The sequence below is a fragment of the Flavobacterium anhuiense genome (assembly GCF_900101855.1).
In the GTDB taxonomy this organism is placed as follows: domain Bacteria; phylum Bacteroidota; class Bacteroidia; order Flavobacteriales; family Flavobacteriaceae; genus Flavobacterium; species Flavobacterium anhuiense.
Genome location: NZ_FMVC01000004.1, coordinates 576,714 through 634,384 on the forward strand (window position 1 = coordinate 576,714; position 57,671 = coordinate 634,384).

The following is a 57,671-nucleotide window of genomic DNA, read 5'->3' on the forward strand; positions in this document are numbered from 1 at the left end:
ATTTCAATAAAGAGACAAAGTAACAAAGTAACAGAGATACAAAGTGACAGAGTAAAAGCTTTGTTTCTTTGTTACTTTGTTACTATTTTTTAGCTCTAAGCTTATACTTGCTTTCCTTATACAAATTCCCTGCTGTAATAACATGCGCCAAAGCATCTTTTGCTAAATCTTCGTTTAGTTTTACAGGAACTAAAGTGGTATCATTTTTTATTTCAAATTGAAGTGGTTTCAAATTGGGTTGCATGATCACCACTTGGTTTTCTACTCTAAATGCATTGATATCATTAAACTGCATAATAGATCTTCCTTGTACTTTTGGATCTAGTTTAGCTAGATTTCGACCTACCATAGGAGTTTCGAAAGGCATTCCTAAATATCCTAATAATGTTGGCGGAATATCAATCTGACTTGCCAATCTATCATAAATAGCTCCTTTTGGAACTCCTGGCCCCATGATAAATGCTGGAATATGGAATTTATTGATTGGAACTAAATTTTTACCATACGTTCTGGTATTGTGATCTGCAATTACAATGAAAATTGTATTTTTAAAATACGGTTCTTTTTTAGCCATTTCAAAGAATTTTCCAATAGAGAAATCGGCATATTTCATAGCATTGTTTACCGTATTAGGCTTTTTATCATAAGGTTTAATTCTTCCTGCCGGATATTCAAAAGGCTCATGATTTGAAGTCGAGAACATTAAAGAGAAAAACGGTTTATCGCCTTTTGATTTAAAATACTGATTGGCTTTGGTCACCAAATCTTCATCAGAATAACCCCAAGTTCCTTTGAAAGCATATTTATTTCCATCAGAATCAAAATCAGTTTGGTCCACAATGTCTGTAAAACCATTTCCGTTGAAAAAAGAAGCCATGTTGTCAAAATTGGCCATTCCGCCATAAATGAAACTGGTATCGTAACCTTTTTGTTTTAATGCTTCCGCTAAAGTAAAAAATCCTTGCTGTGAGTTTCCAAGCTTTACAACACTTTCTGATGGCGAAGGCAAAAATCCGGTCACAACCGCTTCAATTCCGCGTACGCTTCTGGTTCCTGTGCAATACAAATTGGTGAACAAAGTTCCCTCTTTAGATAATTTATCAAATTCTGGAGTCAATGGTTTACCTCCTAAAATTCCAACATATTCTGCACCTAAACTTTCTTGCAAAAAGATAACCAGATTGTATGGTTTCTTTACAACGGAATCTGGTTGCTGCACATGTAAAAACGGGATATCTTTATCTGTAAAATCGTTTGGCCCAGCGATCATGTATTTCTTTACACGAGCAATTGCCTCGGCTTCATCCATTTTACCATACATTTTAGTATTTCCTTCATTTTTGATCGAATAAGCTGCAAAAGCTACTGTATAAAATGAATTTAATCCCAAAGTATTTGTCAATTGATCTGTCGAGAAAACAGCATTACTCGCATTAATAGGACGTTTTGAAGTTAGACTCGAACGCGCTCCAAAAAACAATAAAAAAGCCACTAATGGAAATACCATTAATTTGAATTTGTAATCTGCGCTGGTCGTATGAAAATATTTTTTCCCCTTTTTGAAAGCAAAATACATCACAACTCCCAAAATTAGGAATGTCACGACGATAGAAGTCAGATAGCTTTTTAAAAGCATTCCAACCACTTCTTTCGGATAAATAAGATAATCTAAGAAAATCTTATTTGGACGCGTGTCATATTGTTTTACAAAATCTGGCGAAGCTAATTCCACAAAAAGAATTAAAAACAGAAATAGAAAACTATAAATTACCAGAAATTTGTTGGTGAATTTTATCCATTTATTCGGCAGAAAAGTAATTAGCAATGCGGGTAGAAACGACAAATAGCAAAGCAATATCAAATCCATTCGAAGACCGATTGGAAAAATATACCAGAAATCTGGCGTTTGGACTACTCTTTCTTTAAAAAGAAAAAATAAAAAGATTCGGCTTAGAGTGGTTATCAATAATCCGATTGCAATAAAACTAAAAATCGGCTTTAGGAAACGTAAATTTTTCATTAAAAATAGTATAGGAACGTAAGATCAGAAAAACAATTACTCTTCGTAACGGTTAATTTCTCTATCATAAAACTCATTTGCTTTTTCAATTAAACTTTCCATTTCAGCATTTAATTCTGCTTCATCAAGATCTTCAGGTTCTTCTAAAAACTCAACCTCATCGTCTTTTAAATTGATAATAAATCTTGGATAATCTAGGTGGATGATAAAAATATCATCTGGAAAATCAGTGTTGTCTCCAAGTAAAAATTTAGGTAATTCCATATGTTTATTTTTTTTTAGTAATTGATTAATTTATTGTTTTGCTACTGATTTCATATATAAAAATCAGCCTTTTATTTTTTCAAATTTAATTATTCTGTATCTGAATTCTTAACCAATCTTTTGGTTAAGTAATGAAAACGGACATACAAACAGATCGCTGCGGCTGTTAAACCTGCCAAAAGTCCGACCCAAACACCTTGCGCTTTCAATTCGGTGTGTTCTCCTAAATAATACGAAATAGGAAAACCAATAACCCAATAGGCTACAAAAGTAATGTACATAGGCACTTTTACATCTTGCAATCCGCGCAAAGCACCTAAAACCACAACTTGGATTCCGTCAGAAATTTGGAAAACAGCTGCAATTAAAAGCAGTTTTGAGGCAATGGCAATTACTTCCTCATTATCCAAAATCTGTCCAGTATTCTCCATATTCAAGAAAATATTTGGAAGATAATCGTGGAAAACAATAAAGAAAATAGCAAAAACAGTTTCTAAAATAATGGCTAGCAAAAATATAGAACGTGCTACAACAATCAGTTTTTTATAATCCATCAACCCTCTTTGATTACTTACACGAACCATAGAAGTCACGCTTAATCCCATTGCAAACATAAAAGTCATCGACGCCAAACTCAAAGCAATCTGATTTGCCGCCTGACTTGTCTTTCCGATATTCCCGCAAAGCCAAATCGAGGCAGTAAATAAAACTACTTCAAAAAGCATTTGCATCGCAGAGGGAAATCCGATACTGATAATTTTTTTTATGGTTGCTTTTTTTATTTCATTAAAACTAAAACCTTTAAAAAAGCGTTTTAAATCGTCTCTTCGCGAAAGCATAATGTGCATGAACATTACTAAAAATATTCTAGAAATTACAGTTCCTAAAGCCGCTCCGATAATTCCCATTTTTGGAAAAAACCAAATACCGTATATTAAAACATAATTAATTCCAACGTGAAGAACGTTTGCCATTACCATAGCATACATAGAATATTTGGTTAACGACATTCCGTCTGCAAACTGTTTATAACCCTGATACATTACTAATGGAATTAGAGAAAAAGCCACCCATCCTAAATAGGGTTTTGCCAGCACGATTACATCTGCTGGCTGTTTTAGCAATTCCATAATGGGTTTAGCAAACATGATTATCGTAAAAAGCACTAATCCTAGAATGGTACAAAGAAATAATCCATGATGAAAAGCCGACCGAATTTTAGTATCATTTTTCTCCGCATCACCTTCGGCAACAATTGGCGTAATAGCTGTAGAAAAACCAATTCCCAAAGACATTGCAATAAAAATCATGCTATTTCCAAGTGAAACTGCCGCCAATTCCGTGCTTCCAATTTTACCAACCATTATATTATCGACGATACCAATTAAAGTATGTCCAACCATTCCTAAAATAACAGGATATGCCAGCCTTAAATTATACGAAAACTCTTTGGTGTACTGCTTTAAATTCACTTCTAATCTATTTTGTGCGCAAAGATAGTCAGAAGCTTCGAATTCTATCCTATCAATAAAAATATATCCCAATTTTAAGACAAAAATAAGACGAACTCAATATTATGTAACGATTTTTAAAAATTGTATAACAAACTCCAAATGGCTTCCATATAATTTTACATCATAGAAATTTCAAAAATATAAGCCATGAAAAAATTACAGATGTTATGCCTAGCTGCGTTCACGTTTTTATTTGCCAACACAACTTTTGCTCAAGACAGCGAAGTCGAAAATTACGATCAGGGTTTTAGATTAGGAGTCGGTTTAAATGGAGGTCTTCCAACCGATAACGATTATGACTGGTCTCTGGGTGGAGATGTACGTTTACAGTACGATCTTTCTAAAAAAACATCATTAACCTTAACAACGGGATTTACAAATTTATTTATGGGGAAAGATGAACTTGGAAATAACATAAAAGATCTTGGATTCATTCCAGCCAAAGCAGGTTTTAAAGCTTTTGTATTAAAAGATCAATTTTATGTTTTAGGAGAACTGGGTGCTGGTTTTGCTGTAACAAACGGTTACGATAAAACTACCTTTTTATGGGCTCCAGGAATTGGTTATGCCAACAAGTACATCGATTTAAGTGTTCGTTACGAAGATTATCATGACTTTAGAACCAATCAAGTAGCATTGCGTGTTGCTTATGGTTTTAAACTTTAAAAAATAGGTTTAATTTATTATTTTGTTTTTGGTAAAAATCCGACAGCTTGTAATAGTTGTCGGATTTTTTATTTTATACCGTTGGTCAAAAGAAAAGTGCTGGTAGTCAAATGATTTTTTTGGATTGATTTAGAACGTGGTAATTCGCAGAAAAATTAATCAAATTATGAGCAAAACAATCTTTTATCTATCGCAGCTTTTTCTTTTTTTATTGGCTACCCTAGCTGCACGTTCACAATCAGGAATTTCAGGTGAATTTAAACTCGATTATGTCCCATTTTCTAAATATGTACGGCCAATAGACAGCACTAAGACAAATGCTGAAAGCAATTTTAAAAGAGCACAGCTGGCCTTTGAAGTGCCACTATCTTTAAAAATGGATAAATACGATCATCCAAAACTCTGGTCGGTATTTTTTAATGCCAGTTATGCCAAAATGGAAAACAGAAACTACAACATTCAAGATCTTCCAATAGAATTTCAAAGCGGATTCCCGAATGAATTGCTCAATACGCAAATTGGAGTCAAACATTTGCGCTCTATTTCTTCTTCTTGGTCTTTATTAATTATGGCTTCTGTAGGTGTTTATACGGATATGGTTGAAATTAATAAAGATGATGTCCTGCTTCAAGGCGGCATTCTTTTTATCAAACAATTTAATCCTAAACTGGCTTTGGGTGCTGGTCCGGTTTTAACTAATAGTTTTGGTGTTCCGATGGTTCTTCCTGGAATTTATTTTAACTGGGAATCTACTGGCGCTTTACATTTTAAAGTTGCTTTTCCCGAAGGTGTAGAAATAGGCTATCGAATGTCTGATAATTTTGACTTAAAAGCAGTAGTCGAAATAAGCGGAATGACAGCTGAAACCAATATTGGAAATAAATCCACTCTGCTTGGATATCAGCAGATAATTGCAGGCTTACGACCTCAGATGAAATTTGGAAAACATTGGATTTTAGAACCAACTGGAGGAACTACTCTTGTTCGAAGTTTTTCGACAACAAACCGAAAAATTAAAGAAATCTTTAAGGAAAAAGATATTGCTGATCCAAGATTCACGACCACTTTTTATGGAGCAATAGCTCTAAAATGGAAATTCTAGAGCTATCTGCTTAATAAGTTTTTATACACTACCTCTTTCAATAATTCCTCACGGCGTGTTCTTGAAATAGGTAGTTCTTGTCCTTTTATAAATAAACGTCCGCCAGAAATAGAATCTATATGCGTAACATTTACGAGAAATGATTTATGGATTCGAAAGAAAATTTCTTTGGGAAGTGTTTCTTCTAATGAAATCATCGTCTGATGAATAATCAGCACTTTATCTTTAAAATGAAGTTTAGCATAATTTTGCATTCCTTCGATATACAAAATATCAATCCAAGAAATTTTCTGAAATCCTTCTTCCTGACGCACATACAAAAAAGGATCCAATTGATTTTGTTTTGGCGAGCTCAGCATCTGATGCCATTGTTTTGCTTTTAACGAAGCCTGATAGAAACGCTGAAAAGTAATTGGCTTTAATAAATAATCCACAACCTGAAGGCGGTATCCGTCTAAAGCATGTTCTGAATAAGCAGTTGTAAAAATCACCAATGGCGGGTTTTCTAAAGATTCTAAAAATTCCAATCCAGACAAATAAGGCATATTTATATCCAGAAATAATAAATCTATCGCTTTTTCCTGAAGATAGGAAGTGGCTTCTAGAGCCGAAGCACAAGTGCCAACAGTTTCGAGAAAATCAATTTTAGAAACAAAATCTGCTATTCCGTTTCTTGCTATAGGTTCATCGTCGATTATGAGACATTTCATTTTCATAGTTTTTTTGTTTCTGGTTTGTTTTTTGTTTCCCGCAGATTTGACAGATTTAGCAGATTTTTTCTTTAACGGCAAAGTACACAATCCCGATAGCTATCGGGATCGCAAAGTTCGCAAAGTTTTAATTTTTGTAAATAATGCTTAGAACACAAAGCATTGCAGATTTAAAATTCGTGCTAATTTGTGCAATTCGTGGCAAAAAAATTATTTTAAATCTAAAACCACTTCAACAGTAAAATCAGAATCAGTTTTATGAATATCTAATCTGTGTTTCTCTGGATATTGTATTTCCAGTCTTTTCTTTACATTCTCTAAACCTAATCCTTGATTTTTTGAAGGTATTTTGTATTGCTCTGTATACGAGTTTTCAATTTTAAAACTCAGCTGATGATTTATTTGCTCGCAAGACAAATGCACATATCCTTTTTGATTTGGAAGTCGGGAAACATGTTTAAAAGCATTTTCGATTAACGGAACCAAAAGCAACGGCACAATCTGAAGCTGTCCATTTTCAATGCTCCATTTGCTTTTGACTTCCAATTCATTTCCCCAACGAGTTTCTTCAACAGCAATTAAATCCTTTAAATATTTGATTTCAAGATGCAAAGGCACATATTCCTTGTTGCATTCATACAATTGGTACCGCAAAATATCCGAAAACTGAACCAATAAATCTGAAGCTAACTTTACATCGCTTTGCATTAGAATATGGATATGATTTAACACATTAAACATCAAATGCGGATTGATCTGATCTTGCAAAATCTTGATTTGCGCTTCTAAATGCACTTGTTTCAATTCTGCATGACTTCTTTCGATAGCATTATGTTCCTGATAAAACCGAAGTCCGCAGGCTGTGCTACTTATTAAAATTGCGGCTGGAATGCTGCCATAAAATTGTGTCCATAAAAACTGAAGTGTACTCAAATCAGCTTGATCGGGATATAACCTGCTTCTTGATTCTGGATTTGAAAAAACGGCATATATGGTTGCGAGGCAAAATGACAGAATAAGAACCACCACAATACCTTGCAAGGCAAACAAAGCCATTTTATTTTTTCGCAAAGCACGAGGCAATAATACATCACTTAAAAAATGCGCTAAAGCGGTTGAACAAAATAAAATTAAAACGGACTGAGAAAAAGCAGACCAAAAACTGTAATCTTCTATTAGCTGTCCCCAAATTGTAAAACCTAACAGACACCAGAAAAAGACTAAAAACATCCAGTGCCTATTTTTATTGATTGCAATCATCTATAAATAATTTCTTGAGAAAATTTAACTTCAAAAGTAGCCCTATATTTTTTAAACAAACAACAAAGGACCATAATTGTAAAGCGCTATTGAAATTAATTTGACAAACTGCGTTTTTGTGTTGACTAATGGTATATAAAATAACCCCGACAGTTTAAAAAAATTATCGGGGTTCAAAATTATCTAATTGACAAATTATCTTAATTCTCTAATTATTTCTCTCCTAATTCTTTCTTATACAACTCAATATTTATTGCTGTTTTTTCGTCTAGTTCTGGTTCTTTAATATCGGTGTGTTTCTTCATTTCTTCCCAGATAATTTTAGCTACAATATAACGCGACATTTCTTTGTCATCGGCTGGAACAATGTACCATGGCGCATGAGCTGTAGAAGTTTTATTTATCGCATCCTCATAATACTTCATATATTCATCCCAATATCCACGCTCTTTCAAGTCTCCAGGCGAAAATTTCCAATTGTGTTTTTCTTCTTCCAAACGACGCAATAAACGCTGGCGCTGTTCTTCTTTGCTCAAATGCAAATAGAATTTCATTACGATTGTTCCGTTTTGGCAAATGTGTTTTTCAAAATTATTAATCTGTTCAATCCTGTTTTTCCAAAATTCGGTTGTAATATCATCTACAGAATCAATTCCTGGCAAGTTTTCAGCCAGCACATATTCAGGATGCACACGCGTTACCAAAACATTTTCATAATGTGTTCTATTAAAAATGGCAAACTTCCCTTTTTCTGGAAGTGCAATATAGTGACGCCATAAATAGTCATGCTCCAGTTCTGTAGAAGTCGGTGTCTTAAAACTATGCACCACAACCCCACGCGGATTAAACTCCTTAAAAACTTCTCGAATCAAACTATCCTTTCCCGAAGTATCCATTCCTTGCAGGCAAATCAAAACGCTGTATTTGTTGTGCGCATACATTACGTCTTGCAAATCGCTCAATTTGGCTTGAACTTTATCTAGTTTTTCATCTTTTTCGTCATCATCTGCATCTACTTTTAATAAAGTTGGAAGTTTACTTAACTTGATTTTATTTGTAACTTTAAAATCTTTCGGGTCTATTGATTTCATATTTTCGAATTTTGTATCATAAATATAGTAATTTTACGAAGCAAATTCCTGCTATTCATTGCAATACTTTTCAATAAATTGCTTTTTTCCAAGCCACAACAAGAGCTTCCTTCGGTCGCTTTGTTCTGTCAGGAAAAAATGCCATTTCTTTTCAAAGTATTTCTCCCGAAGCTTCGGGACTATCAGGGCTAGGCAGTTATTTTCAAAACAACATTCATCTATAATTTTTAGATTTTATATTTAGATAATGAAAAAAAGCTTTGTAATACTACTACTTTTATTAGGAATTCAAGGTTTCTGTCAAAATGAAATCGATTCTCTTGAAGATCAAATACGTGTTGAGATTTTTGGAAAATGTTTCTCGCAGCTAAAACCACTTCCCGAAGTTAAAAATACAGCCAAATTAAACAAAATACCATTTTGCAGTTTGTATCAGTGCGTTCGTTATGTACAGTATGTAGAATACGAAGAGAAAATACAAAATGCGATTTTAAAAAGAGCAGTTGAAATTGCTGCATTGCTTTATAAAAACGAAACTCCAATATATTTGATAAGCGGAATGAATAGTTCGGATAAAGCATTGATGAAAAATATTAACTTAAAAGATGATGATAAATTAGTATATATAAGTGTTGCCGAATGCATTTCATCTAGTACCTTGGACAGAATTCAAGAAGTTGTAAATAATGAAACTACAAGACTTATAAATCTAAAAAAATAACTCTTTTCATGGAAAAATTCACATTAGAAATATTATTTCAAATCATCGGAATCGGCTCGGCATCGGGATTATTTTACAATAATGACGCGCTTTATGTAATTGGCGACAACAGCGGATTTCTTTACGAATACAATATGCAAAATCAGCAACTGAATCAGCATGCTTTAATTGACAATCCAACGCAGAATATTCCGAAAAACTTAAAACCCGATTTTGAGTCACTTACACATCATAACGATACACTTTATGTTTTTGGTTCTGGTTCAACCGAAAACCGAAACAAAATGATTGAATTTGATTTGAAATCGAAAACCGTTTTACAAAAAAACAATTTAGTCGATCTGTATGCCGTAATGCAGAATTTCGGAGAAATTAAACCAGAAGATTTTAATCTAGAAGGTGCTATTTTTGATGGCGAAAACTGGTATTTATTCAATCGCGGAAATGGCGTTTCAAACAAAAACACCATTTTTACGATTCACGCCAAAAATCTAGGAGAAGAATTTGCTCTAATTTCTGTTAATTACAAACTGCCAAAAATAAAAGGCGTTCGTTCTAGTTTTACCGATGCTGTTTTGGTCGACGATAAAATCTATTTCCTCTCAACTGCCGAAGACACCAAATCGACTTATGATGACGGAGAAATTCTAGGAAGTTTCATCGGAAGAATTGATGTAAAAACCATGAAAATAGATTTTACTCAAAAAATTACCTCAACCAATAAATTTGAAGGTCTGACTTTCTATAAAAAAGAAAACAACAAAATCGAATTTTTGCTTTGCGAAGATAATGATACAGAAGTTTTAGAAACGAAGATTTATAAATTGACTTTGCCGATTAAATAAAACTTAGCGAATCTCTCTGTCGCTTTGTGAATCTTTGCGAAAGAGCTATTACACAAAGATTCACAAAGGTATTCGCATAGAAACACAAAGGTTAAAAATACTCCCTTAAATGAAACAACTCTACAGAATTATATTCATCCTATTTTTTATCAGCCTTAAAATTTATTCTCAAAAGCAAGAAGCCATAATCTATTTTAAAGACGGAGATTCTATTGAAGGATACGCTTATCTCAAATTCAATAAAATAAAATTTAAGGTTGCTCTAGAAGACAAACCCGATACTTGGGACGAAGAATTTGTAAAAAGAATTAAATTCGTTGATTTTGGTTTTTCAAGAACTTTCGAATATGTAAAATTAAATTCTTTGGACAAACCCAAATTGGTAGAAATCATTACTAAAGGAGAGGCAACCTTATATAAAAAACTTGGATCAGATTTTAGCCTTGCTGATAAAATTTATAATCCATACGACGACCGTCCTACAAGTTCTGGAGGTGCAAACTTAAATCCAGACTTTAAATCCCAAGTAAATTCAGATATGCAACTACAGTCATCTTATCCTTATGGGAATTTACCAGACCCTTCCGTATTTTATTATGTCAAAAAACAAAAAGACAAATATCCAACATGTTTAAACTGCGGGATTGTAAACTCATGGCGAAAAAACACTTCGAAAGTTTTTGCTGACTGCGATTTTATCGTAAAAAAACTAAAAAGCGACAAATGGATTTTCGAAGACATTAAAGAAATTGTAGAATTTTATAATGATGTTTGCTTAGGAGAATAATTACGATAAGAAGCAGAGCAGTGCGTCTCTATAATAAACCTTTGTAACTTGTAGCTTTGTAACTTTGTCCCTTAAAAAAAATATTTTAATATTTTTTTCACCCCCGTCCCAACCTTTTTATCTTTTTTACTCTCTATACAAGAAAGACAACAATTGTGATAAACGAGACTCAAATAGCAAACTGTAAAAAAATGCACCGAGATGCCCAGCGTCAGGTGTACGAATACATGGCGCCAAAGTTGTACCGCCTTTGCAAAAGATATTTAAAAAAGGAAGAGGAAATCGAAGAAGCTTTGGCCGATTCTTTCTTTACTATTTTCACCAAACTAGAACAGTTAAAAGAAGCTTATGCTTTTGAAGCTTGGGCAAGACGCATAACTGTAAATCATTGTTTGGCGACGATTAGAAAAGAAACCAACTTTAATATGTATTTAGATGATGTGAAACTGCTTTCGCAGCCTTCTGTCGACGAACTGAATACATTGGAAGAAGAAGATTTACTTAATTTATTAAATCATATTCCTGACGGCTGTAAAACTGTGTTTAACCTTTTTGTCATTGAAGGTTTCTCACACAAAGAAATAGCCGAAATGCTGAAGATTTCTGAAGGCACCTCAAAATCACAATTGAATGCCGCTAAGACCAAACTGAAAGAACTGGTTAATAAACTGTATTATCAAAAAGCAAAATAGTCATGGACAATCAAGATAAATTATTCGATAAAATAAAAGAAGCTGCGCAAAAAGCCGAGTTTCAAGGCTTTCCAGGAATGGAAAAAGTCTGGGCGCGCGTAGAAGAAAAACTGGACAAAAAAGAAGATAAAAAAACAATTGCATTATGGAAAAAAATCGCGGTTGCCGCTTCTCTTCTATTATTGCTTTCTCTAGGCTTTCAGTTTTTACATTCTAATAAAGAAACTGTAACAGAAATTCCAAAAGTAGTTTTGGAAGAAAAAGAAGCAAAACAGCCTCAAACTGAAGAGCCAATTGTAAAACAAAATGATGCAACTTCTTTAGGAATAGTTTCAAACGAAGAAGCAGTTAAAATTTTAGACAATCAGACTAAAAATAAAGAACGAGTTGCGGTTCAAGAAATAACGATTCCAAAATCAGAACCTGTTTTATCTGCACCAGCTCCGAGTATTGCGGCAGAAACTGTCGTTTCTGAAAATGCGCCTCTTAAAAGTGAATCTTATGAGGAAGAAAATAACTTCGTTTCAAAAAAAGAAGTAACTCCAGAAATGGGTTATTCAAGTTATCCTCAAAGAGAATCTGCAAAAGTTGCTTACGCTGCAACGCCAACGCAAAAAGCAAAAAAGAACGTACCTTTAGTGATTCTTAACGGAAACGCAATGGCTCATAGCGACGACGTAAAAAAAGATAAAATGGTGCGAGATGAGCTTCCAAATCTAAATCCAGAAAATGTAGATTCTCTTGTTGTCCTTGATGAACCTTTGTACATTATTGATGGAATTTACTATTCTGAAAATGATTTGTTTGGCAAAAACCCGACTAGTCCGTATGCACCTTTAGATAAACAAGACATTAAAACCGTAACTATTTTGCAAGACCTTGAAGCTACCGAAAAATATGGCGAAAGAGGTAAAAAGGGAGTTGTTATAATCACTACAAAAAACGGAAAACCGGCTCCGAAAAAATAATCGGTCCACAATAAAACTTTGTCAAAGTTTCAAACTTTGACAAAGTTAAATCTCAACATTAATTCTAAAACTTATTATCATGAAAAGTCTAAAACTTATTTCATCAGCCATTGCTATGGTTATATGTTTCGTAACCATAGCACAAGAAAGAACTATTTCTGGAATCGTTTCAGATGAAACAAAACAGCCACTTCCAGGTGTAACCGTTTTCAATCAGACATCAAAAAAAAATGTTGCAACTGATTTTGATGGAAAATATAGCATTCAAGCTAAAACTGGAGACATGCTAGTTTTCTCTTATATTGGATACAAAAACCAAAATCAAAAGGTTCAAAACTCAAATACGATTAATATAAAACTACTTCCAGATAATCAGACCTTAAGCGAAGTTGTAGTTTTGGGTTATGGCGTAAGCAGTTCAGAATATGAAGACCGAAGCTATGCTCGTGCTGAAAGAAGAAGAGAGAAAAAAGATGCAGCACAGGCACTTAAAGGAAAAGTTGCAGGAATTCAAGTTCAAAATTCTATGGGATATTCTGCTATGCCAAGCCCGACTGTTTCTATTCGCGCAAATGAATCAGTTTCTCCAAAAAGTGAACCTATGTATATTATTGACGGAGTTCCTGCAAAAGCCAATCAAATGGCAAAAATAAATCCGAATGATATTGATAATGTTTCGGTTTTAAAAGATCAAGCCGCGACTTCAATTTATGGCAGTAAAGCTTCGAATGGTGTTGTGGTAATTTCAACCAAAAATGAAATCTACAAAAATCTTTCTGAAAAAGAACTGGATAAAAAATTAAATATTATGCCAATTCCGACAGAACCAACTCAGGAAGATTATGATGCTTTTATAGAAAATGCTTTTGAAAGTCCAAAAACAGCGCCTCTTTCTACATTTTCTATAGATGTTGATAATGCTTCGTATACCAATATCAGACGTTTTTTAAACAATGGCCAGCAAGTTCCAAAAGACGCGGTTCGTGTAGAAGAAATGGTTAATTTCTTTAAATATACTTATCCACAGCCAAAAAATGAGCATCCGTTTTCTATCAATACAGAAGTAAGCGATTCTCCTTGGAATAAGAATAATAAAATCCTTAAAATTGGCTTACAAGGAAAGAATATTCCAACAAACGATTTACCTGCTTCTAATCTTGTTTTCTTGATTGATGTTTCGGGTTCGATGAGCGACATGAATAAACTGCCTTTATTAAAACAATCAATGAAAATTTTAGTAAACGAATTACGTGCAAAAGATAAAGTAGCGATTGTGGTTTATGCGGGCGCTGCAGGAATGGTTTTGCCTCCAACTTCTGGAGATGAGAAAAAAACGATTATCGACGTTTTGGACAAATTACAATCTGGCGGAAGTACAGCCGGAGGCGCAGGAATTGAATTGGCTTATAAAACTGCAACAGAAAATTTTATTAAAGGTGGAAACAATCGTGTGATTCTTGCAACTGACGGAGATTTTAATGTGGGAAGTTCTTCTAATTCTGATATGGAAAAATTGATTGAAGAAAAAAGAAAAACAGGTGTTTTCTTGACTTGTCTGGGTTACGGAATGGGAAATTATAAAGACAGTAAAATGGAAATCTTGGCCGATAAAGGAAACGGAAATTATGCTTACATTGACAACATTCAGGAAGCGAATCGCTTTTTAGGAAAAGAATTCAAGGGTTCGATGTTTGCTATCGCGAAAGATGTAAAAATCCAGATCGAGTTCAATCCGAAGCAAGTTCAAGCGTATCGTTTGATTGGTTATGAAAACAGAAAATTACGTCCAGAAGATTTCAAAAATGATGCTATTGATGCTGGCGAATTAGGAAGCAATCATACTGTGACGGCTTTGTATGAAATTATTCCAACTGGTGTAAAAAGTGATTATTTAGCTGAACAGCCTGATCCTTTAAAATATACTAAAACCGAAACCAATTCAAACAATTACAGCAACGAATTGGCAACGATAAAATTCCGTTACAAAAAACCTGATGGCGATAAAAGCATCGAAATGGTTCAGGTAATCGAGAATAAATCGGTTGCTTTGGATAAAGCGAGTGATGACATGAAGTTTAGTTCTGCCGTAGCTTGGTTCGGATTAAAATTGAGAGATTCAAAATTAATTGCCGACAAGTCTTCTGAAGAAATTGTAAAACTAGCAAAACAAGGAAATTCTAACGACAGCGAAGGTTACAAAGCAGAATTTATTCGTTTGGTTGAAACTTCTAAGCAGTATAATTAATAAATATTGTATTACATTTGCAGCTTTATTTTCAAAACTTATTTTACACACGTATGAATCCTATTTTAAGCCAAAATCTATTTTTAGTAAAAGAACATATTGGAATGTTCAAAGCCGCAAACAATTACGATATATATCATCCAGAAACGAATCAAATCATCATGAACTGCCGAGAGAACAATCTTGGATTCTTCACAAAAGTATTTCGTTTTACAGATTATAAAAGAGCAACTCCATTTAATGTTGAAATTACAACTGCTTCTGGAGAAAAATTAATTACAGTAAGAAGAGGCGTTGCCATTTTTAGATCGACCGTTGAAGTATTAGACGAGAAAGATCGCTTAGTTGGCACTTTCAAACAAAAATTTTTCTCAATCGGCGGAAGATTTGAAATTTTAGATAAAAATGAAAAACCTGTTGCAACGCTTCAAGGAAAATGGACTGGTTGGGATTTCAAATTCTCACATGAAAACAAGCAATTGGCACAAGTAAGTAAAAAATGGGCAGGATTAGGAAAAGAATTTTTTACAAGTGCCGACAATTATGTTCTTCAAATTGATGAAACAGTTGCTGCTGACAGTCCGTTGAGACAGTTAATTTTAGGAGCTGTCATGTGTATCGACATGGTTCTAAAAGAATAAAAAAAGTTGTTAAACTTAGATTAAGAATACCTTTTAAAGCATCATTTTAGTCTTCAAAAGCTTATTTTTGTAAGACTTAAAATGATGCTTTCTGCATTTCTAAAAACACAATCATGACCGACTTAAAAAATAGAAACGCCTTTATTACAGGCGCAGGAAAAGGAATTGGAAAAGCTGTTGCCATTGCTTTGGCAAAAGAAGGTGTAAACCTGATTTTGGTTTCAAGAACTCAAAATGATATTGATCAGCTTGCTGCCGAAACCGCAAAACTTGGCGTAAAAACGTTGGCGCTGTCTGCCGATGTTTCTGACATTAATTCTATCAATTCTGCCGTTGAAAAAGCTATTGCTGAATTTAAACACATCGATATTTTAATCAATAGTGCTGGAATTGCTTCTTTTGGAAAATTCTTAGAGTTGGAGCCAGAAGCTTGGGAAAGAATCATTCAGGTAAATTTAATGGGAACGTATTACACTACGCGTGCCATTATCCCGAATATGATCGAAAGACAAACTGGAGACATTATCAATATTTCTTCAACTGCAGGATTAAACGGAAACGCATTGACAAGTGCTTACAGCGCATCTAAGTTTGCTGTTTTAGGTTTAACTGATTCTTTAATGCAGGAAATGAGAAAACACAATATTCGTGTTACAGCTCTAACGCCAAGTACTGTGGCAACTGACATGGCAAAAGATTTAAACTTAACTGACGGAAACCCAGAAAAAGTAATGCAGTCTGAAGATATGGCAGATTTAATTATTGCACAGTTAAAATTAAACCGAAGAGTGTTTATCAAAAACAGCAGTATTTGGTCTACTAATCCTTAAAAAATTAAATTCCATCCCGATAGCTATCGGGATGAAATTCCAAATTCCAATCTCATAGCATTTGGAGTTTGGGATTTGATTTTTGGAGTTTAGTGTTTGGAATTTAATTATTGGAATTTAAAAAAACATGATGGAACAATATTTAAGACAATTGGTCGAAATAGAATTTCAGGATAAAAAAGAAATCTTCAGCGGGTTTTTAATTGATTATTCCGATGAATGGATTTTGCTTCGAAATAACCCTGTAGATTTTGTTTTGGATGGTTTTGTTATCCTGAGAAATAAAAATATTGAAGCCGTAAACCGAGATCATGATCTGGCTTTTACAGAAAAAGTAATTCGTTTGAAGGGATTAAAAACAAATTCTGATGATATTATCCCAATCAAAGATTTAGCTTCAATTATTAAGTACGTTTCAGAGAAATACGGTATTTTTCAAATTGCCAAAAAATCATCTAAATCTGCCTATTTAGGAAAATTAATAGAATTGAATGACGAAGAATTGACTATTAATTTCTTAGACACAAGAGGTCAATTTGGCGGAGAATTAGGATTTAATCCCGAAAAAATTCGAGTTATTGAGTTTGACACTGATTATATTAATTCTTTGAAATTGGTTGTTCAGGATAATGAATAATATATAAAACAGAAAAGCCTCTAATAAGAGGCTTTTTTGTCATTCCGAGGAACGAGGAATCACACTAGTAATTTCGTATGCTATAATTGCCAATTTTTGTCGAGTTTCGAGTGTGATTCCTCGTTCCTCGGAATGACAAACTTTATCTTTAAGCTTCCGCCAGTTTATTCAAAAACTCAATGCGAACACTTCCGTCTTCATCAATCTTAGTCAAATTGATATCTTGAAGCGTATTTACCAATTCTGGATTCCATGGTGTTTTTACTTTCACATAGTTTTCAGTAAATCCATGAATGTATCCTTCTTTATTTTCACTTTCAAAAAGTACAGTTCTGTTGGTTCCTAATTGGCTTTCGTAAAAAGCTCTGCGTTTTTTAACTGATAAACCGCGAAGCATTTTACTGCGTTTAGCGCGAACATTTGAAGGAACTACGCCTTCCATTTCTGCTGCTTCCGTATTATCTCTTTCAGAGTACGTAAAAACGTGTAAATATGAAATATCTAAATCATTTAAGAAATGATACGTTTCTAAGAAATGCTCGTCTGTTTCTCCAGGAAAACCAACAATTACATCTACACCAATGCAAGCGTGAGGCATTACTTCACGAATTTTAGCAACACGATCTGTATAAACTTCACGTAAATAACGGCGTTTCATTAATTTCAAAATATCATTGCTTCCTGATTGCAGCGGAATATGAAAATGCGGTACAAAAGTTCGGCTTTTAGAAACAAATTCAATTGTTTCGTTTTTCAATAAATTTGGTTCGATAGACGAAATTCTTAAACGTTCGATTCCTTCTACTTTGTCTAAAGCCTGAACTAAATCTAGAAAAGTATGTTCGTGTTTTTTGTTTCCGAACTCCCCTTTTCCATAATCACCGATATTTACACCAGTTAAAACAATTTCACGAATATTCTGTGCAGAAATTTCTTTGGCATTTTTTAATACATTTTCTAAAGCATCACTTCTCGAAATTCCTCTTGCCAACGGAATTGTACAATAGGTACATTTATAATCGCAACCATCTTGAACTTTCAAAAATGCTCTTGTACGATCTCCAATAGAATAACTTCCTACGTAGAAATCAGCTTCGGCAATTTCGCACGAGTGCACTTCACCCATATCATTTTTGCTCAAATCATGGATATAGTCTGTGATTTTGAATTTTTCTGTAGCGCCCAAAACCAAATCAACTCCGTCAACTGCAGCCAATTCTTCTGGCTTCAATTGCGCATAACAGCCAACAGCGGCAACAAAAGCTTTATCGTTCAGCTTCATGGCTTTTTTGACAACCTGTTTAAATTGTTTATCGGCATTTTCTGTTACAGAGCAGGTATTAATCACATAGATATCTGCAACATCTTCAAAATCGACGCGGTCAAAACCCTCGTCATTAAAACTTCTGGCGATTGTAGAGGTTTCTGAAAAATTCAGTTTACAACCCAGAGTGTAAAAGGCAACTTTTTTTCTATTTTCCATAATTTGTCTTAAATTAATGAAATCGTTGTCAAAAAATTTAAGGCTGCAAATTTACAAACAATATTCATCAAAAGAAAGCGATTAATGCACTTCCAATCAATAATTTGCGCTAATATTAATTTAGAAACATTCAAAAGTTAATCTTTTTTACCTTTATTTTACAAAATACAAGACCTTCGTTTTTTAGATTTTAGTATTCAGATAAGAATAAAATGACAAAATAATCGACTAAATGCAAGTTTTACCGATTAAATACATTTTTTTCTATTTTAAATTCAAAATTTCTTACATTTACCATTGTTATGCATCATGTTGCCAATAAATTCATATTAAAGAATTTTAGTACCCTTTAATTAATTTAATAATAATTCGGGCATAACAATTTTGAATTTTACTCGTTATGTTGTTGTTTTGTGTTACAAAATGAAATGGGAAAGCCGAAAACCAAAGAGAGTAGGCAAAATTATAATAACAAATACCACGCTTTATGAAAGCATTTTTACCCACAATCTGCTTGATGTTCTTAACCTTATTTAGTTCGCAAGCGCAAACTAATGCCCCTGCTGCAAATGCAAATCCATTTCCTACTATTAGTACATTGACGACTTGGGCAAGCTTTAACTCACAACAGCAATTTGACGTTGCTATTCGTGCAGTTGGGTTTAAGTTTGAAGTTAAAGAACCAGGTGAAGGATCTACAGCTTATACCTACATTCGTAAAGTAACTGTTAACGATGTAAACTATACGGATAGAATTGTATACAGAATTACCAATAATAATTCTGCAAGTATTATTTCTTTAGTAACCGCTTCTACTGACTTGGTTAGTTTATACACTCCACAATTAGCAAGTTTTAAAAACAACAACTGTAAAACTGAAATGTCTAAAGACAAAAATACAACGTGCAGCTGTTACGAAAGTGCAAATTTTGCAATCGATCTTTGCGATGAGCGTGTAAAATTAACTATGGGTGACGGAAATAAATATTTTGTTTCTGTAGCTAAAAAATAATTATAACTCTGATTTGTTTCCAAATCTTTACTGACTTTTAAGTATGTAAAGATTTGGAACACATTTCTTAGTTGGAGTTTGGATTCTTAAGTTCGTACCAAACTTCTAATTCTTCTTGATATTCGAAAGAATTCACAAAATGGAAACCTAGTTTTTCTAAAATCTTTCTAGAATTTTCGTTTCCAGCATCTGCATAAGCATAAAGCACTTCTACTTTCATTTCGTTAAAAGCACGATCAACAAAAGCTTTTCCTGCTTCTGTTGCATACCCTTTTCCCCAATGTTTTTCGATAAAACGATATCCTAACTCATAAAAGTTTTTGTGGTTATTGATTTCGTCTGTAATAAACTTAATTCCAGACCAGCCAATAAATTCGTTCGTTTCTTTCAAAACAACTGCCCATCGGCCTGTTCCATGATCTTTATATTGTTTTTGAACAAACTTGATATATTCAATGCTTTCTTCAATATGTTTTACGGGTCTATTCCCTACAAATAAATGCACGTTTGGATTAGAATCCAATTCGTACATTCCTTCTGCATCAGAAAGTTCAAGTTCCCGTAAAATCAGGCGTTCCGTTTCAATAGGCTTTTTCATCTTAGTTTAGTTTAAAATATAACGTGTTACTACTTCAGCAACACCATCATCATTATTTGAAGCTACGATTAAATCTGCTTTGTCACGCAATTCTGGCGTTACATTATCAACCCAAACTCCTAAACCGGCATATTCGATCATAGTTAAGTCATTTCCGGCATTACCTACGGCGATAATTTCGCTTTGGTGAATTCCTAATTTATCAGCCAAAAACTTCAGACTTGCCGCTTTATCAATGCCTTGTTGCGCCGCTTCTAAGAAAAATGGTTTTGACATCGAAACGCTTAAATGAGGCATAGCTTCTTTTAAATCATTTTCTAGCGTTCTCAAATACGCTGGATCTTGAAGCAAGATACATTTAACCGCTGGTCTGTCTACATAATCTTTAAAGCTTGACACTTTATGATGCGCCATTCCAGTAATTTCTTTTTCTACTTCTATAAATTCAGAATCCGTTTCGCTGATAATTTCGTCATCCAAATAGGTAATTATGTGCGTATTTTTCTTTACGCTATAATCATATAACGCATGAATTTGTTCTACAATCAATTTCTGTTCAAACAAAACCAAATCGTCTTTAACACGACTAATTATTGCTCCATTAAACGAAATCATATACGAATCGTTTACATCGAGTTCCAGCTCTTTAGCATAAGCCGTCATAGCTGTAGTTGGTCTTCCCGAAGCCAGAACCACATAAACGCCTTTTGCTTGTGCTTCTAATATTACTTTTTTATTTAAATCTGAAATTCTATGATCATCTGTCAACAAGGTATCATCCATGTCGAGCACTAACATTTTGTATTGCATTTTTTTATAGTTTGCAGTCTCAGTCTCAGTTTTCAGTTTGTATTGTGACTGAAAACTGAGACTGAAAACTCTTAAAGACTCATTCTAAATTCTTCAATAACGGGATTTGCTTTTGCAAAATCAGTTTCCTGAATAAAAACCTCAACTGCCAAATCTGTCTGTCCAAAACCTCCCAAACGAGCCGATTGAATATTATCTTTTTTAACTGTTTCGACTCCAGCTTCTTCTAATCTTTCTTGCAAAGCAATTGCTAATACTTCACTTCCCGAAAACACTTTCATTAATCCCATAGTATTCTTTATTTTATTCTAATATTACTTTTAATTGTCTTTGAAAATCTTCATTTTCGTTAACGCCAATGTGTTCTTGGTTTTTTAATGGATAAAAATAAGCATTTGATTTTAAAAGCTTTTTTAACCTTATCGAATTTTCAACAGGGATTAACTGATCGTTAGTTCCATGAAAAATATAAATTGGGCACTTTATTTTTGGAAGATATTCATTGGTTTCCAAACTAAACTTCTTCATGAAATCAGGAAAAAAAGGAACTCTTGAGCTTGATAATTCCAAAAAATTATAATACGGCGCCTGAAGAATCAATGCTTTTGCTTTATTTTCTAAAGCCAATTTTGTCGCAAAACCAGAACCTATAGAATAGCCTGCAATTATAATTTTATCCTCAGAATATCTTTTTGAAATACTTTTATATACAATTGATATATCTTCAGTTAATTGCTCTTCATTCTCAATTTCACCTTCACTTTTACCGAAGCTTCTATAATCTAAAATAAAAATATCATAGCCCTGAGAGGTATAAACTTTTGCAATCTTCCCCCAAGTTTCTAACGTCCCTGCATTTCCATGAAGATAAAAAATAAGCCCTTTAGAATTTTCTGCCTTGAACAACAATCCATTTAAGACAGCTCCATCAAATGATTTTATATTTATTTCTTCAAATTTCTGCTGATAATCAAACTTATAATCTTTTGGCAATCTCGATGCATGAAAAACTAACTCAACTTGATTAAAATATACATAGGAAATTATCAAAACGTAAATAACAAGAAAAAAACACAAAAGTACTATTGACAAGAATTTGAACGTTTTTAAAATCTCCATAAATTAGTTTGCAGTTAAGTTTTAAGTAAAAGTGGCAGTTCACATTTTGCTGTAAACTGCCACTGTATACTGTGACTATATATTATTCCTCTTCAATATCATCCTCTTCTTCATCAAGCTCCTCTTCACCCTCTTCATCCATATCAAATAAATAAGGTTCAATCATGATTTTGTCTGCCAAAATTTCAATTCGTTCTGTTAGAGTTTCAGTAAAAATAATTCGCTGTACTTTGGCAATACTGTTTGAAATACGAGTGATTTTAGCATCGTGACGCAATTTCAAAATCGGATCGGCATCGTCAATAATAAACATTTTAAGACGATTTACGTTGTAACCCGCCGTACTGAACATGTCATTCAATTTCGTTGGCGTACCAATTAAAACATCAATTCCGGTAGAAACGTAATTTTTATCATAATCCATATCTCCTTTGTCGTGCACGCCGTAAACCTCTAGATTAGCATATTTTCCTAATTTCTCAAAAAGGTCAACCATAGCGGTCATTTTCTCTTTATCCTCAACAATGATCAAAGCACGAGGCGATTCTTCTGTTTTTCCCGCCAATTGCTGAATTACATTCAATACAATTGTAGTCGTTTTTCCGCTTCCTTTTGGCGAAACAATTACACAGTCTGCGCCACTTTTTATGGTCGAAAAAGTTTCCATCTGCAAAGCATTGGCTTCCGTCAGACCATTTTCAATTAAACCGTCTTGTAATTTCTCGTTTATCTTTTTTAATTTCATTTTTTTATGCTTTAGGCTTTAAGCTTTATGCTATAAGCTAAAATATTATATTTTTAAAAGCCTAAAGCCTATAGCTTAAAGCTTATTGCGCGAAGCATTTATTTGCTAGCGAACATTTTTACATCTGTTTCAGAAATTTCGTTTCCTCCCAAAATGATTAATCTTTCTACCACATTTCGAAGTTCGCGAATGTTTCCTGTCCAGTCATATTCCTGTAATAATTTTATGGCTTGCGCCGAAAATGACTTAACCGCATTTCCTTGTTCCGAAGCTATTTTCTCTGTAAAATGAGAAATCAAAGCTGGAATATCATCACGTCTTTCATTCAATGGCGGAACTTTTATTAAAATTACAGCCAAACGATGATATAAATCTTCACGGAAACGGCCTTCGGCAATTTCTGTTTTTAAATCTTTATTGGTTGCGGCAACGACACGAACATCCACTTTTATGTCTTTATCGGCACCTACTCTAGTAATCATATTTTCTTGAAGCGCACGCAAAACTTTTGCTTGCGCCGAAAGGCTCATATCTCCAATTTCATCCAAAAAAATAGTTCCTTTGTCAGCAGCTTCAAACTTTCCAGCACGATCTTTCACAGCAGATGTAAAAGCACCTTTTACGTGTCCGAACAATTCGCTTTCGATCAATTCGCTCGGAATTGCAGCACAGTTTACTTCAATCAAAGGAAAACTAGAACGCTCGCTTTTTTCGTGCAATTGATGCGCCACTAATTCTTTTCCAGTTCCGTTTGGACCTGTAATTAAAACTCTGGCTTCGGTTGGAGCCACTTTATCAATCATCAATTTTATATGATTAATCGATTCGCTGTCACCAATCATTTCGTAGTTTTTACTGACTTTTTTCTTTAGAATTTTATTTTCAACTACTAATTGTTTTTTATCTAAAGCATTACGAACTGTATTCAGCAAACGATTCAAATCTGGCGGTTTCGAAATATAATCAAAAGCTCCTAGACGCATGGTTTGAATAGCCGTTTCCATGTCGCCGTGCCCCGAAATCATAACCATTGGGATTTCTGGTTTTATCTTTTTTACTTCTTCTAAAACCTCAACACCGTCCATTTTTGGCATTTTGATATCGCACAAAACCAAATCGTAATCGTTGTTTTTTATTTTTTCAAGTCCCGCAACACCGTCTTCTGCTTCATCAACCTGATACGAATCATTTTCTTCTGATAAAATTTTTACCAAAACTCTTCTGATTGCTGCTTCGTCTTCTACAATTAGTATTTTACTCATTCTTTTTCTAAGGTTCAAAGTTGCAAAGTTACAGAGTGACAAAGTTTAAAATCCTTGTCGCTATGCTACCTATTAACCTGTTATTAGTAATATCTCTTTTATGCTTCAATACACAATCTTAAAGTCGCTTTTGTAAGTTATACAAAATTCAAAAAAAACTTTGAACCTTTGCCACTCTGTAACTTTGCAACTTTAAAGAACTAGTACTTCAGCCACTTATACAATTCCTTCCAGGTTGGTTTTTTACCGTACATCAAAATACCGATTCGGTAAATTTTTGCGGCGAACCAAACCACAAGGAAAAATGTTGCAAACAATAATGATACCGAAATTGCTATTTGCCACCATGGAACGCCAAACGGAATACGCATTAGCATTACAATTGGCGAAGTAAGCGGAATCATTGAAAATACAACGGCCACAGTTCCGTGCGGATCATTAACAACGGTAAAAAATCCGATGTATACACTTAAAATTAAAGGCATTAATATTGGAAGCAAAAACTGCTGAGAATCGGTTTGATTATCAACGGCTGCTCCAATTGCCGCATAAAATGAGCTATACAAAAAATATCCTCCAATAAAATAAATCACAAATCCGATTATAATACTTGCAATTGGCAGATTCCATAATTCGGCAATATACATTTGCGCTGAACCTGAAAATTCATGCTGAGCCGTTTGCATCATTTCTGGAGAAATTCTAGCCGTTGGACCAACATTTACGCCAAAGAATGCCGAAGCGGCAAACATTAATCCTAAACCGATAATTGCCCAAATTATAAATTGCAGAATTCCTGCTAAAGAAGTCCCTACAATTTTACCAATCATTAATTGGAATGGCTTTACAGATGAAATAATGATTTCGATAATACGGTTTGTTTTTTCTTCGATTACACTTCGCATTACCATATTTCCGTAAATGATAATAAACATCATAATTAGGTAACCAAATGCACCGCCAATTCCTATTTTAATTTCATTTAATCCTTTTAAACTCTCTTCTCCAGAGGCTTTCACTAAATGAATATTTACATCTGACTGTGCTTTCTGAATAGCCAGAGTATCTAGTTTTGCTTCTTCTAGATTTAGTTTTGTGATTTTATTTCCGATAATATCCTGAGTGTTTTCAATAAAAGAAATACTAGGGCTGTTATTGGAAATAAATTCAATTTTACTTTCTAAATCTTTTTTATTTTCGGTTTTCGGAATAACAATTAATCCGCTGAAATTTTCTTTTGTAATACTATCCTTTAAGGCTTTTACATCAATTTCAGACAGATTGAGATATTTAAATTCTGCACCTTTTCTGTTTTCCTTTAAAAAATCTGAAGCAAAAAGTCCAGTTTCATCATGAATCGCAATTCTTTTCGTTTCTGCTTTCATGGTACTTAAATAACCAATAAAAACAGCAATAGCCACAAATAAAAGCGGACTCAAGAAAGTCATGACAACAAAAGATTTATTGCGGACTTTAGCAATAAATTCTCTTTTTATAATCAACGAGATAATACTCATAAATAATTAATTTTCAAATTTTAAATTCCAAATCCCAATTTATAAGCTTGGAATTTGGAATTTCTATATTGGAATTTTTAAATTTTGTTTTCAGTAACCGTTTGGATAAAAATATCGTTTATGCTTGGAATTTTTTCAACGAAGTGCGTTACTTGTCCGCGTTGCGTTAAAACATTCAACAATTCGTTTGGAGAAGCATTTCCGATCTGAATATTTAATTTTAAATCATCATTCAAAGATTTAAAACTAGCTGGAGAAACAGTAAATTTTTGTGTAATGTCATACATTAATCCTTCAACATTATTGGTCAAAATTCCAACCTCGAAACTGTTTGTTCTAAACTGACGTTTTACATCAACCACTTTTCCTTCTATCAGTTTATTAGATTTATGAATCAAAGCAATATTTTCACAAAGTTCTTCTACGCTTTCCATTCTATGAGTCGAAAAAATAATGGTTGAACCTTGTTCTTTTAAAGCCAAAATTTCGTCTTTAATAATATTGGCATTTACGGGATCAAATCCAGAAAATGGCTCATCTAAAATCAGCAATTTTGGTTTATGCAAAACGCAAACCACAAACTGAATTTTTTGCGCCATTCCTTTAGAAAGCTCCTGAATTTTTTTATTCCACCAACCTTGAATTCCCAAACGGTCAAACCAATAATCCAGTTGTTTTTTGGCTTCAGCTTTAGAAAGTCCTTTCATTTGCGCCAGATACAGACATTGTTCACCTACTTTCATTGAACTGTACAAACCTCGTTCTTCTGGAAGATAGCCAATAGTCTGCACATGTTTTGGCTGTAACTTTTCTCCATCCAAAATTACTTCACCGCTGTCAGGCATTGTAATCTGGTTTATGATTCTGATAAGGGAAGTTTTTCCTGCTCCATTCGGACCTAATAGCCCATATATACTGCCTTTTGGCACATTTAATGAAACTTCGTTAAGTGCTACATAGTCGCCATATTTTTTTATGACTTTATGTACTTCTAGTAAGTTACTCATGTTATTTTTAAGGATTTACTGCGTTGCTTCTCCCATTACGGTTCAGCGACTGTAAAAGTAAATAATTACTAGCGAATCTGTGTCATATTACGCAAAAAACCCATTCTATTTTATGCTAGAATGGGTTTTTGATTATTTATAGTATTTTAAAAAAGTTAAGATTATGAGAACATATCTTTTACTTTCTCAAAAAATGATTTCTCTGATTTTTCTGGACTTGGAGCAAAGTGCTCGTCTGTTAAAGCATTTTCAAAGAATTGTTTTTGTTCTTTATTTAATGTTTTTGGAGTCCAAACATTTACGTGAACCAATAAATCTCCGCTTCCGTAACCGTTTAAACTTGGAATTCCTTTTCCTTTCAATCTTAAGATTTTTCCAGATTGAATTCCTTCTTCCAGTTTAATGCGAACTTTTCCGTTGATTGCTTCAATATCTTTAGAAGCTCCCAAAACTGCTTCTGGGAAACTGATATATAAATCGTAGTGAACGTTTTCACCTTCACGCTTCAAGAATTCATGCTCAATTTCTTCAATAGCTACAATTAAATCTCCTGGAATACTGTTTCCTGGTGCATCGTTACCTTTATTAGCAACTTTCAACTGCATTCCGTCAACAACTCCTGCAGGAATTTTGATTGATACTGTTTCGTCTTCTTGAACCATTCCTTGAGCATCTGCCTCAGAAGGTTTTTTATCTAAAATCTGACCAGAACCTCCACAAGTAGGACAAGTAGATGCAGACTGCATTCTTCCTAAAATGGTATTGGTTACACGCATTACCTGACCTTGTCCGTTACAAGTGGTACAAGTTTTATACGTTACGCCTTTTGCCTGAACTTTACGTTTTACTTTTACTTTTTTCTCCACTCCATTTGCAATTTCCTCTAAAGTCAATTTTACTTTAATTCGAAGATTGCTTCCTTTCGCACGGCGAGGACCTCCGCCTCCGCCTCCGAAACCGCCAAATCCGCCACCAAAAATATCACCAAACTGGCTGAAAATATCATCCATGTTCATACCTCCGTGACCACCAAATCCGCCAGAACCATCAAATGCTTGATGACCATACTGATCGTATTTTGCTTTTTTCTGCGGATCACTTAAAACTTCATAAGCTTCTGCCGCCAATTTGAAGTTTTCTTCTGCCTCTTTGTCGCCTGGGTTTTTATCAGGGTGGTATTTTAAAGCACTTTTTCTATACGCTTTTTTAATTTCGGCAGCATCAGCATTTTTTGAAATGCCTAGTATTTCGTAAAAATCTTTTTTCATAATCAGGTTAAATTCCAAATCTTAAAATTCCAAAATCCAAAAAATACAATTGAAATTTTATTTGCATTTTTTAGTTTCCTACAACAACTTTAGGGTAACGAATAATTTTGTCGCCTAATTTGTATCCTTTTTCAATAACATCTACAACTTTCCCTTTTAATTTATCAGATGGTGCTGGAATTTGGGTAATTGCTTCAGCAATATCAGCATTGAAAGCATCTCCTGCCTGAATCTCAACTTGTTCTAAACCTTTAGAAACTAAAGTGCTTTTCAGTTTTTCATGGATCAACTCAACTCCTTTTTTCAAATTTTCATCCTCAGATTTGTTGATCTCTACAGTTGCTCTGTCAAAATCATCTAAAACTGGAAGCATTGCCAATAAAACTTCTTGGTTTGCAGTTTTAAATAATTCAAGACGTTCTTTTGAAGTTCTTTTTTTATAATTTTCAAATTCGGCGAATAATCTCAAAAACTTATCTTTTTCTTTGGCTAAGTCTTGAGCTAGTTGCTCCTCAACACTTAATTCTTCAACAATTAATTGCTCTCCATTGGCGTTAGTCTCTATCGTTGCGTCATCTAATTCCTGATCGAATTCTGTATTTTCCGTAGTCATATTGCTTTTATTTTTAAAAATATTTTTAAACTTCATTTTTTATTTCTTTGTTGGATTGCAAAAGTACTGCCAAATCTTATAAAATGTCAAATTGTCACTTTATTAATTATGAGACATTTAAAAAACGCAATCACATAGAAAAAATTTATTATAATTTTAAGACTATTACGTTTTAGTTTATATTATCTTTGAGACCAATAAAAAACAATTATTACCACCAAAAATTGAATTTAAGGGTTGGCTTTGGCCTCTAAATAATTATTAATTCAAGTTTACCTTATATTAAAAAAAGCTTCGCCTATAGAGACGAAGCTTTTTTTTATACTTTTAATGACTGGTTGTCATTTTATTTCTTTTGCACGGGCGGAGGGATTCGAACCCCCATCAACGGTTTTGGAGACCGCTATTCTACCCTTGAACTACGCCCGTAACTTAAGGTCGGCAAATTAAGAGTTTTTTTTCTTCTCCAGCAACTATTTCAGGCATAGATTTTAAAAGAAAATCCTTTGAACCTGCGGAATCTGAAGCAAAAACTTTTGTTCCAGACAGTTAGCCTCTCAAAGTATTTTTTAATATTTCACGCAGATTTAAAAAGATTTAGGCAGATTATTAAAATAGATTTCGTTTTTAAATCAAATTAAATCTGCTCCAATCTGCAGAATCTGCGTGAAACATAACTTAATTTAGGACTGTAAAGCTTTTTTCAATCCGTCGAAAGCTACAGATACCTGCTCTCCTGTCACTAAATTTTTAAGCGTGTACGAATTTGAATTAATTTCCTGATCTCCAACCAATACCGCAAACGGAATCAAACGTTTATCTGCATATTGAAATTGTTTACCCACTTTTACATTGTCTGGATATAATTCTACTTTTATATTTTCCTGTCTCAATCTCTGAATCGCTTTTGAAGCATACAAAGCTTCTTTGTTGCCAAAATTCAAGAATAATGCTTTAGAAGTAGCCGCAACCGTTTCTGGAAACAATTGCAATTCTTCCAGAACTAGATAGATTCTATCCAATCCAAAAGAGATTCCGACACCACTCATATTTTTCAATCCGAAAATACCCGTCAAATCGTCGTATCTTCCACCACCACCGATAGATCCCATTGCTACTGTTTTTGGAGCCGCAACTTCAAAAATAGCTCCGGTGTAATAATTTAAACCACGTGCCAATGTCACATCCAAATCTAAAATTGCAGTCGATAAACCTAAATCGGCCACATTGTCGCAAATAAATTTCAATTCTTCCACACCTTTCATTCCTTCTTCAGAAGATGACAACAAGTCCGAAAGTTGTGCAATTTTGTCTGCAAAAGTTCCTGAGAAACTAAAAAGCGGTTGCACTTTTACCAACGCTTCTTCAGAAATTCCTTTTTCTATCATTTCTTTTTTAACGCCATCTTCTCCAATTTTATCCAATTTATCAAGCGCAACTGTAAAATCAATTAATTTATCTGAAGCACCGATAACCTCAGCAATTCCAGATAAAATTTTTCTGTTATTGATTTTAATTGTAACACCCTCTAAACCTAACGATGTAAAAACAGTATCATATAATTGAACCAATTCTACTTCCTGCCAAAGTGATTTTGAACCGACAACATCAGCATCACATTGAAAAAATTCCCTAAAACGCCCTTTCTGCGGATTATCTGCTCTCCAAACTGGCTGAATCTGATATCTTTTGAACGGAAATTCAATTTCACTTTGGTGTTGCACTACATATCTTGCAAACGGAACTGTCAAATCGTAACGCAAGGCTTTCTCAGAAATTTTTCCTGTGAATTTATTTAATTCGATTCTTTGCTCTAAAGTGATTTTTTCAGCAGAATTCAGCTGTAATTCCTCGATTGATTCTGGTAATTCAATTTTACTTTTATTGTAGAAAAAATTACCTGAATTTAAAATTTTAAAAATCAGACGATCTCCTTCTTCGCCATATTTCCCCATTAAGGTATCTGAATTTTCAAACGAGGGCGTTTCGATTGGCTGAAAACCGAATTTCTCGAAATTAGCTTTTATAGTCTGAATAATATATTGACGTTTTGACACCTCTGCTGGTGAAAAATCTCTTGTTCCTTTTGGTATACTTGGTTTTGAAGCCATTTTTTTTATTTTAGATTGTTGATTTTAGATTTTAGATTTCCTTTGAAAACTAAAAACCTAAAATTCTTTGACATTATTTCTTTTAATTTTTAAGCGAATGCAAATATCTTACTTTTTAAAATAAATAATAACACTTCGAAAACAAACTTGTAACAAAAACCGTATTTTCGTGACAAATTGGTCATGATGCTAAAATTATTTAAAGAAAATATCCGAATTGCTTTTGGTTCTATCAAAACCCAAATTCTGCGTACCGTTCTTACTGTTTTAATTATTGCTATCGGTATTACTGCTTTGGTGGGTATCCTTACGGTAGTTTCTGCATTAGAAAATACAATTTCCACCAATTTTGCATCAATGGGAGCTAATACGTTCAACATCAATCAATACGAAAATACGGTTCGAAATCGTGGCGGAAACGAGCGTGAAGTTATCAATCCAATTATTTCTTATCCTGAAGCTGTTGCTTTTAAAAATAAATACAAATATCCTTTTACAGAAACATCCCTTTCTTTTACTGCAACCTCAAAAGCTGAAGTAAAATATTTAGATACCAAAACAGACCCCGAAATTACAGTTGTTGGTGTAGACGAGCATTTCATTGCCAATTCTGGCTTAGAAACTACTTTAGGTCGTTCTTTTAATCAATTTGATATTGACAACAACACCTATTCATGTATTGTCGGCTCTGATTTTGAAAAAGGACTTTTAAAAGATGTAAATCCGATAGATAAAATCATTTCGATTCGCGGTGCACGATTTAAGGTTATTGGCGTTCTAAAAGAAAAAGGCTCTACTTTTGGGAACAGCCAAGATTTACGCGTTTTGATTCCGATTCAGGTTGCGAGATCCTTATTTTCTGCACCAAACATCAACTATACAATCAGTGTGATGGTTTCTAAAAAAGAACTTTTAGACGAAGCTGTCGACAATGCTACAAGTACCATGAGAAGGGTTCGTAAACTTAGTCCTGTAAGAGATAATAATTTCGGCATTGGGCGCAGTGATGACTTAATTAACCGAATTTTAGGCATTACCAAATATTTAGGCTGGGCCGCTTGGATTATATCCGTTATTACGATTTTAGGATCTTCTATTGCTTTAATGAATATTATGATCGTTTCGGTTACAGAACGTACCCGCGAAATTGGCGTTCGTAAAGCTTTGGGAGCCAAAAGATCAACAGTTGCTTTTCAGTTTTTTATCGAGACTTTATTAATTGGACAAATTGGAGGTTTGGTCGGAATCATTTTGGGAATTCTGCTTGGTTTTGCTATTGCAACGGCCATGAGCTTTGTTTTTGTGATTCCGTGGATGGCGATTTTTGCCGCTTTCGCAACAAGTTTTTGCGTAGCATTGGTTTCTGGTTTATATCCAGCTATTAAAGCATCAAAATTAGATCCTATTGAAGCTTTGCGATATGAATAATTTTTAGTCGCAGTTTTCGGTCTCAATTTTCGGTCAATACTGTCTGAAAACTGAGACCAAGACTGAAAACTTAAATATTCCCTTTTATCATACGATCGTTGTCGTAAATATCTTTTCTAAGCTCAACGTTTTGAAAACTCATACTTTCCAGCAAATCAATCATTTCTTTTCCAAGATATTGGTTGATTTCAAAATACAGTTTTCCGTTTTTCAGAAGTCCGTTTTGAGCTAGGGAAGCAATCTTTCTATAAAAAATAAGCGGATCGCTATCTTCTACAAAAAGCGCCAAATGCGGTTCGTAATCCAGTACATTCTTTTTTATTTCTACTTTTTCTAGATTTCGCACATAAGGCGGATTAGAAACAATGATATCAAACTGACAGGTAAATTCATCAGTTTCTAAAATATTCAGCAGCATAAAAGTCACCTCTACATCATTTCTAATGGCATTCCTTTTTGCGGTTTCAATCGCTTTTTTAGAAACATCAACACCAAAAACTTCAGCATTCGGAAGATTTTTAGCCAGCGAAATCGCAATACAGCCCGTTCCTGTTCCGATATCGAGAATTCTTATTTTTTTGTTTTTATCTGGACTTGCATTTTCATTAATAATCCATTCAACTAATTCTTCTGTTTCTGGCCTTGGAATTAAAACATTCTCATTTACTTCAAAATCCAAACCATAAAAGTTGGTTTTTCCAAGTAGGTACTGAATAGGAACTTCTTTCTTCAGCTGATTTAGCAACTCGTTCCAGATCGCGAAATCCTTCTCATCAAATACTAATTCATGATTTAAGGCTAAATCAATCTGGCGAAGTTGGTATCTATCTTCAAGTATCAAATAAAAAAAGCTTTCTGCTTCGTACGCATCGTAAAAAGGAGATAATTCTTTAATAAACTCAGTACGATATTGTTTAATTTTCATTTTTATTTTTTGAGCATTTTATATCAGCCGAAACTGACATTTATCTTTCAATAAGTCTTGCTTGTTTTAAATTTGTTACCTTAAAGCTACAAAACTTTGAGCATCCAAACAGGACAAGAATTATGCCCAGTACATCCCATTGGAGCATCTAAATACTCAAAACCGGATTTTTTGTAAAGTTTTTGTGCGGCATGCATAAATGGCATGGTTTCGATATAGCATTTTTTAAAACCAAAAGATTTAGCTTGCTCTAAACATTTTTCCATCATTTGAGAGCCAATTCCTAAACCTCTTGTTTTTGGAAGGAAATACATTTTCTGTAATTCGCAAATTTCGGAGTCACCATTTTCCAAAGGTGCAATACCAGCGCAGCCAACAATTTCTCCTTCATTTTCGACAACAAAATAGATCGATTTGGGTTTGCTATATTGTTCAAACATCAAATCTAGATAAGGATCTTCGTATGCTGTACCTACTTTTGGAATTTCCAGTTCATCAAAAACAGAACGTATCAAACTTGCAACTACCTGATTGTCTTTCTTTTCAATTGTACGTATTAACCAATTTACCATTTTTTTATTCTAAATCATTATATAAGCAAAAGCAAATATACTTTTTCTGTAGCTTCTTAACTTAGTCATAAACTCAAAAATAACTACTTTTGCACTGTGAATATACATGAAAAATATATAAAACGCTGCATCGAACTGGCACAAAATGGACTTGGAACAACGTATCCGAATCCGATGGTTGGCAGTGTGATTGTTTATGAAGGTCAGATTATTGGTGAAGGCTGGCATAAGAAGGCTGGTGAGCCACATGCAGAGGTAAATGCCGTAAATTCGGTAAAAGACAAATCGCTGTTGAAAAAAGCTACAATTTATGTAGGCTTAGAACCGTGCAGCCATTTTGGAAAAACTCCTCCGTGCTGTGATTTGATTATTGCAAATGAAATTCCGAATGTTGTAGTCGGCACAGTTGATCCTAACGAAAAAGTAGCTGGAAAAGGCATTTTGAAATTAATTGAAGCTGGCGCTAATGTAACCGTTGGTGTTTTAGAAGATGAATGCAACGAGCTGAACAAACGCTTTTTTACTTTTCATCAAAAAAAGAGGCCTTACGTAATTTTAAAATGGGCGGAAAGTCAGGATGGTTTTCTGGCGCCAGAAAAAGTTAGCAATCAAGATCGAAAACCGGTTTGGATCACCAATCAATATTCGAGACAATTGGTTCATAAATGGCGAACTGAAGAACAAGCAATTTTAGTTGGAACACAAACTGTAGTTGATGACAATCCGAAATTAAACGCCAGAGATTGGGACGGAAATAATCCAACAAGAGTTGTTATAGATCGAAATAACAGAATTGATCAAAACAGTTTTATTTTTGATGACACTGTGAAAACTATTATTTTTTCTAGCGAAAAAGAAAAATCACCAACAAAAAACACACAATTTGAAGTAATTGATTTCAGCAAAAATATTGTGCCTCAGATTTTAGATGTTTTATACCAAAATCAAATTCAATCTGTGATTATTGAAGGCGGAAGACAAACGCTTCAATCTTTTATCGATGAAAATCTTTGGGACGAGGCACGAATTTTTATTGGAAAAACAAGTTTTGAAAAAGGAACGAAAGCTCCAAATATTTCAAGAAAAAACAGCATCAAAACCAACATTTTAAGCGACGAACTAATACAGATTAAAAATCATGATTAATGCGATAATTTTTGACTTCGGAGACATTTTTATCAATTTAGACAAACCTGCCACAATTTCTGGTTTACAAAAATTAGGAATGAAGGAGTGGAATAATGAATTTGAACAATTAAATCTTTCTTTTGAAGTGGGCGCTATTTCTCCAGAAGATTTCATCGGCGGTTTTCAAAAACAATTGCCCAATGCTTCAAAGGAAGATATTCTAAAAGCTTGGAATGCTGTTTTGGCAGATTTTCCATTTTATCGTTTGGAATTTCTTCAGGAATTATCAAAAAAATACCGATTGTTTCTGTTAAGCAATACCGATTCTATTCACATCAATACATTTGAAGAAAAAAGTGGCGTTTCTTTTTACAAGGATTTTTATGACTGTTTTGAAAAAGTATATTTTTCTTTTGATATCGGAATGAGAAAACCAGATCCGAAAATTTATCAGTTTGTTCTTGAACAAAACAATCTAGTTGCCGAAAACACCTTATTTATTGACGACAAGACAGAAAATACCGATAGCGCCGCGGCTTTAGGAATCAAAGTTTGGAATCTTCAAGTTGGGAAAGAAGATGTGGTCGATCTTTATAAAAAAAATATACTTTAAGAATACTGCTTTTGGAAATTAACGATACTTATCAAACTATTGCGGCTGCATCTGAAGAAATACTGTTTAAGGAAAAAGGCAGTAAATTCTTTGGTTATGCTTTTCCAATAGATCACGAAGATGAAGTAAAGCCCATTATTGAAGAGCTAAAAAAGCAGCATCCGCATGCGGTGCACTATTGTTATGCTTACCAAATTGGTGTTGGAAATAAAGTTTCGTATCGTGCCAATGATGATGGCGAACCCAGCAACACAGCTGGAGCACCAATTTACGGCCAGATACAATCTTTTGGATTAACTAACGTTCTTGTAGTAGTCGTTCGTATTTTTGGAGGAGTAAAATTGGGTGTTGGCGGTTTAATTGCAGCTTATAGAACTACAGCGCAGCAGACCTTAGAAGTTTGTGAAATTGTAGAAAAAACAATAGACGTCGAATTTTTAATTTCTTTTGATTATAAAAACATGAACAAAGTCATGAGAGTGATCAAAGAAAAGAAATTAGAAATCGTATCTCAGGAAATGGAAATGGATGAAGTTTCTGGACTGCCAATTGGCAAAATTGTGACAAAAACGAGAAAAAAAAATGCCGAAACAGTATTCAGCATTTTTGATTTAATGTTCGAAATTGATATCAAAATTATATAATTTAACATCAAAATGAAGGCAGTTTTAACACTTTTCATCCAGTGATTTGAATATATCTAAAATGTATTCTGGAGGAGCTGTTGGACGACCTGTTTTTAACGCAACAAATACTAAAATAAACGTTGCAGTTGTTAATAACTCATTCGCCTCATTATAGATTGCGCAGTCAAATTCGATCTTCACAGAAGAGTGACTTTTGAATGTAGTGTGAATTGTTAAAAGTTCGTCGTATCGCGCCGATTTTTTGTAGTTGATATTCATGTTGACAATTGGAAGACCAATTCCGCTTTCTTCCATGCTTTTATACGAAACCCCTTTATTTCTAAGCCATTCCACGCGTCCTATCTCAAAATAAGGCACATAATTTCCGTGATAAACGACTCCCATTTGGTCAGTTTCTGAGTAACGAACTCGTACTTGAGTCTGATGATTTTTCATTTATAAAATATTAAAAAAATTCGAATTTGAAAAGGCTCTTTACAACTTTTTTTTATAAAATTAGATACCAAAATATTTTTTTTTACAGAAATTTGTTCACATATTTGTTATCCCGAAATACGGAATAAAATTGCTCCTTTTTTATTAGGAGAATCTTTATAACAATAATAAAAATTTATCTGAATCTATGACTAAAACTGCTCAATCGGTATGGGAAAACTGTTTGTCCTTTATAAAGGATAATATTCAAGACCAAGCATATAAAACTTGGTTCGAACCAATCAAATCAGTTGAGCTAACCGATAACGCATTATACATTCAGGTTCCAAGTAAATTTTTCTACGAATGGCTCGAAGAGCATTACGTAAAATTATTGAAAGTTGCGCTTACCAAAGAACTGGGAAAAAACGCAAAGTTACTCTATAAAATTAAAATGGAGAACACTTATGGCAATAAACAGCCGTTTACCGAGCAGCTGCCAAGTGCCAATAGAGTGCCAATGAAACCGCAAGAGGTTGATGCTCCGTTTAAAAACTTAAATCCTGAACTTAAAAATCCTTTTGTAATTCCTGGAATCAGAAATTTAAAAATTGAGTCTCAGTTAAATCCGAACTACAGTTTTGACAACTTCTTAGAAGGAGATTCAAATAGATTGGCTCGTTCTGCTGGTATGGCAGTTGCCAACAAACCAGGGGGAACTTCATTTAACCCATTATTAATTTTTGGAGGGGTTGGTTTAGGAAAAACACACTTAGCGCATGCTATAGGTGTAGAAGTAAAAGATAAATATCCAGAAAAAACGGTTTTATATATTTCTGCTGAGATTTTCACACAGCAATACATTGATTCTGTAAAAAAGAATAATCGTAATGATTTCATTCACTTTTACCAATTAATTGATGTTTTGATTATTGACGATGTTCAATTCTTATCTGGAAAATCTGGAACACAAGATGTATTCTTCCACATTTTCAACTATTTGCACCAAAACGGAAAACAAGTAATCTTAACTTCTGATAAAGCTCCTGTTGATATGCAGGATATCGAGCAAAGATTATTATCTCGTTTTAAATGGGGATTGTCTGCAGAATTGCATCAGCCAGATTACGAAACGCGTATTTCAATCTTAAAAAACATTTTATACCGCGATGGTGTAGAAATGCCTGAAGATATTTTAGAATACGTTGCCCGCAACATCAAAACAAACGTAAGAGAACTTGAAGGAGCTATTATTTCATTGATCGCTCAATCTTCTTTCAACAAAAAAGAAGTTACAATTGAACTGGCGAAAAGTGTTGTAGAGAAATTTGTTAAAAACGTAAAGAGAGAAATCTCTATCGATTATATCCAAAAAATTGTTTCAGACTATTTCCAATTAGACATTGAAACACTTCAATCTAAAACTAGAAAGAGGCATGTTGTGCAAGCAAGACAATTAGCCATGTTCTTCGCTAAAAAATTCACTAAAGCTTCTTTGGCTAATATTGGTTCGCAAATTGGAGATCGCGATCACGCAACTGTTCTTCACGCTTGTAAAACAGTCGACAACTTAGTTTCTACAGACAAACAATTTAAAAAGTTTGTTGAAGACATCAATAAAAAACTAACGCTTTAAGACGCGCCATGCCTGTAAAAATCTTAATGGTTTGTTTAGGGAATATCTGCAGATCACCTTTAGCAGAAGGAATTTTAGCCTCTAAATTACCTCAAGATAAATTTTTAGTTGATTCTGCCGGAACAGGTTCTTGGCATGTTGGACATTGTCCTGACAAACGTTCTATTGAAGTTGCCAAAAAATACGGAATCAATATCAGCGCACAAAAAGGAAGACAAATAAAAGCCTCTGATTTTGATGAGTTTGATTATATCTATGTAATGGACAATTCGAATTTTCGCGATGTTATTCATTTAGCCAAAACTCCAGAACACAAAAACAAAGTCCGTTTGATTTTAAACGATTTATTTCCAGACGAAAATGTAGACGTTCCTGATCCGTACTATGGTTCTGCCAATGGTTTTGAAAACGTTTACAAAATGCTGGACGAAGTGACTGATTTAATTGCAGACCAACTTCTTAAAAAACACTCCTAATCTAATTCAATTGTTTCTAAAAAAGAGATAATTGAATTTTTTAATTTTAAACAAAAGCACATGAAATCTTTCGGAAAATTATATCTAATTCCAACTACAATGGGCGAAAGCGATCCGATGGATGTTTTACCTCAGACTGTTAGAAGAACGATAGAAGTTATCGACCACTATATTGTTGAAAATGATAAAACTGCTAGAAAATCTATAAAAGCCGTTTATCCAGAAAAAAAACAATCTGAATTGGTTCTTTTTACTTTGAACAAAAGAACAGAAACTAGCGAACACAATGATTTCATCAAACCTTTGCTGGAAGGAACAAATATGGGATTAATGAGCGAAGCTGGCTGTCCTGGCGTTGCAGATCCAGGTGCTGCAATTGTAAAATTGGCACATGAAAAAGGGATTCAGGTTGTGCCTTTAGTTGGTCCTTCTTCTATCCTATTGGCTATGATGGCTTCAGGAATGAACGGCCAGAGTTTTACTTTCAACGGATATTTACCAATTGATAAAGACGAGAAAAAATCGGCAATTCGTCATTTTGAGAAATTATCTTATGATAAAAATCAATCGCAATTATTCATTGAAACTCCCTACAGAAATAATAAACTGATAGAAGATCTTTTGCAGATTTTAAGTCCTGCGACACATCTTTGTATTGCGGCAGATATTACTTTGCCAACAGAATTCATCAAAACATTGAAAGTTGCTGATTGGAAAAAATTAAAAATTGACATTGATAAGCGTCCTGCTATTTTTATTATTCATAAAATGTAATTAATCTTATGAGAATGAAAAAAACTTTAATGCTAATTTTGATTTTGATTGGTTTCACACAATGTAATTTTTTCACAGAAACTAAAGCTTCAAAAGAAGAAAAAACAGAACAGAATATTGTTAAAGAAAACAACTTTGAAGAATCTATCACAGAAGCAAATATATCTGATAGTGATAATGAAGTTCAAATAAAAGAAGACACCACAATATATGCTATTGACTCAATTGATGTAAAACCTGATTTTGAAGGGGGAATACAGAAATTTCAAAAATACATCAAAAATAATTTCTTCTACCCTGAAGAAGATGAACATGTAAAAGGTATGCTTGAAGTAAATTTTGTAGTTGAAAAAGACGGGAATCTTAGCAATATAAAAGTTATTAAAGATATTGGGCACGGCACAGGAAACGAAGCAATTCGCGTTCTAAAAAAAGCTCCTAAATGGATTCCGGCAACCAATAATCATAGACTTGTGAGAACTCTTTACTATTTATCAATACCTGTGGATAATCATCAGGAACAAAACCTTTAATTTCTATTTGGCCTGCAAGTTTTCCCTAATCAAACTTCACTATGAGCAAACTCCCTAACATAACCACAAGCATTTTTACGGTAATGTCAAAAATGGCAACCGAATACAATGCCATAAATCTTTCTCAGGGATTTCCAAATTTCCCTGTTGACGAAAGATTAACAGATATAGTTGCAAGATTAGCAAAGGAAAATGTACATCAATATACTCCAATGGCAGGTTATCCGCCGTTGATGAATAAAATTGCAAAGCTGACTCAGGATTCATACAATAGAACGATTAATCCTGATTTAGAACTTTTGGTTACGGCTGGAGCAACGCAAGGAATTTTTACAACAATTTTAGCTTTAGTAAGAGAAAATGACGAAGTAATTATTCTTGATCCAAGTTATGATTCTTACGAATCTCCTGTTTTACTTTGTAAAGCAAAACCTGTTCGAGTTGCTCTAAATGACGATTATACTCCAAATTGGGATAGAATTGAAAAAGCATGTTCTGCTAAAACCAGATTGATGATTATCAATAATCCGCATAATCCGACTGGAAAAATCTTAACTGAAAATGATTTTGTCCAATTAAAAAATCTTCTGGAGAAATATCCAAACATTATCATTTTATCCGATGAAGTTTACGAATATATTACTTTCGAAGAAAAACATATTTCGGCACATACAAAAGATTTCCTTTTAGACCGTTGCGTGATGGTTTCTTCTTTTGGAAAATCTTTTCATATAACAGGCTGGAAAATTGGCTACACTATTGCTCCAGAACATTTAATGAAAGAAATCAAAAAAGTCCATCAGTTTTTGGTCTTCAGCGTGAATAGTATTTCTCAGTTTGCCATTAGCGAATATTTAGATGTTGTTGATGTCAATCTTCTTGGAAAATTCTATCAGGAAAAACGAGATTATTTTCAAAAACTGCTTCAAAATAGTCGTTTTGAACTAAAACCTTGCGAAGGAACTTATTTTCAGGTTGCTTCCTATGCTAATATTTCAAATGATGACGATGTAACTTTTTGTAAAAATCTAATTATCGATCATGGCGTAGCTGCAATTCCTATTTCGACCTTTTATTCAGATCATAAGGATCAAAAATTAATTCGTTTTTGCTTTGCCAAAGACGAGTTCACACTTGAATCTGCAGCAAAAAAATTATGCGATATATAAAATTTTTCAAAATTTTATAACATTGTTATGCGTGCATCCTATTTTATTTAACTAATATTGTAAAAAAAAGAAAAAATATGAGCTACACAGATAAAATGTTGCGTGATGATGCTTTAAAAGGCAAAGTCATTGTCGTTACAGGCGGCGGAAGCGGTTTAGGCAAAGCTATGACCAAATATTTTCTCGAATTAGGAGCTCAAGTAGCGATAACCTCTAGAGATTTAGAGAAGTTAAAAACCACAGCTGCCGAACTGGAAAGCCAAACTGGAGGCAAATGTCTTCCTCTTCAATGTGATGTTCGCCATTACGAAGAAGTCGAAAACATGCTTCAGGAAACTTTAAAGGTTTTCGGAAAAGTAGATGTTCTTTTAAATAATGCGGCAGGAAACTTCATTTCGCCAACCGAAAGATTATCTGCAAATGCTTTTGATACTGTGATAGATATCGTACTCAAAGGTTCTAAAAACTGTACGTTAGCTTTTGGAAAACACTGGATTGACACGAAACAAACTTCGGCAACGATTTTAAATATAGTAACTACTTACGCTTGGACAGGATCTGCTTATGTGGTTCCTAGTGCTACTGCAAAAGCGGGAGTTTTAGCAATGACAAGAAGTCTTGCTGTAGAGTGGGCAAAATACGGAATTCGTTCTAACGCAATTGCTCCTGGACCATTCCCTACAAAAGGTGCTTGGGACAGATTATTGCCTGGAGATCTTTCAGAGAAATTTGACATGGCTAAAAAAGTGCCATTAAAAAGAGTTGGAGATCACCAAGAATTAGCAAATTTAGCTGCTTACCTAGTTTCAGATTTCTCTTCATACATAAATGGAGACGTAATCACAATTGATGGTGGCGAATGGTTAAAAGGTGCCGGACAATTCAACTTATTAGAGGCAATTCCAGAAGAACTTTGGGATCAGCTTGAAATGATGATTAAAGCAAAAAAGAATAAATAAATACAAGTGCTTACTAAATTCAGAATATTTTTTTAAACTATACTGATTGCACGAAATCCCGAAGGTTTACTTTCGGGATTTTTTTATGTTTTTCACCATATAAGTAATATAAGTTCAGCTAAGAAGCATTTTGTTTAAATATCTGTTTACTTAAATTTACTTATGTTACTTATATGGTTAAATTATTTTAAATGTTTAACGATTCAGTTAAATTATTATTTTTGCCAAACAAATATCAAACAAAAATTTTATGCTCATTATCGGACTTGCAGGAGGAACAGGAAGTGGAAAAACTACAGTAGTACACCAAATTATGAATGAATTACCAGACACAGAAGTTGGGGTGATTTCTCAGGATTCGTACTACAAACAAACCGATAATTTATCTTTTGACGAAAGAGCATTAATTAATTTTGACCACCCACGTGCGATTGATTTTGAATTATTGGTAAAACATCTAAAAGCTTTAAAAGCAGGAGAAACAATCGATCAGCCGGTTTATTCTTTTATTCAGCACAATAGAACAGACGATACCGTTTCGACTCATCCAAGAAAAGTGATGATTGTTGAAGGAATTTTGATTTTGACAAATCCGGAATTGCGTGACATGTTCGACATTAAAATCTTTGTTCACGCAGATTCTGACGAAAGATTAATTCGTCGTTTAAAAAGAGATATTTCAGAACGCGGACGCGATATTGATGAAGTTTTAAACCGTTATCAAACGACTTTAAAGCCTATGCATGAGCAATTTATCGAACCTTCTAAGGCTTTTGCAGACATTATCATCCCGAATGACAAATACAATACGGTAGCAATTGATGTCGTTCGTGCCGTAATTAATCAGAGAATTTCATAATTTTTATCGTAAATTTAAACCATAAAATTATATGCAGCCCAGCGAAGGTCGGGTTTGCTCTCTAACAGGTCTAAAAAAACAATTCAAAAGAAATTATCTTATATGAAATTTAAGAATCCATATAAAGACAAAAAGTGGTTTAAATATCTAGGCAATAAATATGTTTGGGTTTTACTGTTTTTTATAGTTTGGATGTTATTTTTAGACAATTACTCTTATTTTGATCATCGCTTTCTAGATCAGCAGATACACGAACTCGAGGATAATAAAAAATATTATCAGGAAGAAATCAAAAAAGATCAGGAGCAAATTAAGCTACTCAAAAATCCAGAACAAATTGAGAAATACGCTCGCGAAAAGTATTTTATGAAAAAGGACAGCGAAGATATTTATATCATACAATTTGAAGGAGACACGATTCAAGAAAAAGAATAATCAAAAAAACTACAATGGCCACTAACCTATTCGACGATTTTAATCCGATTTCATCCAAACAATGGAAACAAAAAATTCAGTTTGAATTAGATGGAGCCGATTACAATCAAACTGTTATTTGGAATTCTCCAGAAGATATTCAGGTAAAACCTTTTTATCATAGCGATGAGTTTACAAAAGCTGCAAATGTAAATACACAAGCTTCAGATTTTAAAATCTGCCAGAATATTTTTGTTTTCGATGTAGAAAAATCTATCGAACGCACTTTAAACACTTTAGAAAGAGGTGCAGAAAGCCTTCGTTTTACAATCGAAAATGATAAAATCGATGTTCAAAAACTATTGAATAATCTTCCTTTAGAAAACAAAAACGTTTACTTTAATTTCAGTTTTATCTCAATCGATTTCGTTAAAAAATTAGACACAATTTCAATTCAGAAAAAAGCTAATTTTTACTGCAATTTTGATCCAATCGGACAATTAGCAAGAGAAGGAAATTGGTTTACTACTTCGGAGAAAAATAATTTTGAAACATTAGACTTACTTTTTAAAAATACAACCAATTTAAATCTGCTAAGTGTAGATTTGGGATTGTATCAAAATTCTGGAGCTAATATTACTCAGCAAATCGCTTATAGTCTAGCGCATGCAAACGAATATTTAAATCGATTCTCAGATACTGCAAAATCTATTGTTTTTCAAGTTTCTGTGGGAACAAATTATTTCTTTGAAATTGCTAAACTTCGTGCGCTTCGAATGCTTTTTGATTTAATCGCTGCAGAATATAATTCCAAAATCGAATGCCATTTATTAGCAACGCCAACAAAACGCAACAAAACAATTTACGATTATAATGTCAATATGCTGCGTACGACAACTGAATGTATGTCGGCAATTTTGGGAGGCGCTGATGCAATTGCTAATTTGCCTTACGATGCTTTATACCATAAAGACAATGAATTTGGAGATCGAATTTCTAGAAATCAGCTTTTGATTTTAAAACATGAAAGTTATTTTGACAAAGTAGATAACCCAGCTGATGGAAGTTATTATATTGAAAGTTTAACCATGCAACTGGCAGAAAAAAGCTTGGCATTATTTAAAGATATAGAAGCCAATGGAGGTTTTCTAAAACTTTTAAATGAAGGCACAATCAAAAAGAAAATTCAGGAAAGTGCCAATAAAGAACAGGAATTATTCGATTCTAAAAAAGAAATTCTTTTAGGCACAAATAAATATCCAAACAAAGAAGATAGAATGAAACATGATTTAGAATTGTTTCCTTTTGTAAAAATCAAACCAAGAAAAACATTAATTACCCCAATTATCGAAAAGAGATTGGCTGAGAAAATGGAGCAAGAAAGATTGGAATTAGAATAATCTCAAACGTAATTAATTAAAAATTCAAAAAAAGTGTCTCAATGATTAGAAAAGACCTTAAACATATTACTCTTCAAAGTCAAAAGCCGAAAGCTGAAAGTCAAGGAAACTTGGCAGACAACTTTACGACAGCTGAAGGAATTGAAATTAAAAAAAACTATTCTGAGAAAGATATCGAAGATTTAGATTTTCTTGATTTCGGAGCCGGTTTTGCACCAAATTTACGCGGACCATATGCCACGATGTATGTGAGACGTCCGTGGACTATTCGTCAATATGCTGGATTTTCGACAGCAGAAGAAAGCAATGCTTTTTACCGAAAAAATTTAGCGGCAGGACAGAAAGGACTTTCTATTGCTTTTGACTTACCAACACATCGCGGATACGATTCAGATCACGAAAGAGTAGTTGGCGATGTGGGAAAAGCTGGTGTCGCAATAGATTCTGTTGAAGACATGAAAGTGCTTTTCGATCAGATTCCGCTAGATGAAATGTCTGTTTCCATGACTATGAATGGAGCTGTTTTACCTATTATGGCTTTTTATATAGTTGCTGCTGAAGAACAAGGTGTTAGTCCAGAAAAATTATCGGGAACAATCCAAAATGATATTTTAAAGGAGTTTATGGTTAGAAATACTTATATCTACCCTCCAACTCCTTCGATGAAAATCATTGCTGATATTTTTGAATTTACGAGCAAAAAAATGCCAAAATTCAATTCTATTTCCATTTCTGGTTATCATATGCAGGAAGCTGGAGCAACAGCTGATATTGAATTAGCATATACTTTGGCAGATGGTTTAGAATATATCAGAACTGGATTATCAACAGGAATGACGATTGATGAATTTGCTCCAAGATTATCTTTCTTTTGGGCAATCGGAATGAATCATTTTATGGAAATTGCCAAGATGAGAGCTGGGCGTATGATTTGGGCAAAATTATTACAGCAATTCAATCCAAAAAGTGATAAATCTTTGGCATTAAGAACGCATTGCCAAACCAGCGGATGGAGCTTGACAGAGCAAGATCCGTTTAACAATGTTGCTAGAACTTGTATAGAAGCGGCAGCAGCGGCTTTTGGCGGAACACAATCGCTTCATACTAATGCTTTAGACGAAGCAATCGCGCTTCCAACAGATTTCTCTGCGAGAATTGCTAGAAATACTCAAATATTTCTTCAAGAAGAAACTAAAATCACTAAAACAGTCGATCCTTGGGCTGGAAGTTACTATATTGAAAGTTTAACCAATGACATCGTAGAAAAGACTTGGAAATTAATTGAAGAAGTAGAAGAACTCGGCGGAATGACAAAAGCAATCGAAGCTGGAATTCCGAAACTTCGAATTGAAGAAGCTGCAGCTAGAAAACAAGCAAGAATTGACAGCGGGCAAGATATTATTGTCGGTGTGAATAAATATCGTTTAGAGAAGGAAGATCCGTTGGATATTTTGGATGTAGACAATCAATTGGTTCGCAAACAACAGGTTGAACGTCTTGAAGAAATAAAACGAACGCGAGATTCTGAAAAAGTAAATAAGTCACTAGAAAAATTAATCCATTGTGCGCAGACAGGACAAGGGAACTTATTAGAAAATGCAATTGAAGCCGCTAGAAACCGAGCAACATTAGGCGAAATCAGTAATGCATTGGAAACAGTTTTTGGCCGTTTTAAAGCACAAATTAAATCTTTTAGCGGAGTGTATAGTGCAGCAATAAAAAATGACGAGAATTTTGAAAAAGCAAAACAACTAGCAGATGTTTTTGCCAAACAAGAAGGAAGACGTCCTAGAATTATGATTGCTAAAATGGGACAAGACGGTCACGACCGTGGTGCAAAAGTAGTCGCAACAGGTTATGCCGATGTTGGTTTTGATGTTGATATAGGCCCATTATTTCAAACTCCAGCAGAAGCTGCAAAACAAGCTGTTGAGAATGACGTTCATATCTTAGGAGTTTCATCTCTAGCTGCTGGTCACAAAACATTAGTGCCGCAAGTTATAGAAGAATTAAAAAAACACGGACGAGAAGATATTATGGTAATTGTGGGTGGTGTAATTCCGTCTCAGGACTATCAATTCTTGTTTGATGCCGGCGCATCGGCCGTTTTTGGACCTGGAACTAAAATAAGTGAAGCGGCCATAAAAATCTTAGAAGCTTTGATAGATTGAGTTTTGCAGTCTCAGTCTCAGTACTCAGTATTACCGATATGGAAAATAAATAGAAAAAGAGGTTGTTTCACCTATTGCGAAACAACCTCTTTTAATTTAGTCGTTTACTGTTGCGTTACTATCAGCTTCTATAAAAGAAAGATCGTAACCTGCAAAATCTCTCATGTAGCTTTTCAAAGAAGTCCCAAAAGCATCTCTAAAATGCCTGCTTCCTTTGTTTTTGAAAAAATTCTTTACAGAACCTGCCCCGCCTAAATGCGCTGCAGCTAAAATTCCTGATTCGGTAATTTCAATACCGCTGACGATTTTGCCTTCGTACTTTTCGATTTCGTTACGTAAAATCCATTTGTTTTTGGCTAGTAAAGCCATAAAAGCTTTTTCTTGTAGAGCAGGATCTTTTAAAAAGGCTTTAGTATCATTAATTCCGATTGCTCTCAAAGCTTTAGAACCAAATTGATATTTACCCATATAACCAAGGGTATTTACAAGTCTGTACTGCCCTTGTGATTCTTTAAAAGCGACTGCTTCTTTAAATCCTATTAGACGATTTCCTGTGAATGGGACGTTTGCGATTTTTGGATAATCATCTTTTTCTTTAGATGGAAAAATGTATTCTGATCCATCCGTTTTTTCAATTAAAAACCAAGGTTTGGTTTCGTGGTTAGAGGGAATAAATCCCAAACTTAAAAATGTAATAATAACGACTAAACTCGCATAAAAATACCATTTCTTTATCATAAATTGTTTTTCTTCAAGACGCTGTCACCCTCTTGAAATTTCTACGGTGCAAAGATAAGTTATTTTAAAAATATGCTTAAAATCAATAGTTTAGCATTTTTTACGCAAAATCGTAAACTGCTTCTATCCCAGTTATAGTAATGGATTCCGAGAGATTTCAGTTCTCTTTTTTTAGCTTTAAAAACCCAAAATCGAAGCCAAAAAAAAATCGCATTTTATATAAATTTTAAGCAAATTTCACCAAAAAGAAAGAATTTTCTTATATATAATACTTGGTTTTTATTCAAATTTTGAAAACCAGTTTTTGAATTTTATAAAATTGAACATCAAAAAATGTGTATCTTTTTATTAATTCATTACAAAAAATACTCAAAATAATAAATTCATAAATTTTCGATTTCAATCCAATTTTTGCATTTGAAAAAAAAACCGAAGTAAAATTTACTTCGGTTTATAATTTTTTAGAGACTTAAATTTATCTTGTCACACCTTGACTAGCAATCCAGTCAGAATATTTCTTTGCATTTACATTGTGTTCTGCCAATGTCGCTGCAAACTCGTGATATCCGAAACGATCTACACTTGCACAGAAATAAATATAATCGTTCTTCTCTGGATTTAAAACTGCTTCTAATGCTGTAATATCAGGCATTGCAATTGGTCCAGGAGGAAGTCCCTTGTTCACATACGTATTATATGGCGATCTCATTACCAAATCGTTATAAAAAACTCTTTTAATAACTTGATCAAAATTGTTGTCTCTTAATTTTAAAGCATAAATAACGGTTGGATCAGCTTGCAAAGGCATTTCTAAACGCAAACGATTCAAATAAACTCCTGCAATACGTGGTCTTTCGTCTTTTTTAACGGATTCTTTATGCACAATTGAAGCTAAAATTGTAGCTTGCACTGGAGTTAAACCTTGTTTCTTTGCCTTCTCGATTCTTTCAGGTGTCCAAAAATTATGATATTCTTTTATCATTTTATCACGAAACTTTTCAGCTGAAGTATTCCAATAAACTTCGTAAGTATTTGGAATAAACATTGCAAAAACATTTTCTTCATTAAATCCGTTTGCTGCTAAAAATGTAGAATCTTTTATCGCTTTTAGAAGTGACAAACTATCTGCTTCAATTTCTGCTCCGATTCTTCCGGCAAAATTCTCTAATCTTTCTTGATTATTGAAAACCAACTTAACAGGAATATTAGAACGCATTGCCCTTACTAAGTCGATATTATTCATATCTTTTTTCAGTAAAAAACGTCCAGATTTTACATTTTGCGGATAATCTCTTTTTTCGGCAACCAATTCAAAGTTGTCAAAATTCTTTATGTAAGGTGCTAATATCTTTTTTACATCAGCATAATTGGCATCTGTCGGCACATAGACATACACTTCCTTTTCTTCAAATTTAGTATTAGAACTAAATATTTTACTGATTAATATAAAACCATAAATCAATAAAACTGAAATGATGGCTACGGCACTTATCGTGATTATTTTTTTTAGACTCAAAGCTTAAAATTTAAATTTGTTTATTAATTAACTGATAAATTGCTTCATCGTGATAGCGGTTATGATACAAGATCCAGTCTTTTTTGATTCCGATTTTCTTAAAACCAAATTTAGTAAAAAGTGCAAGACTTGCTACATTTTGTACACCAATATTTGCATACAATTGATGAAGATTTAAATTATAAAAAGAATATTTTATTAAAAGCCCTAAAGCCTCAGAACCAATATTTTTCCTTTGATTTTCTTCTTTCTGAATAACAATACCAATCCCTGCCCTATTATTTCTAGGATCAAAATCAAATAAATCAATCAATCCGATCGCAGGAAAATCTTCATCTTGGCAGATAGCCAAACGAAGCTGTTTTGCTTCATAAATATCTTGATGTGCATTTTCCAAATATTGTTTAATCAAAAAACGACTGTAAGGAGTTTGCGTATTACTAACTTCCCAAATATTTTCGTCATTTTCTATAGAGTAAATGAACTCTAAATCTTGAGGCTCAAGTGGACGCAAATAAATCGAATCGCCTTTTAATGTAATCATCTTGATATTTTAGATTGTAGATTTTAGATTGATTGGAATTTGGAATTTAAAATTTGAGATTTATAAAATTAAATCTCAATTGTTCCTTTGAATACGAATTTTGCAGGTCCTGTTAAGAATACGTTTGTGTAATCGTCATTATTTTTATCAAAAGAAACCACTAGTTTTCCTCCTTCAACATTTAAGTTTATTGAGGTTTTATCAGTTTCGCCGATCGCGTTCATAGCAATTGCAACTGCAGTTGCTCCAGTTCCGCAGGCAAGAGTTTCATCTTCAACTCCTCTTTCGTAAGTTCTTAAAGAAAAAGTATCGTTATCTACTTTTTTAACAAAATTAACATTGCTTCCTTTTTCTCCGTACAATTCACCATAACGAATTGCGGCTCCGTTTTCTTTTACATTATAATGTTCCAAATCATCTACAATCTGAACATGGTGCGGAGAACCTGTATTTAGGAAAGTATAAGAATCTTTTTTCTGAATTTCGTTTACATCAATCATTTGTAAAGACACAATTGAATCAGCATTTACAGAAGCGTGATGCAATCCGTCGGTTGCGATAAAAGTGGTTTTGTCATCAATTACACCTAATTGATTGGCAAAAGCAACAAGGCAACGTCCGCCGTTTCCACACATCGAACTCTGATTTCCATCTGAGTTATAATACACCATTCTGAAGTCAGTTTCAGAATCATTTTCGAGTAAAATTAATCCGTCTGCTCCAATTCCGAAACGTCTGTCGCACAGACGCTCAATAAGTTTCACATCGTCTTTTGGAAAGAAATTTGTACGATTATCAATCATGACAAAATCGTTTCCAGTACCTTGATATTTATAAAATTCTATTTGCATTTTTTAGTTGTTAGAAATGCAAAAGTACGAACTATTAATTAATGAAATGTTAATCATTGTTAAAGAGCGTTAAACCGTTTTTACAAATAATTTTTTGAAGTAATTTTACGTTAAATAAAACATGAAACTTAAATTCTAATAACTTAATTACAAATTCTAATATGAAAAGATTTTCAGCCTTATTTTTAGTGTCATTATTAAGTGGTGCTATTACTCTTGGTGCTTACAAGTTATTATTTGAAAGCAACAATTCTTTTTTTGGAAAAGGAAATTCTGTTGTAACTCTTGCCCCTAACTCTTATGGAAAAAATGTTGGTTTAGGTGCTGAAATACTAGATTTTACCGAAGCCGCAGACAAAACTGTACATACCGTTGTTCACGTAAAAAATGTTTCGAGAAGAACTATTAGCAACCCAATGCTTGAATTTTTCTACGGATATGGCGGACAGCAACAACAAGAACAAGTAGGAACTGGTTCTGGTGTTATTATTTCTGAAGACGGATACATTGTTACGAATAATCACGTAATTAAAGATGCCACAGAAATTGAAATTACTTTAAATAATAAAAAATCATACAAAGCGAAGTTAATAGGTACCGATTCAAAAATGGATATTGCCCTTTTGAAAATCAATGCTGATGAAAAACTTCCTTATACTGCTTTTGCAAATTCTGATAACGTAAAAGTCGGAGAATGGGTATTGGCAGTTGGAAATCCTTATAACTTGACTTCTACTGTAACTGCTGGAATTGTTTCGGCTAAAGCTAGAAATTTAGACCAAAGCGGAATCCAATCTTTCATTCAGACTGATGCTGCAGTAAACCCAGGTAATAGCGGTGGAGCGTTAGTAAATGCAAGAGGTGAATTAATTGGAATTAATACCATGATTTCTTCAATGACAGGTTCTTATGTTGGATATTCTTTTGCTGTTCCTTCTAATATAGCTCGTAAAATTATTGAGGATATTATGGAATATGGAAATGTTCAAAGAGGTATTCTTGGTGTTGAAGGTGGCGAATTGAATGCAACAGCTTCTAAAGAATTGGGAGTAACAGAAACGCAAGGATTCTACATTAATAGAGTTTCTAAAAATTCTGGCGCAGAAAAAGCTGGTCTAACTAAAGGTGATATCATTGTAAAATTGGATGATCAAAATATTGCAACTTATGCAGATTTATCTGGCTACATCAATACAAAACGTCCAAATGATGTTGTAAAAGTAACTTACATTAAAGACGGAAAAACTAAAACTGTCCCTGTTACTTTAAGCAAAAATGAGTTTTACAGCGCTGAATTTAAAGGAATTGAATTAGAAAATATTGATGCTGCTGACAAGAAAAAATTCAGAATCGATTATGGCGTTAAAATTAAAAACATCAGCAATGAGAATTTAATGCAATATCAAAATGAATTAGTAGGAAATATTATTCTTAGCATTGATAATGTAAAAGCAACAAACGTTGAAACGGTTTCAAAACTTTTAAGTAAAAAAGACGAAGGACAAAGCGTTCGAATTGAAATGATCAACAGAAACGGAGAGATTTTCAGAATTATTATATAAGTCACAGTTTTCGGTTCCAGTTTTCAGTTACTAAAACTGCAAACTGGGACTGCTACTGAAAACTTCAAAAAATGCCATCTTAGAAATCTAAGGTGGCTTTTTTATTTTCAAAAATAAATGCTAAAATAGTTTACGAAATCGATTGAAATAGATACTTTTGCGCAAAATTTTAAAATAGTGAGCATTTTATTTTTTCAATTATGAGTAACAAATCATTGTACCAAAAAGAGGTATCCTTACAAGTCGACCGAAGAAAAGCGGGTGTCGAATTAATCAAAGTCATAAGCGATTTATGGTATGACAAATCAATCGAGATGGTTTTATTCAAAAATCAGTTATTGGATAAAAACGTTAGCGATATTATCAATCTTCATCAATATGCTGGTGAATTCGTAGGTAAACCAATCAGTATTTTTGATTCGGTTGAAATCGCAAAAGTGGTATTATCATTAGATCTTCCACCAGCAAAAATAGATTTGGGAAAACTAACTTACGAGTATCGCTTAGAAGATGAGAAATATCCTGATGCAAGATATTTTGTTATTGAAAAATTGAAAAAAGCAAAATCTTCAAAAGAAATTAAGCCTAAAGATATTGTTTTGTATGGCTTTGGAAGAATTGGACGTCTATTGGCGAGAGAGCTAATGTCTAAAACTGGAAAAGGAGATCAGCTACGATTAAGAGCAATTGTAACTCGTGATAAAAATGACGCCACAAGCTTAGAGAAACGAGCTTCTCTATTGCGATATGATTCAATTCACGGAGATTTTCAAGGTTCTGTTATAGCCGATGCTAAAAACAATGCCTTAATTATAAACGGAACAACTGTTCATATCATTACAGCAAATTCCCCAGAAGAAATCGATTATACTGCCTATGGAATCAATGATGCTTTAGTAATTGATAACACTGGAGCGTTTACTACCGAAGAAGCATTAAAAAGACATTTAAAATCAAACGGAGCTAGTAAAGTTTTACTGACTGCTCCTGGAAAGGGTGTACCGAATATTGTACATGGTGTAAATCATAATGAATTTAACCCTGATGAAGTAAATATTTTTTCAGCTGCATCATGTACAACAAATGCCATCACTCCAATTTTAAAAGTGATTGAAGAAACTCTTGGCGTTGTAAAAGGACATTTAGAAACCATTCATGCTTACACCAACGATCAAAATTTGGTAGATAATATGCATAGAAAATACCGTCGCGGTAGAGCAGCTGCTTTGAATATGGTGATTACCGAAACTGGCGCAGGAAGTGCTGTTGCAAAAGCTTTACCATCATTGGAAGGCAAATTAACCTCAAATGCGATTCGTGTTCCTGTCCCTAATGGATCTCTAGTTGTTTTAAATCTAGAAGTTAAAAAAGCAACATCAATTGCAGGAATTAATAAAATCATGAAAAAATATGCTCTTGAAGGAGAATTAGTAGAGCAGATAAAATATTCTTTAAACAACGAATTAGTTTCGTCCGACATTGTAGGAACTTCAGCTCCATCAATTTACGACAGCAATGCTACTATTGTTTCTAAAGACGGAAAAAACATCGTACTGTACATTTGGTACGATAACGAATATGGTTACAGCCATCAAGTTATTCGTTTAGCAAAATATATTGCCAAAGTAAGACGTTATACTTATTATTAATTCAACCAAACTAACTTTTTTGCTAAAAACCATCGGGATTTCCTGATGGTTTTTTTTATTAAATCGGAAGAACAGTCGTACTTTTCACTTCTGAAATAACAAAAACAGTATTGATCAAAGAGACTTCGGGCAAAACCGATAATTTTTTCTGGTGAAAATGATGATAACTTTCCATGTCTGGAATTATAATTTTCAGCATATAATCGAAGTTTCCTGAAACATAATTACACTCTACTACTTCAGGCAAATTCAAAATCGATTGGTTAAATCCTTCCGATGTATCGTAAGTCTGTTTTGTAAGCGTAACTTGGCAGTAAACGGTCAAATTATTTCCGAGTTTTTTCTTGTCTAGAAGCGTCACATATTTTTCTATAATGCCATCTTTTTCAAGACGTTTCACCCGATCATGAACTGGTGTTAAAGACAAGTTTATTTTGTTTGCGATGTCTTTTAAAGTATAGTGCGCGTCTTCCTGCAAAAGACGTAGGATTTTTTTGTCAATTTCATCTAAAGCCATAACGAAAACGTTTTATTAAAATTAGATAGATTTAGTCTTTTTTTCTTTTTGAAGAATAAATTCAGACCAAAAACAGAATATTTTTCTGTAAAAGTAAAAAATAAAATAATATTTTCTTATTTATTAAGCATTAAACCATAATTTATTCTCTATCTGTAGATTTGTAAAACAATTTCAATAAAAAACAAAAAATATAACAAAATGATAATAGGTGTTCCTAAAGAAATAAAAAATAACGAAAACAGAGTTGCTTTAACTCCTGCAGGTGTATCAGAAATGAAAAAACACGGACATACAGTTTATGTTCAATCTACTGCTGGTTTAGGAAGTGGTTTCGCCGATGAAGAATATGCACAAGCTGGTGCAGTTATTTTACCAACAATTGAAGAAGTTTATGCTATTGCAGAAATGATCATCAAAGTAAAAGAACCAATTGCTTCTGAATACCCATTGATTAAAAAAAATCAATTATTATTCACTTACTTCCACTTCGCTTCGTCAGAAGAATTAACACATGCAATGTTAGAAAAAGGAGCTGTTTGTTTAGCTTACGAAACTGTAGAAAAGACAGACAGAAGTTTACCATTATTAGTTCCAATGTCTGAAGTTGCTGGTCGTATGGCTATCCAACAAGGAGCGAAATATCTTGAAAAACCATTAAAAGGAAGAGGAATTCTTTTAGGAGGAGTTCCAGGTGTACCACCTGCAAAAGTATTAGTTTTAGGTGGAGGAATTGTAGGAACTCAAGCTGCAAAAATGGCTGCTGGTTTAGGTGCTCAAGTTACTATTATGGATTTAAGCCTACCTCGTTTACGCCAATTGGATGATATCATGCCTGCAAACGTAAACACAGAGATGTCTAACCACTACAATATTACGAGAGCAATTAAAGATGCTGACTTAATCGTTGGTGCTGTTTTAATTCCAGGAGCAAAAGCACCTCACTTAATTACTCGTGATATGCTTAAATTAATGCGTCCGGGAACTGTTGTTGTTGACGTAGCGGTAGATCAAGGAGGATGTATAGAAACTTGTACTCCTACAACTCACGAAAACCCAACTTTCATTATTGATGATATCGTTCACTACTGTGTAGCTAATATGCCAGGAGCTGTTCCTTACACTTCTACTTTAGCTTTAACAAATGCAACTTTACCATATGCTGTACAATTAGCAAACAAAGGATGGGAAAAAGCTTGCGCAGAAAATGAAGAATTGAAAAAAGGATTAAACGTAGCTAATGGAAAAATTCTTTACAAAGGAGTTGCAGAAGCTTGGAATCTTCCTTTTAACGAAGAAATAGTATTAGCAAACGCATAGTGTTAATACTTAACAAGTGCTTACTAAGTCACTATTCCAAAAGGCTTTTCTTAATTGAAAAGCCTTTTTTTTATGGCATAAAAAAACCTGTCATGAAGACAGGTTTTTCTAAATAATAATCTTTTTATTTTTTATTGTCAAGAACTTCAGTCATAACTTTTGCCTCGGTTCCATTTGGGAAAGTAACTTTAATTTTTTGAGCAATTGTTGGAGCAATTTCCGTAATTGCTTTTTTATCATACGACTCACCTTTTTTGATATGCCAACCATAGAAAATAGCTGGAACATGTGTATCATAGCTATAAATGGTGCCGTGAGATGTACCTGTTGGAGTATATTCAATCATACCAGGCTTATCTACAATAACTAAATCACCATTTTGTGTAACATCATAACCTTTTGCCACAAAATTAAGAGCATAGTCATTTCCAGCATTCGCTAAAACTTCTTCTTCTGTATAAACCTTTTTAACTTGCGGTTGGGTTATTAAAAACTTTTTAAAAGCATCTTTAACTTTATCAAGATCTAATTTCTTGTCCTTAACAATTTGCTTATTAAAGAAAACATTAAAATTCGAATAATTTTGAATCAAATCTACACCGAAAGTCTTAGTTGAAAAATCCTGTAAGCTTTTCTTAACCTCTTTTGAAGGATAATTGTCAACATTATATTTACGATCTTTCAAATAGATTACATTTTCAGCTCCGGCATGATCAGCAGTTAAGAAAAGTAAGTAATTCCCTTTTCCAACTGTTTTATCCAAATAAGCCAAGAAATCAGCAATTGTCTGATCTAATCTTAGATAAGTATCTTGAAGTTCCATCGATCTAGGACCTAACAAATGACCTACATAATCTGTAGATGAAAAACTAACAGTTAAGAAATCAGTAACATTATCCTTCCCTAATTCTTCTTTCTCAATAGCTCTTTTTGCAAACTCAGCTAAAAGATCATTTCCAAAAGGAGTAGCTCTGATAACACCTGCATCATTTTTTTCATACATAGATTTTAAATCATATGGAAAAACAGGTGCAGCACTTCCATACAGCTTTCCTTCATATGGATTATTATCTGGAAGACTTTCATTGTAAACCGAAGCAGGTCTATACAAATCCCATCCTTTATTAATATATTTTAAGTAGTTTTTTTCATTATTGAATTCAGTAACCCATTCTGGCAGTTTCTCACCGTAAAAAGTACTAGAAATAAAAGAACCTGTTTTACTGTACCAAAATGCCCAGTTCGCAAAATGTCCTGCTGGCAATATGGCTCCACGATCTTTTAGACTCATTCCAATAACTTTTCCAGTAAAGTTAGTAGCCATTCTTACTTCATCAGTAATTGTAGTACTTTGAAGATTCTTTGGAGACAACGCGCCTTCTTCGGCAGTGCCATCACCTACAGTTTTAACTCCTGCATCATCCGTACAATACATTTCTTTTCCAAGAGTTCTGCTAAACCATTCGTTACCTACAATTCCGTGTGTAGCTGGAGTTGTACCAGTGTAGATTGAAGCGTGTCCAGGAGCAGTATAAGTTGGCATATAATTGTAATGCATATTCTGGAAAGTAAATCCATCATTCATTAATCTTTTAAAGCCGTTAGGAGAGAAATCATCTGAAAAGCGATATAAATATTCCATTTTCATTTGATCGACAACTATACCCACAACTAACTTTGGACGTTGTTGCGCACTTAAACCTGTTACAGCTAGAAGTGCTAACAATAAAATATTTTTCTTCATATTTAAAAAGTAATTTAAACACAAAAATACTCATTCAAATCCAAAAAGTCTAAAGTATCAATATTTAACCGTCAACAATTGACTATAATTTAACAGTTATAGGGTTAAAGTTTAAAATGCCACATTCCTTCGTGACAAGCAAGCATGTACGTCATCCCTAACGCTTGGTCAGGAAAAAAGTTTTAGGGCAGCTGCATTGCGGGATTTCCAAAAATTGGCATAAAACAGAAAACCCCGTTTCGTTTAGAAACGGGGTTTTACAAAAGAAAGGCGACGACATACTCTCCCACATGACTGCAGTACCATCTGCGCTGGCGGGCTTAACTTCTCTGTTCGGGATGGGAAGAGGTGAGCCCCGCCGCAATAACCACCTTAAGGCTATTCGCTGCAAGCAGCTTCCGACTGTTAATTATCAATTGTAAATTATCAATCAGACAATATCTTAACATACTGGGATAAAGAAACAAAGAGTTTTTTTAGAAAGTTCTCTCCTCCCGATTGCTCGGGAGGAAAAGGGTGTGCATAAGCTTACGGATTATTAGTACTGCTCGACTGTGACATTACTGCCTTTACA

Annotated in this window: 57 protein-coding genes, 1 tRNA gene and 1 rRNA gene (1 of these 59 only partly in view); 30 read left to right on the forward strand and 29 right to left on the reverse strand. The window is 33.7% G+C overall.

Annotated elements, in window-relative coordinates:
* On the forward strand, positions 1-23 hold the end of the coding sequence (gene meaB / locus BLP44_RS13605; RefSeq protein ID WP_091133647.1) for a methylmalonyl Co-A mutase-associated GTPase MeaB. It extends 1,075 nt beyond the left edge of the window; the window shows 23 of its 1,098 coding nt (coding positions 1,076-1,098); its start codon lies off the left edge, out of view; it ends in the stop codon at positions 21-23.
* A gap of 59 nt (positions 24-82) precedes the next feature.
* Here the strand turns inward: meaB and BLP44_RS13610 are convergent, their stop codons facing one another.
* From BLP44_RS13610 to BLP44_RS13620, 3 genes are all read right to left on the reverse strand, one after another.
* Positions 83-2,020 carry an LTA synthase family protein gene (locus tag BLP44_RS13610; RefSeq protein ID WP_091133649.1) on the reverse strand — a complete coding sequence of 646 codons (1,938 nt, stop codon included), beginning with the start codon at positions 2,018-2,020 and terminating at the stop codon, positions 83-85.
* 36 nt (positions 2,021-2,056) lie between these two features.
* Positions 2,057-2,284: a hypothetical protein gene (locus BLP44_RS13615; protein WP_008468034.1), complete on the reverse strand. Its 228-nt coding sequence runs from the start codon at positions 2,282-2,284 to the stop codon at positions 2,057-2,059.
* Positions 2,285-2,373: 89 nt separating this feature from the next.
* Positions 2,374-3,756 (reverse strand): MATE family efflux transporter, encoded by a 1,383-nt coding sequence (locus BLP44_RS13620; protein ID WP_091133746.1) that lies wholly within the window; start codon positions 3,754-3,756, stop codon positions 2,374-2,376.
* Between the two features lie 189 nt (positions 3,757-3,945).
* Here BLP44_RS13620 and BLP44_RS13625 point away from each other — a divergent pair, with 189 nt between their 5' ends.
* Positions 3,946-4,464, forward strand: coding sequence for an outer membrane beta-barrel protein (locus BLP44_RS13625; RefSeq protein ID WP_008468032.1), 519 nt, complete (start codon positions 3,946-3,948; stop codon positions 4,462-4,464).
* 166 nt (positions 4,465-4,630) lie between these two features.
* Positions 4,631-5,566 (forward strand): DUF6268 family outer membrane beta-barrel protein, encoded by a 936-nt coding sequence (locus tag BLP44_RS13630; RefSeq protein ID WP_091133651.1) that lies wholly within the window; start codon positions 4,631-4,633, stop codon positions 5,564-5,566.
* Positions 5,567-5,568: 2 nt separating this feature from the next.
* Here BLP44_RS13630 and BLP44_RS13635 read toward each other — a convergent pair whose 3' ends face one another.
* The 3 genes from BLP44_RS13635 to BLP44_RS13645 all read right to left on the reverse strand — a co-directional run bounded on the left by BLP44_RS13635 (position 5,569) and on the right by BLP44_RS13645 (position 8,627).
* Positions 5,569-6,282 (reverse strand): LytR/AlgR family response regulator transcription factor, encoded by a 714-nt coding sequence (locus BLP44_RS13635; RefSeq protein ID WP_008468029.1) that lies wholly within the window; start codon positions 6,280-6,282, stop codon positions 5,569-5,571.
* 204 nt (positions 6,283-6,486) lie between these two features.
* The gene (locus BLP44_RS13640) at positions 6,487-7,506 is read right to left on the reverse strand and encodes a sensor histidine kinase (protein ID WP_244511773.1); all 1,020 of its coding nucleotides are present in this window, start codon (positions 7,504-7,506) and stop codon (positions 6,487-6,489) included.
* A 242-nt stretch (positions 7,507-7,748) separates the two neighbouring features.
* Complete coding sequence (locus tag BLP44_RS13645; protein WP_091133655.1) at positions 7,749-8,627, reverse strand: PPK2 family polyphosphate kinase; 879 nt, start codon at positions 8,625-8,627, stop codon at positions 7,749-7,751.
* A gap of 247 nt (positions 8,628-8,874) precedes the next feature.
* Here BLP44_RS13645 and BLP44_RS13650 point away from each other — a divergent pair, with 247 nt between their 5' ends.
* From BLP44_RS13650 to BLP44_RS13690, 9 genes are all read left to right on the forward strand, one after another.
* A complete protein-coding gene (locus BLP44_RS13650; RefSeq protein ID WP_091133658.1) occupies positions 8,875-9,348 on the forward strand; it encodes a hypothetical protein in 474 nt (157 codons plus the stop codon).
* A gap of 8 nt (positions 9,349-9,356) precedes the next feature.
* Complete coding sequence (locus BLP44_RS13655) at positions 9,357-10,193, forward strand: DUF6929 family protein (RefSeq protein WP_066033769.1); 837 nt, start codon at positions 9,357-9,359, stop codon at positions 10,191-10,193.
* A 109-nt stretch (positions 10,194-10,302) separates the two neighbouring features.
* Positions 10,303-10,980 carry a hypothetical protein gene (locus BLP44_RS13660; protein WP_091133660.1) on the forward strand — a complete coding sequence of 226 codons (678 nt, stop codon included), beginning with the start codon at positions 10,303-10,305 and terminating at the stop codon, positions 10,978-10,980.
* A gap of 191 nt (positions 10,981-11,171) precedes the next feature.
* A complete protein-coding gene (locus BLP44_RS13665) occupies positions 11,172-11,672 on the forward strand; it encodes an RNA polymerase sigma factor (protein ID WP_008468024.1) in 501 nt (166 codons plus the stop codon).
* A 2-nt stretch (positions 11,673-11,674) separates the two neighbouring features.
* Positions 11,675-12,640 carry a hypothetical protein gene (locus tag BLP44_RS13670; RefSeq protein ID WP_091133662.1) on the forward strand — a complete coding sequence of 322 codons (966 nt, stop codon included), beginning with the start codon at positions 11,675-11,677 and terminating at the stop codon, positions 12,638-12,640.
* A gap of 79 nt (positions 12,641-12,719) precedes the next feature.
* Positions 12,720-14,885, forward strand: coding sequence for a vWA domain-containing protein (locus tag BLP44_RS13675; RefSeq protein WP_091133664.1), 2,166 nt, complete (start codon positions 12,720-12,722; stop codon positions 14,883-14,885).
* A 53-nt stretch (positions 14,886-14,938) separates the two neighbouring features.
* Entirely contained in the window at positions 14,939-15,526 is a 588-nt protein-coding gene (locus tag BLP44_RS13680) for an LURP-one-related family protein (RefSeq protein WP_091133666.1), read from the forward strand.
* A 113-nt stretch (positions 15,527-15,639) separates the two neighbouring features.
* Entirely contained in the window at positions 15,640-16,356 is a 717-nt protein-coding gene (locus BLP44_RS13685; protein WP_008468019.1) for a 3-ketoacyl-ACP reductase, read from the forward strand.
* A gap of 130 nt (positions 16,357-16,486) precedes the next feature.
* Positions 16,487-16,993: a hypothetical protein gene (locus tag BLP44_RS13690; protein ID WP_091133669.1), complete on the forward strand. Its 507-nt coding sequence runs from the start codon at positions 16,487-16,489 to the stop codon at positions 16,991-16,993.
* A 148-nt stretch (positions 16,994-17,141) separates the two neighbouring features.
* Here the strand turns inward: BLP44_RS13690 and mtaB are convergent, their stop codons facing one another.
* Entirely contained in the window at positions 17,142-18,476 is a 1,335-nt protein-coding gene (gene mtaB, locus BLP44_RS13695) for a tRNA (N(6)-L-threonylcarbamoyladenosine(37)-C(2))-methylthiotransferase MtaB (protein WP_091133671.1), read from the reverse strand.
* A 487-nt stretch (positions 18,477-18,963) separates the two neighbouring features.
* On the opposite strand from mtaB, the gene BLP44_RS13700 reads away from it, so the two are divergent.
* A complete protein-coding gene (locus tag BLP44_RS13700; RefSeq protein WP_008468013.1) occupies positions 18,964-19,488 on the forward strand; it encodes a hypothetical protein in 525 nt (174 codons plus the stop codon).
* Positions 19,489-19,555: 67 nt separating this feature from the next.
* On the opposite strand, the gene BLP44_RS13705 is transcribed toward BLP44_RS13700, so the two are convergent.
* The 12 genes from BLP44_RS13705 to hisS form a co-directional block, all read right to left on the reverse strand.
* Positions 19,556-20,086, reverse strand: a complete 531-nt coding sequence (locus BLP44_RS13705; RefSeq protein ID WP_066033762.1) for a GNAT family N-acetyltransferase — start codon at positions 20,084-20,086, stop codon at positions 19,556-19,558.
* 6 nt (positions 20,087-20,092) lie between these two features.
* On the reverse strand, positions 20,093-20,896 hold the full coding sequence (locus BLP44_RS13710) for a Cof-type HAD-IIB family hydrolase (RefSeq protein WP_091133673.1): 804 nt from the start codon (positions 20,894-20,896) through the stop codon (positions 20,093-20,095).
* Between the two features lie 71 nt (positions 20,897-20,967).
* Positions 20,968-21,186 carry a putative signal transducing protein gene (locus BLP44_RS13715; RefSeq protein ID WP_091133675.1) on the reverse strand — a complete coding sequence of 73 codons (219 nt, stop codon included), beginning with the start codon at positions 21,184-21,186 and terminating at the stop codon, positions 20,968-20,970.
* Between the two features lie 13 nt (positions 21,187-21,199).
* Entirely contained in the window at positions 21,200-21,988 is a 789-nt protein-coding gene (locus BLP44_RS13720) for an alpha/beta hydrolase (RefSeq protein WP_244511774.1), read from the reverse strand.
* Between the two features lie 109 nt (positions 21,989-22,097).
* Positions 22,098-22,760 (reverse strand): DEAD/DEAH box helicase, encoded by a 663-nt coding sequence (locus BLP44_RS13725; RefSeq protein WP_008468005.1) that lies wholly within the window; start codon positions 22,758-22,760, stop codon positions 22,098-22,100.
* A 98-nt stretch (positions 22,761-22,858) separates the two neighbouring features.
* Positions 22,859-24,022, reverse strand: coding sequence for a sigma-54-dependent transcriptional regulator (locus BLP44_RS13730; protein WP_008468003.1), 1,164 nt, complete (start codon positions 24,020-24,022; stop codon positions 22,859-22,861).
* 200 nt (positions 24,023-24,222) lie between these two features.
* Complete coding sequence (locus BLP44_RS13735) at positions 24,223-25,539, reverse strand: ABC transporter permease (RefSeq protein ID WP_091133680.1); 1,317 nt, start codon at positions 25,537-25,539, stop codon at positions 24,223-24,225.
* A 77-nt stretch (positions 25,540-25,616) separates the two neighbouring features.
* Positions 25,617-26,546 carry an ABC transporter ATP-binding protein gene (locus BLP44_RS13740; RefSeq protein WP_091133682.1) on the reverse strand — a complete coding sequence of 310 codons (930 nt, stop codon included), beginning with the start codon at positions 26,544-26,546 and terminating at the stop codon, positions 25,617-25,619.
* A gap of 161 nt (positions 26,547-26,707) precedes the next feature.
* Positions 26,708-27,814: a molecular chaperone DnaJ gene (gene dnaJ, locus BLP44_RS13745; RefSeq protein ID WP_008467998.1), complete on the reverse strand. Its 1,107-nt coding sequence runs from the start codon at positions 27,812-27,814 to the stop codon at positions 26,708-26,710.
* 70 nt (positions 27,815-27,884) lie between these two features.
* Entirely contained in the window at positions 27,885-28,463 is a 579-nt protein-coding gene (locus BLP44_RS13750; RefSeq protein WP_008467996.1) for a nucleotide exchange factor GrpE, read from the reverse strand.
* 322 nt (positions 28,464-28,785) lie between these two features.
* Positions 28,786-28,856 (reverse strand) — tRNA-Trp (locus tag BLP44_RS13755).
* A gap of 254 nt (positions 28,857-29,110) precedes the next feature.
* Complete coding sequence (gene hisS / locus BLP44_RS13760) at positions 29,111-30,538, reverse strand: histidine--tRNA ligase (RefSeq protein WP_091133684.1); 1,428 nt, start codon at positions 30,536-30,538, stop codon at positions 29,111-29,113.
* Between the two features lie 183 nt (positions 30,539-30,721).
* On the opposite strand from hisS, the gene BLP44_RS13765 reads away from it, so the two are divergent.
* Positions 30,722-31,966, forward strand: a complete 1,245-nt coding sequence (locus BLP44_RS13765) for an ABC transporter permease (RefSeq protein WP_091133686.1) — start codon at positions 30,722-30,724, stop codon at positions 31,964-31,966.
* Between the two features lie 70 nt (positions 31,967-32,036).
* Here the strand turns inward: BLP44_RS13765 and prmC are convergent, their stop codons facing one another.
* Entirely contained in the window at positions 32,037-32,891 is an 855-nt protein-coding gene (gene prmC, locus BLP44_RS13770; protein WP_091133688.1) for a peptide chain release factor N(5)-glutamine methyltransferase, read from the reverse strand.
* An 86-nt stretch (positions 32,892-32,977) separates the two neighbouring features.
* Positions 32,978-33,463, reverse strand: coding sequence for a GNAT family N-acetyltransferase (locus BLP44_RS13775; RefSeq protein WP_066033757.1), 486 nt, complete (start codon positions 33,461-33,463; stop codon positions 32,978-32,980).
* 96 nt (positions 33,464-33,559) lie between these two features.
* Between BLP44_RS13775 and ribD the strand changes: the two genes are divergently transcribed.
* Genes ribD through BLP44_RS13790 form a run of 3 tightly spaced genes read left to right on the forward strand, consistent with a single transcriptional unit; the run spans position 33,560 to position 35,848 of the window.
* Positions 33,560-34,609 carry a bifunctional diaminohydroxyphosphoribosylaminopyrimidine deaminase/5-amino-6-(5-phosphoribosylamino)uracil reductase RibD gene (gene ribD, locus BLP44_RS13780; RefSeq protein ID WP_091133690.1) on the forward strand — a complete coding sequence of 350 codons (1,050 nt, stop codon included), beginning with the start codon at positions 33,560-33,562 and terminating at the stop codon, positions 34,607-34,609.
* The gene (locus BLP44_RS13785; RefSeq protein WP_008467985.1) at positions 34,602-35,204 is read left to right on the forward strand and encodes an HAD family hydrolase; all 603 of its coding nucleotides are present in this window, start codon (positions 34,602-34,604) and stop codon (positions 35,202-35,204) included. The genes ribD and BLP44_RS13785 overlap by 8 nt, the downstream gene beginning before the upstream one ends.
* 11 nt (positions 35,205-35,215) lie before the next feature.
* On the forward strand, positions 35,216-35,848 hold the full coding sequence (locus BLP44_RS13790) for an IMPACT family protein (protein ID WP_066033755.1): 633 nt from the start codon (positions 35,216-35,218) through the stop codon (positions 35,846-35,848).
* A gap of 24 nt (positions 35,849-35,872) precedes the next feature.
* On the opposite strand, the gene BLP44_RS13795 is transcribed toward BLP44_RS13790, so the two are convergent.
* Entirely contained in the window at positions 35,873-36,286 is a 414-nt protein-coding gene (locus BLP44_RS13795; RefSeq protein WP_008467980.1) for an acyl-CoA thioesterase, read from the reverse strand.
* 187 nt (positions 36,287-36,473) lie between these two features.
* Here BLP44_RS13795 and dnaA point away from each other — a divergent pair, with 187 nt between their 5' ends.
* The 10 genes from dnaA to scpA all read left to right on the forward strand — a co-directional run bounded on the left by dnaA (position 36,474) and on the right by scpA (position 46,656).
* On the forward strand, positions 36,474-37,901 hold the full coding sequence (gene dnaA, locus BLP44_RS13800; RefSeq protein WP_008467978.1) for a chromosomal replication initiator protein DnaA: 1,428 nt from the start codon (positions 36,474-36,476) through the stop codon (positions 37,899-37,901).
* An 8-nt stretch (positions 37,902-37,909) separates the two neighbouring features.
* Positions 37,910-38,377 carry a low molecular weight protein-tyrosine-phosphatase gene (locus BLP44_RS13805; RefSeq protein WP_091133692.1) on the forward strand — a complete coding sequence of 156 codons (468 nt, stop codon included), beginning with the start codon at positions 37,910-37,912 and terminating at the stop codon, positions 38,375-38,377.
* Between the two features lie 60 nt (positions 38,378-38,437).
* Positions 38,438-39,151 carry an SAM-dependent methyltransferase gene (locus BLP44_RS13810; RefSeq protein ID WP_008467974.1) on the forward strand — a complete coding sequence of 238 codons (714 nt, stop codon included), beginning with the start codon at positions 38,438-38,440 and terminating at the stop codon, positions 39,149-39,151.
* Between the two features lie 14 nt (positions 39,152-39,165).
* The gene (locus BLP44_RS13815) at positions 39,166-39,684 is read left to right on the forward strand and encodes an energy transducer TonB (RefSeq protein WP_244511775.1); all 519 of its coding nucleotides are present in this window, start codon (positions 39,166-39,168) and stop codon (positions 39,682-39,684) included.
* Positions 39,685-39,725: 41 nt separating this feature from the next.
* Positions 39,726-40,853: a methionine aminotransferase gene (locus tag BLP44_RS13820; protein WP_091133696.1), complete on the forward strand. Its 1,128-nt coding sequence runs from the start codon at positions 39,726-39,728 to the stop codon at positions 40,851-40,853.
* Positions 40,854-40,930: 77 nt separating this feature from the next.
* Entirely contained in the window at positions 40,931-41,812 is an 882-nt protein-coding gene (locus BLP44_RS13825) for an SDR family oxidoreductase (protein ID WP_008467969.1), read from the forward strand.
* 250 nt (positions 41,813-42,062) lie between these two features.
* A complete protein-coding gene (gene udk, locus BLP44_RS13830; RefSeq protein ID WP_008467967.1) occupies positions 42,063-42,671 on the forward strand; it encodes a uridine kinase in 609 nt (202 codons plus the stop codon).
* Between the two features lie 102 nt (positions 42,672-42,773).
* Positions 42,774-43,106, forward strand: a complete 333-nt coding sequence (locus BLP44_RS13835) for an FtsB family cell division protein (protein ID WP_091133698.1) — start codon at positions 42,774-42,776, stop codon at positions 43,104-43,106.
* 14 nt (positions 43,107-43,120) lie between these two features.
* Positions 43,121-44,485: a methylmalonyl-CoA mutase subunit beta gene (locus tag BLP44_RS13840; RefSeq protein WP_091133700.1), complete on the forward strand. Its 1,365-nt coding sequence runs from the start codon at positions 43,121-43,123 to the stop codon at positions 44,483-44,485.
* A gap of 41 nt (positions 44,486-44,526) precedes the next feature.
* Complete coding sequence (scpA, locus tag BLP44_RS13845) at positions 44,527-46,656, forward strand: methylmalonyl-CoA mutase (protein ID WP_170830239.1); 2,130 nt, start codon at positions 44,527-44,529, stop codon at positions 46,654-46,656.
* 96 nt (positions 46,657-46,752) lie between these two features.
* On the opposite strand, the gene BLP44_RS13850 is transcribed toward scpA, so the two are convergent.
* The 4 genes from BLP44_RS13850 to dapF all read right to left on the reverse strand — a co-directional run bounded on the left by BLP44_RS13850 (position 46,753) and on the right by dapF (position 50,305).
* Positions 46,753-47,394 carry a hypothetical protein gene (locus tag BLP44_RS13850; protein WP_008467959.1) on the reverse strand — a complete coding sequence of 214 codons (642 nt, stop codon included), beginning with the start codon at positions 47,392-47,394 and terminating at the stop codon, positions 46,753-46,755.
* A gap of 475 nt (positions 47,395-47,869) precedes the next feature.
* Positions 47,870-48,910: an endolytic transglycosylase MltG gene (gene mltG / locus BLP44_RS13855; protein WP_008467958.1), complete on the reverse strand. Its 1,041-nt coding sequence runs from the start codon at positions 48,908-48,910 to the stop codon at positions 47,870-47,872.
* Positions 48,911-48,920: 10 nt separating this feature from the next.
* Positions 48,921-49,454, reverse strand: a complete 534-nt coding sequence (locus tag BLP44_RS13860; RefSeq protein WP_008467956.1) for a GNAT family N-acetyltransferase — start codon at positions 49,452-49,454, stop codon at positions 48,921-48,923.
* Positions 49,455-49,522: 68 nt separating this feature from the next.
* Positions 49,523-50,305 carry a diaminopimelate epimerase gene (dapF, locus tag BLP44_RS13865; RefSeq protein ID WP_091133702.1) on the reverse strand — a complete coding sequence of 261 codons (783 nt, stop codon included), beginning with the start codon at positions 50,303-50,305 and terminating at the stop codon, positions 49,523-49,525.
* Between the two features lie 161 nt (positions 50,306-50,466).
* Between dapF and BLP44_RS13870 the strand changes: the two genes are divergently transcribed.
* Both BLP44_RS13870 and BLP44_RS13875 read left to right on the forward strand, forming a co-directional pair.
* Positions 50,467-51,867 (forward strand): trypsin-like peptidase domain-containing protein, encoded by a 1,401-nt coding sequence (locus BLP44_RS13870; protein ID WP_008467953.1) that lies wholly within the window; start codon positions 50,467-50,469, stop codon positions 51,865-51,867.
* A 200-nt stretch (positions 51,868-52,067) separates the two neighbouring features.
* On the forward strand, positions 52,068-53,516 hold the full coding sequence (locus BLP44_RS13875; RefSeq protein ID WP_091133704.1) for a glyceraldehyde-3-phosphate dehydrogenase: 1,449 nt from the start codon (positions 52,068-52,070) through the stop codon (positions 53,514-53,516).
* A gap of 58 nt (positions 53,517-53,574) precedes the next feature.
* Here the strand turns inward: BLP44_RS13875 and BLP44_RS13880 are convergent, their stop codons facing one another.
* On the reverse strand, positions 53,575-54,033 hold the full coding sequence (locus BLP44_RS13880; protein ID WP_008467950.1) for an Lrp/AsnC family transcriptional regulator: 459 nt from the start codon (positions 54,031-54,033) through the stop codon (positions 53,575-53,577).
* A gap of 201 nt (positions 54,034-54,234) precedes the next feature.
* Here BLP44_RS13880 and ald point away from each other — a divergent pair, with 201 nt between their 5' ends.
* Positions 54,235-55,353: an alanine dehydrogenase gene (gene ald / locus BLP44_RS13885; protein ID WP_091133706.1), complete on the forward strand. Its 1,119-nt coding sequence runs from the start codon at positions 54,235-54,237 to the stop codon at positions 55,351-55,353.
* Between the two features lie 124 nt (positions 55,354-55,477).
* Here ald and pafA read toward each other — a convergent pair whose 3' ends face one another.
* Positions 55,478-57,097, reverse strand: a complete 1,620-nt coding sequence (gene pafA / locus BLP44_RS13890; RefSeq protein WP_091133708.1) for an alkaline phosphatase PafA — start codon at positions 57,095-57,097, stop codon at positions 55,478-55,480.
* Between the two features lie 265 nt (positions 57,098-57,362).
* Positions 57,363-57,472: ribosomal RNA gene (rrf, locus tag BLP44_RS13895) — 5S ribosomal RNA — on the reverse strand.
* Positions 57,473-57,671 lie beyond the last annotated feature (199 nt).

What these genes read in the sequence shown, in the direction of transcription:
- BLP44_RS13610 (WP_091133649.1), bottom strand. Translation starts at nt 2,020, where the DNA reads ATGAAAAATTTACGTTTCCTAAAGCCGATTTTTAGTTTTATTGCAATC.
- BLP44_RS13615 (WP_008468034.1), bottom strand. Translation starts at nt 2,284, where the DNA reads ATGGAATTACCTAAATTTTTACTTGGAGACAACACTGATTTTCCAGAT.
- BLP44_RS13625 (WP_008468032.1), top strand. Translation starts at nt 3,946, where the DNA reads ATGAAAAAATTACAGATGTTATGCCTAGCTGCGTTCACGTTTTTATTT.
- BLP44_RS13630 (WP_091133651.1), top strand. Translation starts at nt 4,631, where the DNA reads ATGAGCAAAACAATCTTTTATCTATCGCAGCTTTTTCTTTTTTTATTG.
- BLP44_RS13635 (WP_008468029.1), bottom strand. Translation starts at nt 6,282, where the DNA reads ATGAAAATGAAATGTCTCATAATCGACGATGAACCTATAGCAAGAAAC.
- BLP44_RS13640 (WP_244511773.1), bottom strand. Translation starts at nt 7,506, where the DNA reads ATGTTTTTAGTCTTTTTCTGGTGTCTGTTAGGTTTTACAATTTGGGGA.
- BLP44_RS13645 (WP_091133655.1), bottom strand. Translation starts at nt 8,627, where the DNA reads ATGAAATCAATAGACCCGAAAGATTTTAAAGTTACAAATAAAATCAAG.
- BLP44_RS13650 (WP_091133658.1), top strand. Translation starts at nt 8,875, where the DNA reads ATGAAAAAAAGCTTTGTAATACTACTACTTTTATTAGGAATTCAAGGT.
- BLP44_RS13655 (WP_066033769.1), top strand. Translation starts at nt 9,357, where the DNA reads ATGGAAAAATTCACATTAGAAATATTATTTCAAATCATCGGAATCGGC.
- BLP44_RS13660 (WP_091133660.1), top strand. Translation starts at nt 10,303, where the DNA reads ATGAAACAACTCTACAGAATTATATTCATCCTATTTTTTATCAGCCTT.
- BLP44_RS13665 (WP_008468024.1), top strand. Translation starts at nt 11,172, where the DNA reads ATGCACCGAGATGCCCAGCGTCAGGTGTACGAATACATGGCGCCAAAG.
- BLP44_RS13670 (WP_091133662.1), top strand. Translation starts at nt 11,675, where the DNA reads ATGGACAATCAAGATAAATTATTCGATAAAATAAAAGAAGCTGCGCAA.
- BLP44_RS13675 (WP_091133664.1), top strand. Translation starts at nt 12,720, where the DNA reads ATGAAAAGTCTAAAACTTATTTCATCAGCCATTGCTATGGTTATATGT.
- BLP44_RS13680 (WP_091133666.1), top strand. Translation starts at nt 14,939, where the DNA reads ATGAATCCTATTTTAAGCCAAAATCTATTTTTAGTAAAAGAACATATT.
- BLP44_RS13685 (WP_008468019.1), top strand. Translation starts at nt 15,640, where the DNA reads ATGACCGACTTAAAAAATAGAAACGCCTTTATTACAGGCGCAGGAAAA.
- BLP44_RS13690 (WP_091133669.1), top strand. Translation starts at nt 16,487, where the DNA reads ATGGAACAATATTTAAGACAATTGGTCGAAATAGAATTTCAGGATAAA.
- mtaB (WP_091133671.1), bottom strand. Translation starts at nt 18,476, where the DNA reads ATGGAAAATAGAAAAAAAGTTGCCTTTTACACTCTGGGTTGTAAACTG.
- BLP44_RS13700 (WP_008468013.1), top strand. Translation starts at nt 18,964, where the DNA reads ATGAAAGCATTTTTACCCACAATCTGCTTGATGTTCTTAACCTTATTT.
- BLP44_RS13705 (WP_066033762.1), bottom strand. Translation starts at nt 20,086, where the DNA reads ATGAAAAAGCCTATTGAAACGGAACGCCTGATTTTACGGGAACTTGAA.
- BLP44_RS13710 (WP_091133673.1), bottom strand. Translation starts at nt 20,896, where the DNA reads ATGCAATACAAAATGTTAGTGCTCGACATGGATGATACCTTGTTGACA.
- BLP44_RS13715 (WP_091133675.1), bottom strand. Translation starts at nt 21,186, where the DNA reads ATGGGATTAATGAAAGTGTTTTCGGGAAGTGAAGTATTAGCAATTGCT.
- BLP44_RS13725 (WP_008468005.1), bottom strand. Translation starts at nt 22,760, where the DNA reads ATGAAATTAAAAAAGATAAACGAGAAATTACAAGACGGTTTAATTGAA.
- BLP44_RS13730 (WP_008468003.1), bottom strand. Translation starts at nt 24,022, where the DNA reads ATGAGTAAAATACTAATTGTAGAAGACGAAGCAGCAATCAGAAGAGTT.
- BLP44_RS13735 (WP_091133680.1), bottom strand. Translation starts at nt 25,539, where the DNA reads ATGAGTATTATCTCGTTGATTATAAAAAGAGAATTTATTGCTAAAGTC.
- BLP44_RS13740 (WP_091133682.1), bottom strand. Translation starts at nt 26,546, where the DNA reads ATGAGTAACTTACTAGAAGTACATAAAGTCATAAAAAAATATGGCGAC.
- dnaJ (WP_008467998.1), bottom strand. Translation starts at nt 27,814, where the DNA reads ATGAAAAAAGATTTTTACGAAATACTAGGCATTTCAAAAAATGCTGAT.
- BLP44_RS13750 (WP_008467996.1), bottom strand. Translation starts at nt 28,463, where the DNA reads ATGAAGTTTAAAAATATTTTTAAAAATAAAAGCAATATGACTACGGAA.
- hisS (WP_091133684.1), bottom strand. Translation starts at nt 30,538, where the DNA reads ATGGCTTCAAAACCAAGTATACCAAAAGGAACAAGAGATTTTTCACCA.
- BLP44_RS13765 (WP_091133686.1), top strand. Translation starts at nt 30,722, where the DNA reads ATGATGCTAAAATTATTTAAAGAAAATATCCGAATTGCTTTTGGTTCT.
- prmC (WP_091133688.1), bottom strand. Translation starts at nt 32,891, where the DNA reads ATGAAAATTAAACAATATCGTACTGAGTTTATTAAAGAATTATCTCCT.
- BLP44_RS13775 (WP_066033757.1), bottom strand. Translation starts at nt 33,463, where the DNA reads ATGGTAAATTGGTTAATACGTACAATTGAAAAGAAAGACAATCAGGTA.
- BLP44_RS13785 (WP_008467985.1), top strand. Translation starts at nt 34,602, where the DNA reads ATGATTAATGCGATAATTTTTGACTTCGGAGACATTTTTATCAATTTA.
- BLP44_RS13795 (WP_008467980.1), bottom strand. Translation starts at nt 36,286, where the DNA reads ATGAAAAATCATCAGACTCAAGTACGAGTTCGTTACTCAGAAACTGAC.
- dnaA (WP_008467978.1), top strand. Translation starts at nt 36,474, where the DNA reads ATGACTAAAACTGCTCAATCGGTATGGGAAAACTGTTTGTCCTTTATA.
- BLP44_RS13805 (WP_091133692.1), top strand. Translation starts at nt 37,910, where the DNA reads ATGCCTGTAAAAATCTTAATGGTTTGTTTAGGGAATATCTGCAGATCA.
- BLP44_RS13810 (WP_008467974.1), top strand. Translation starts at nt 38,438, where the DNA reads ATGAAATCTTTCGGAAAATTATATCTAATTCCAACTACAATGGGCGAA.
- BLP44_RS13815 (WP_244511775.1), top strand. Translation starts at nt 39,166, where the DNA reads ATGAAAAAAACTTTAATGCTAATTTTGATTTTGATTGGTTTCACACAA.
- BLP44_RS13820 (WP_091133696.1), top strand. Translation starts at nt 39,726, where the DNA reads ATGAGCAAACTCCCTAACATAACCACAAGCATTTTTACGGTAATGTCA.
- BLP44_RS13825 (WP_008467969.1), top strand. Translation starts at nt 40,931, where the DNA reads ATGAGCTACACAGATAAAATGTTGCGTGATGATGCTTTAAAAGGCAAA.
- udk (WP_008467967.1), top strand. Translation starts at nt 42,063, where the DNA reads ATGCTCATTATCGGACTTGCAGGAGGAACAGGAAGTGGAAAAACTACA.
- BLP44_RS13835 (WP_091133698.1), top strand. Translation starts at nt 42,774, where the DNA reads ATGAAATTTAAGAATCCATATAAAGACAAAAAGTGGTTTAAATATCTA.
- BLP44_RS13840 (WP_091133700.1), top strand. Translation starts at nt 43,121, where the DNA reads ATGGCCACTAACCTATTCGACGATTTTAATCCGATTTCATCCAAACAA.
- scpA (WP_170830239.1), top strand. Translation starts at nt 44,527, where the DNA reads ATGATTAGAAAAGACCTTAAACATATTACTCTTCAAAGTCAAAAGCCG.
- BLP44_RS13850 (WP_008467959.1), bottom strand. Translation starts at nt 47,394, where the DNA reads ATGATAAAGAAATGGTATTTTTATGCGAGTTTAGTCGTTATTATTACA.
- BLP44_RS13860 (WP_008467956.1), bottom strand. Translation starts at nt 49,454, where the DNA reads ATGATTACATTAAAAGGCGATTCGATTTATTTGCGTCCACTTGAGCCT.
- dapF (WP_091133702.1), bottom strand. Translation starts at nt 50,305, where the DNA reads ATGCAAATAGAATTTTATAAATATCAAGGTACTGGAAACGATTTTGTC.
- BLP44_RS13870 (WP_008467953.1), top strand. Translation starts at nt 50,467, where the DNA reads ATGAAAAGATTTTCAGCCTTATTTTTAGTGTCATTATTAAGTGGTGCT.
- BLP44_RS13875 (WP_091133704.1), top strand. Translation starts at nt 52,068, where the DNA reads ATGAGTAACAAATCATTGTACCAAAAAGAGGTATCCTTACAAGTCGAC.
- BLP44_RS13880 (WP_008467950.1), bottom strand. Translation starts at nt 54,033, where the DNA reads ATGGCTTTAGATGAAATTGACAAAAAAATCCTACGTCTTTTGCAGGAA.
- ald (WP_091133706.1), top strand. Translation starts at nt 54,235, where the DNA reads ATGATAATAGGTGTTCCTAAAGAAATAAAAAATAACGAAAACAGAGTT.
- pafA (WP_091133708.1), bottom strand. Translation starts at nt 57,097, where the DNA reads ATGAAGAAAAATATTTTATTGTTAGCACTTCTAGCTGTAACAGGTTTA.